The 42,663-nt window shown below is 56.2% G+C and carries 51 protein-coding genes and 1 pseudogene (1 of these 52 only partly in view); 43 read left to right on the top strand and 9 right to left on the bottom strand.

Features of this window, described 5'->3' with window-relative positions; genetic code table 11:
- The 8 genes from AC2FFE_RS12455 to AC2FFE_RS12420 form a co-directional block, all read left to right on the top strand.
- Positions 1-159 (top strand): EF-Tu C-terminal domain-related protein (locus AC2FFE_RS12455; protein WP_496846774.1); only part of this gene is annotated, 159 nt, incomplete at its 5' end.
- A gap of 240 nt (positions 160-399) precedes the next feature.
- Positions 400-2,127 carry an amidohydrolase gene (locus AC2FFE_RS12450; protein ID WP_496820242.1) on the top strand — a complete coding sequence of 576 codons (1,728 nt, stop codon included), beginning with the start codon at positions 400-402 and terminating at the stop codon, positions 2,125-2,127.
- A gap of 176 nt (positions 2,128-2,303) precedes the next feature.
- A complete protein-coding gene (gene rpsJ / locus AC2FFE_RS12445) occupies positions 2,304-2,618 on the top strand; it encodes a 30S ribosomal protein S10 (RefSeq protein WP_008756422.1) in 315 nt (104 codons plus the stop codon).
- 15 nt (positions 2,619-2,633) lie between these two features.
- The gene (gene rplC, locus AC2FFE_RS12440) at positions 2,634-3,359 is read left to right on the top strand and encodes a 50S ribosomal protein L3 (protein WP_496846769.1); all 726 of its coding nucleotides are present in this window, start codon (positions 2,634-2,636) and stop codon (positions 3,357-3,359) included.
- Positions 3,356-3,973: a 50S ribosomal protein L4 gene (gene rplD, locus AC2FFE_RS12435; RefSeq protein WP_008756644.1), complete on the top strand. Its 618-nt coding sequence runs from the start codon at positions 3,356-3,358 to the stop codon at positions 3,971-3,973. Before rplC ends, rplD begins: the two co-directional genes overlap by 4 nt.
- On the top strand, positions 3,970-4,266 hold the full coding sequence (locus AC2FFE_RS12430; RefSeq protein WP_008757532.1) for a 50S ribosomal protein L23: 297 nt from the start codon (positions 3,970-3,972) through the stop codon (positions 4,264-4,266). Before rplD ends, AC2FFE_RS12430 begins: the two co-directional genes overlap by 4 nt.
- A gap of 168 nt (positions 4,267-4,434) precedes the next feature.
- Positions 4,435-5,469: a fatty acid desaturase gene (locus AC2FFE_RS12425; protein WP_496846768.1), complete on the top strand. Its 1,035-nt coding sequence runs from the start codon at positions 4,435-4,437 to the stop codon at positions 5,467-5,469.
- 109 nt (positions 5,470-5,578) lie between these two features.
- Positions 5,579-5,755: a hypothetical protein gene (locus tag AC2FFE_RS12420; RefSeq protein WP_496820244.1), complete on the top strand. Its 177-nt coding sequence runs from the start codon at positions 5,579-5,581 to the stop codon at positions 5,753-5,755.
- Between the two features lie 148 nt (positions 5,756-5,903).
- Here the strand turns inward: AC2FFE_RS12420 and AC2FFE_RS12415 are convergent, their stop codons facing one another.
- Positions 5,904-7,415: a DUF8370 family protein gene (locus AC2FFE_RS12415; protein WP_496846767.1), complete on the bottom strand. Its 1,512-nt coding sequence runs from the start codon at positions 7,413-7,415 to the stop codon at positions 5,904-5,906.
- 266 nt (positions 7,416-7,681) lie between these two features.
- Here AC2FFE_RS12415 and rplB point away from each other — a divergent pair, with 266 nt between their 5' ends.
- From rplB to rpmD, 20 genes are all read left to right on the top strand, one after another.
- The gene (gene rplB / locus AC2FFE_RS12410) at positions 7,682-8,524 is read left to right on the top strand and encodes a 50S ribosomal protein L2 (protein WP_008757664.1); all 843 of its coding nucleotides are present in this window, start codon (positions 7,682-7,684) and stop codon (positions 8,522-8,524) included.
- A gap of 3 nt (positions 8,525-8,527) precedes the next feature.
- Positions 8,528-8,806, top strand: coding sequence for a 30S ribosomal protein S19 (gene rpsS / locus AC2FFE_RS12405; RefSeq protein WP_005980699.1), 279 nt, complete (start codon positions 8,528-8,530; stop codon positions 8,804-8,806).
- Positions 8,807-8,809: 3 nt separating this feature from the next.
- Positions 8,810-9,190, top strand: a complete 381-nt coding sequence (gene rplV / locus AC2FFE_RS12400) for a 50S ribosomal protein L22 (RefSeq protein WP_039538267.1) — start codon at positions 8,810-8,812, stop codon at positions 9,188-9,190.
- Complete coding sequence (gene rpsC / locus AC2FFE_RS12395) at positions 9,190-9,900, top strand: 30S ribosomal protein S3 (protein WP_008758042.1); 711 nt, start codon at positions 9,190-9,192, stop codon at positions 9,898-9,900. The genes rplV and rpsC overlap by 1 nt, the downstream gene beginning before the upstream one ends.
- A 12-nt stretch (positions 9,901-9,912) precedes the next feature.
- Entirely contained in the window at positions 9,913-10,326 is a 414-nt protein-coding gene (gene rplP / locus AC2FFE_RS12390; RefSeq protein ID WP_058283513.1) for a 50S ribosomal protein L16, read from the top strand.
- A gap of 268 nt (positions 10,327-10,594) precedes the next feature.
- Positions 10,595-11,083: a CBS domain-containing protein gene (locus tag AC2FFE_RS12385; RefSeq protein ID WP_496820247.1), complete on the top strand. Its 489-nt coding sequence runs from the start codon at positions 10,595-10,597 to the stop codon at positions 11,081-11,083.
- A gap of 26 nt (positions 11,084-11,109) precedes the next feature.
- Entirely contained in the window at positions 11,110-12,477 is a 1,368-nt protein-coding gene (locus AC2FFE_RS12380; RefSeq protein WP_496820248.1) for an ArsB/NhaD family transporter, read from the top strand.
- Between the two features lie 121 nt (positions 12,478-12,598).
- Positions 12,599-13,219 (top strand): 2OG-Fe(II) oxygenase family protein, encoded by a 621-nt coding sequence (locus tag AC2FFE_RS12375; RefSeq protein ID WP_496820249.1) that lies wholly within the window; start codon positions 12,599-12,601, stop codon positions 13,217-13,219.
- A 205-nt stretch (positions 13,220-13,424) separates the two neighbouring features.
- Positions 13,425-13,631, top strand: coding sequence for a cold-shock protein (locus AC2FFE_RS12370; RefSeq protein WP_480474053.1), 207 nt, complete (start codon positions 13,425-13,427; stop codon positions 13,629-13,631).
- 683 nt (positions 13,632-14,314) lie between these two features.
- Positions 14,315-14,521 (top strand): 50S ribosomal protein L29, encoded by a 207-nt coding sequence (rpmC, locus tag AC2FFE_RS12365; RefSeq protein ID WP_037311745.1) that lies wholly within the window; start codon positions 14,315-14,317, stop codon positions 14,519-14,521.
- A 4-nt stretch (positions 14,522-14,525) separates the two neighbouring features.
- Positions 14,526-14,756 carry a 30S ribosomal protein S17 gene (gene rpsQ, locus AC2FFE_RS12360; protein WP_058272371.1) on the top strand — a complete coding sequence of 77 codons (231 nt, stop codon included), beginning with the start codon at positions 14,526-14,528 and terminating at the stop codon, positions 14,754-14,756.
- A 75-nt stretch (positions 14,757-14,831) separates the two neighbouring features.
- Positions 14,832-15,200 carry a 50S ribosomal protein L14 gene (gene rplN, locus AC2FFE_RS12355; protein ID WP_008757934.1) on the top strand — a complete coding sequence of 123 codons (369 nt, stop codon included), beginning with the start codon at positions 14,832-14,834 and terminating at the stop codon, positions 15,198-15,200.
- Between the two features lie 2 nt (positions 15,201-15,202).
- Positions 15,203-15,514 (top strand): 50S ribosomal protein L24, encoded by a 312-nt coding sequence (gene rplX, locus AC2FFE_RS12350; RefSeq protein WP_496846766.1) that lies wholly within the window; start codon positions 15,203-15,205, stop codon positions 15,512-15,514.
- The gene (rplE, locus tag AC2FFE_RS12345; protein ID WP_480501807.1) at positions 15,507-16,067 is read left to right on the top strand and encodes a 50S ribosomal protein L5; all 561 of its coding nucleotides are present in this window, start codon (positions 15,507-15,509) and stop codon (positions 16,065-16,067) included. Before rplX ends, rplE begins: the two co-directional genes overlap by 8 nt.
- Before the next feature lie 19 nt (positions 16,068-16,086).
- Complete coding sequence (gene rpsN, locus AC2FFE_RS12340; RefSeq protein ID WP_010437098.1) at positions 16,087-16,392, top strand: 30S ribosomal protein S14; 306 nt, start codon at positions 16,087-16,089, stop codon at positions 16,390-16,392.
- 13 nt (positions 16,393-16,405) lie between these two features.
- The gene (gene rpsH / locus AC2FFE_RS12335; RefSeq protein WP_039523381.1) at positions 16,406-16,798 is read left to right on the top strand and encodes a 30S ribosomal protein S8; all 393 of its coding nucleotides are present in this window, start codon (positions 16,406-16,408) and stop codon (positions 16,796-16,798) included.
- A gap of 11 nt (positions 16,799-16,809) precedes the next feature.
- Positions 16,810-17,343, top strand: coding sequence for a 50S ribosomal protein L6 (gene rplF / locus AC2FFE_RS12330; RefSeq protein ID WP_050605833.1), 534 nt, complete (start codon positions 16,810-16,812; stop codon positions 17,341-17,343).
- A gap of 11 nt (positions 17,344-17,354) precedes the next feature.
- The gene (rplR, locus tag AC2FFE_RS12325) at positions 17,355-17,714 is read left to right on the top strand and encodes a 50S ribosomal protein L18 (RefSeq protein WP_039523386.1); all 360 of its coding nucleotides are present in this window, start codon (positions 17,355-17,357) and stop codon (positions 17,712-17,714) included.
- Between the two features lie 113 nt (positions 17,715-17,827).
- Positions 17,828-18,409, top strand: coding sequence for a 30S ribosomal protein S5 (gene rpsE, locus AC2FFE_RS12320; RefSeq protein WP_496820252.1), 582 nt, complete (start codon positions 17,828-17,830; stop codon positions 18,407-18,409).
- 12 nt (positions 18,410-18,421) lie between these two features.
- On the top strand, positions 18,422-18,610 hold the full coding sequence (gene rpmD / locus AC2FFE_RS12315) for a 50S ribosomal protein L30 (protein ID WP_170402795.1): 189 nt from the start codon (positions 18,422-18,424) through the stop codon (positions 18,608-18,610).
- A 300-nt stretch (positions 18,611-18,910) separates the two neighbouring features.
- Here the strand turns inward: rpmD and AC2FFE_RS12310 are convergent, their stop codons facing one another.
- From AC2FFE_RS12310 to pdxR, 3 genes are all read right to left on the bottom strand, one after another.
- Positions 18,911-20,404: an aldehyde dehydrogenase gene (locus AC2FFE_RS12310; protein WP_496820253.1), complete on the bottom strand. Its 1,494-nt coding sequence runs from the start codon at positions 20,402-20,404 to the stop codon at positions 18,911-18,913.
- A 17-nt stretch (positions 20,405-20,421) separates the two neighbouring features.
- Positions 20,422-21,594 (bottom strand): epoxide hydrolase family protein, encoded by a 1,173-nt coding sequence (locus AC2FFE_RS12305; RefSeq protein ID WP_496820255.1) that lies wholly within the window; start codon positions 21,592-21,594, stop codon positions 20,422-20,424.
- A gap of 147 nt (positions 21,595-21,741) precedes the next feature.
- Complete coding sequence (gene pdxR / locus AC2FFE_RS12300; protein ID WP_496820256.1) at positions 21,742-23,205, bottom strand: MocR-like pyridoxine biosynthesis transcription factor PdxR; 1,464 nt, start codon at positions 23,203-23,205, stop codon at positions 21,742-21,744.
- Between the two features lie 169 nt (positions 23,206-23,374).
- Between pdxR and AC2FFE_RS12295 the strand changes: the two genes are divergently transcribed.
- From AC2FFE_RS12295 to AC2FFE_RS12285, 3 genes are all read left to right on the top strand, one after another.
- Positions 23,375-24,415 carry a TRAP transporter substrate-binding protein gene (locus AC2FFE_RS12295; RefSeq protein WP_496820258.1) on the top strand — a complete coding sequence of 347 codons (1,041 nt, stop codon included), beginning with the start codon at positions 23,375-23,377 and terminating at the stop codon, positions 24,413-24,415.
- Positions 24,416-24,503: 88 nt separating this feature from the next.
- The gene (locus AC2FFE_RS12290) at positions 24,504-25,793 is read left to right on the top strand and encodes a TRAP transporter large permease (RefSeq protein WP_496820259.1); all 1,290 of its coding nucleotides are present in this window, start codon (positions 24,504-24,506) and stop codon (positions 25,791-25,793) included.
- A 14-nt stretch (positions 25,794-25,807) separates the two neighbouring features.
- Positions 25,808-26,371, top strand: a complete 564-nt coding sequence (locus AC2FFE_RS12285) for a TRAP transporter small permease (protein ID WP_496820260.1) — start codon at positions 25,808-25,810, stop codon at positions 26,369-26,371.
- A gap of 315 nt (positions 26,372-26,686) precedes the next feature.
- On the opposite strand, the pseudogene AC2FFE_RS12280 reads toward AC2FFE_RS12285, so the two are convergent.
- Positions 26,687-26,923 (bottom strand): annotated as a pseudogene (locus AC2FFE_RS12280) (transposase); the annotation flags it as partial.
- A gap of 72 nt (positions 26,924-26,995) precedes the next feature.
- Here AC2FFE_RS12280 and radC point away from each other — a divergent pair.
- From radC to rpsD, 4 genes are all read left to right on the top strand, one after another.
- A complete protein-coding gene (radC, locus tag AC2FFE_RS12275) occupies positions 26,996-27,934 on the top strand; it encodes a RadC family protein (RefSeq protein ID WP_496846765.1) in 939 nt (312 codons plus the stop codon).
- A gap of 221 nt (positions 27,935-28,155) precedes the next feature.
- Entirely contained in the window at positions 28,156-28,419 is a 264-nt protein-coding gene (locus AC2FFE_RS12270) for a hypothetical protein (RefSeq protein WP_496846775.1), read from the top strand.
- 134 nt (positions 28,420-28,553) lie between these two features.
- Positions 28,554-29,009, top strand: coding sequence for a hypothetical protein (locus AC2FFE_RS12265; protein ID WP_496846764.1), 456 nt, complete (start codon positions 28,554-28,556; stop codon positions 29,007-29,009).
- A gap of 333 nt (positions 29,010-29,342) precedes the next feature.
- Positions 29,343-29,963 carry a 30S ribosomal protein S4 gene (rpsD, locus tag AC2FFE_RS12260; protein ID WP_496820263.1) on the top strand — a complete coding sequence of 207 codons (621 nt, stop codon included), beginning with the start codon at positions 29,343-29,345 and terminating at the stop codon, positions 29,961-29,963.
- 58 nt (positions 29,964-30,021) lie between these two features.
- On the opposite strand, the gene AC2FFE_RS12255 is transcribed toward rpsD, so the two are convergent.
- Entirely contained in the window at positions 30,022-30,303 is a 282-nt protein-coding gene (locus AC2FFE_RS12255) for a DUF1330 domain-containing protein (protein WP_496846763.1), read from the bottom strand.
- 93 nt (positions 30,304-30,396) lie between these two features.
- On the opposite strand from AC2FFE_RS12255, the gene AC2FFE_RS12250 reads away from it, so the two are divergent.
- Positions 30,397-31,269, top strand: a complete 873-nt coding sequence (locus AC2FFE_RS12250) for a LysR family transcriptional regulator (RefSeq protein WP_496846762.1) — start codon at positions 30,397-30,399, stop codon at positions 31,267-31,269.
- On the opposite strand, the gene AC2FFE_RS12245 is transcribed toward AC2FFE_RS12250, so the two are convergent.
- Positions 31,270-31,731: an Lrp/AsnC family transcriptional regulator gene (locus tag AC2FFE_RS12245; RefSeq protein WP_496846761.1), complete on the bottom strand. Its 462-nt coding sequence runs from the start codon at positions 31,729-31,731 to the stop codon at positions 31,270-31,272.
- A 101-nt stretch (positions 31,732-31,832) separates the two neighbouring features.
- Here AC2FFE_RS12245 and AC2FFE_RS12240 point away from each other — a divergent pair, with 101 nt between their 5' ends.
- The 4 genes from AC2FFE_RS12240 to AC2FFE_RS12225 all read left to right on the top strand — a co-directional run bounded on the left by AC2FFE_RS12240 (position 31,833) and on the right by AC2FFE_RS12225 (position 36,157).
- Positions 31,833-33,248 carry an aminotransferase class V-fold PLP-dependent enzyme gene (locus AC2FFE_RS12240; RefSeq protein ID WP_496846760.1) on the top strand — a complete coding sequence of 472 codons (1,416 nt, stop codon included), beginning with the start codon at positions 31,833-31,835 and terminating at the stop codon, positions 33,246-33,248.
- Between the two features lie 64 nt (positions 33,249-33,312).
- Positions 33,313-34,398 carry a histidinol-phosphate transaminase gene (hisC, locus tag AC2FFE_RS12235; RefSeq protein WP_496846759.1) on the top strand — a complete coding sequence of 362 codons (1,086 nt, stop codon included), beginning with the start codon at positions 33,313-33,315 and terminating at the stop codon, positions 34,396-34,398.
- Complete coding sequence (locus tag AC2FFE_RS12230) at positions 34,395-35,315, top strand: prephenate/arogenate dehydrogenase family protein (RefSeq protein ID WP_496846757.1); 921 nt, start codon at positions 34,395-34,397, stop codon at positions 35,313-35,315. Before hisC ends, AC2FFE_RS12230 begins: the two co-directional genes overlap by 4 nt.
- Positions 35,312-36,157 (top strand): extensin-like domain-containing protein, encoded by an 846-nt coding sequence (locus AC2FFE_RS12225; protein ID WP_496820272.1) that lies wholly within the window; start codon positions 35,312-35,314, stop codon positions 36,155-36,157. The genes AC2FFE_RS12230 and AC2FFE_RS12225 overlap by 4 nt, the downstream gene beginning before the upstream one ends.
- Here the strand turns inward: AC2FFE_RS12225 and AC2FFE_RS12220 are convergent.
- Positions 36,154-37,155 carry a DUF2125 domain-containing protein gene (locus AC2FFE_RS12220; protein ID WP_496820273.1) on the bottom strand — a complete coding sequence of 334 codons (1,002 nt, stop codon included), beginning with the start codon at positions 37,153-37,155 and terminating at the stop codon, positions 36,154-36,156. The two genes, AC2FFE_RS12225 and AC2FFE_RS12220, sit on opposite strands and share 4 nt — an antisense overlap.
- A gap of 66 nt (positions 37,156-37,221) precedes the next feature.
- Between AC2FFE_RS12220 and AC2FFE_RS12215 the strand changes: the two genes are divergently transcribed.
- From AC2FFE_RS12215 to AC2FFE_RS12205, 3 genes are all read left to right on the top strand, one after another.
- Positions 37,222-37,752: a gamma-glutamylcyclotransferase gene (locus AC2FFE_RS12215; RefSeq protein ID WP_496820274.1), complete on the top strand. Its 531-nt coding sequence runs from the start codon at positions 37,222-37,224 to the stop codon at positions 37,750-37,752.
- Between the two features lie 68 nt (positions 37,753-37,820).
- Positions 37,821-38,999 (top strand): biopolymer transporter ExbB, encoded by a 1,179-nt coding sequence (locus tag AC2FFE_RS12210; protein WP_496820275.1) that lies wholly within the window; start codon positions 37,821-37,823, stop codon positions 38,997-38,999.
- A gap of 3 nt (positions 39,000-39,002) precedes the next feature.
- Positions 39,003-40,661, top strand: a complete 1,659-nt coding sequence (locus AC2FFE_RS12205) for a peptidoglycan -binding protein (RefSeq protein WP_496820276.1) — start codon at positions 39,003-39,005, stop codon at positions 40,659-40,661.
- A gap of 478 nt (positions 40,662-41,139) precedes the next feature.
- Here AC2FFE_RS12205 and clpA read toward each other — a convergent pair whose 3' ends face one another.
- Positions 41,140-42,663: the 3' portion of an ATP-dependent Clp protease ATP-binding subunit ClpA gene (gene clpA, locus AC2FFE_RS12200; protein ID WP_496846756.1), read on the bottom strand. 801 nt of this gene lie beyond the right edge of the window; only the last 1,524 of its 2,325 coding nucleotides appear in the window; its start codon lies beyond the right edge, outside the window; its stop codon occupies positions 41,140-41,142.

Here is a 42,663-nt window from a genome sequence, read left to right as displayed (position 1 = left end):
ACCCTGGCGGAAGGCACCGAGATGGTCATGCCTGGCGACAACGTGTCGTTCGGCGTTGAGCTGATCGCGCCGATCGCGATGGAGCAGGGCCTGCGCTTCGCCATCCGCGAAGGCGGCCGCACCGTCGGCGCCGGCGTTGTGTCGAAAATCACTGAGTAAGGCGCGTAAGCGAATGATCAGACGGAAAGGGCGTCCCTCGGGACGCCCTTTTTTCGTTTTTGCCTAAGCTGATTGTAATGCTACTTATCTCATATTGAGGCATCACAACTAGAAAGAGGTCACAACATGCACTTATTCGCGCGTTCAGTTGGTCTAGTCGCTGCACTTGTTTTTTTATCCACATCAGCGTCGGCACAGCAGATCGCGGACAGGATTTATCTTGGAGGGCCCGTGTTAACGATGAACGACAAGGCTCCGTCGGCTGAAGCGGTCGCAGTCAAAGACGGACGCGTTCTTGCCGTGGGGTCGTTGTCTGATTTGTCGATGCATCGCGGTGAAAAAACCGAAACGTTTGACCTGGAAGGCCGCGCGATGCTTCCGGGTTTTGTAGATAGCCACGGTCATGTGGTCATGGGGGGGTTGCAGGCATTGTCCGCCAACCTTCTTGCGCCGCCTGATGGGAAAGTCGTTGATATCGCCAGTCTGCAAGCCACGTTGTCTGACTGGGCCGACGAAAATGCGCAAGCCGTTGAACAGGTCAAAATGATCATTGGCTTTGGTTACGACAATGCTCAATTAAAGGAACTGCGCCACCCTACGCGACAAGAACTGGACATTGTGTCTGAGGACTTGCCGGTCATTATCGTTCATCAGTCCGGGCATTTGGGAGTAGCAAACTCGAAAGCTCTGGAGTTAGCAGGCATCACAGCCGCTTCAAAAGCCCCTCCGGGCGGAGTGATTCAACGCGATGACGCCGGTGAGCCAAACGGTGTTCTGGAAGAGTATGCATTCTTTTCGGTCCTTGTGCCCATGTTGGGAAATCTGGGTGAAGAAGGCCTGGCGGCATTTGCCAAAGCTGGAACTGAGCTTTGGGCAATGTTTGGATACACCACCGGACAAGAAGGCCGAACCTCAGGAGAAATTGTTGACGTTCTCAAGAAAGTTGCCGCCGAAGATGGGCTCCCAATTGACGTGGTAGCTTTCCCGGATGTTCTTGAGGCTAGGGAATTTATTGGTGCAAACACCTCCAAGAACTACGACAACCGGGTTCGGGTCGGGGGCTGTAAACTAACGATTGACGGCTCGCCTCAGGGTTTCACGGCTTTGAGGGATCGGCCCTATTATGATCCGGTCGGAAACTACTCTGCCGGTTATGCAGGGTATGCCGCTATTACGATGGAGCAGCTACAGGACGCCGTTAATTGGTGTTACGAAAATGGGTTCCAAATCCTTGTGCATTCTAACGGGGAAGGGGCTTCTGACATGCTGATAGCAGCTCTCGAAGAAGCACAGATGAAGTATGGCGACCCGGGAAATCGTCCGGTTCTGATCCACGGTCAGTTTCTGAGAGAGGATCAGGTTGCGAGTTTTAAACGCCTCGGCGTATTCCCATCGCTATTCCCGATGCACACGTTTTACTGGGGGGATTGGCATCGTGATCACACCGTTGGGCCGGTCAATGCAGACAATATCTCACCCACAGGATGGCTGCACGAGCGGGACATGATGTTTGGTACACACCATGATGCCCCGGTGGCCTTTCCAGATAGCATGCGTGTTCTTGCAGCGACGGTAACTCGACGCACACGCTCTGGAGATATTTTGGGGCCGCATCAGAGGGTCGATGTTATGACTGCCTTGAAAGCCATGACAATTTGGCCCGCTTGGCAGCATTTCGAGGAAGATGAGAAGGGGTCTATTGAGGTTGGCAAAGTGGCGGATTTTGTGATCCTGTCGGACGACCCCACAGCCGTTGACCCAGAAACACTGGCGGAGCTTGAAGTGCTTGTAACCGTGAAAGGCGACGAGATTGTTTATGAAGCCGAAGTGGGTGTCCGAGAGGGCAAATTGGACTACTCGCCGTTCTCAAATGATCCTGTGATTGCCCATCTGTATCTGCATGCGGTTTACCAAGGGATGAAGGTAGAGGACGCATGGCTAACCAATGGCGTGTCTGGTGGCGAATAAAACGGTGTTCTTTGTGGCGTTTACCTCTTGCCAAAATGCTCAGGTCCCTGTAGGTCGCGCGAGTTCTCGACAAGAACATCAAGGCGGGGTGATTCCCGCCTTTTGGGTTCGATGAGGGTTGGCGATGCGCGTCTGTCCTCCTCTCAACCCCAACGCCTGAATAAAAGGCTGTTAATATGCAAAGCCAAAACATCCGTATTCGGCTGAAGGCATTTGACTATCGCGTTCTGGATGCCAGCACGCAAGAGATCGTCAACACTGCCAAGCGGACCGGCGCGAACGTGCGCGGCCCGATCCCGCTGCCGAACAAGATCGAGAAGTTCACGGTTCTCCGTGGCCCTCACGTTGACAAGAAATCCCGCGACCAGTTCGAGATCCGCACGCACAAGCGCCTTCTCGACATCGTTGATCCGACCCCCCAGACCGTTGACGCGCTGATGAAGCTCGACCTCGCTGCTGGTGTGGACGTCGAGATCAAGTTGCAGTCGTAATCGGAGGGTATGAGAATGCGCTCTGGTATTATCGCAAAAAAAGTTGGCATGACCCGCCTGTTCATGGAAGACGGCAAGCAGATCCCTGTGACCGTTCTTCACCTGGACAACCTGCAGGTCGTTGCACAGCGCACCGCTGAAAAAGACGGCTACACCGCCGTTCAGCTGGGCGCCGGTGCCGCCAAGGCGAAACGCACCTCGAAAGCCATGCGCGGTCACTATGCCGCTGCAAAGGTTGAGCCCAAGCGTAAGCTGGCCGAGTTCCGCGTCTCCGAAGATGGCCTGATTGATGTGGGCGCCGAGATTTCGGCAGAACACTTCCTGGAAGGTCAGAAAGTTGACGTTTCGGGCACATCGATCGGTAAAGGCTTTGCCGGTGCGATGAAGCGCTGGAACTTCGGTGGTCTGCGCGCCTCGCACGGTGTTTCGATCAGCCACCGTTCGCACGGTTCGACCGGTCAGTGTCAGGACCCGGGCAAGGTGTTCAAAGGCAAGAAGATGGCCGGTCACATGGGTGCTGCCCGTGTTACCACCCAGAACCTGGAAGTCGTCAAAACCGACGCCGACCGGAACCTGGTCTTCATCAAAGGCGCCGTACCCGGACCGAAATCGGGCTGGGTCACCGTCAAGGACGCCGTGAAGAAGAAAGCACCGGAAGGCCTGCCTTTCCCGGCTGCTGTGAAATCGGCTGCAACCGAAGCACCTGCGGAAGAAGCTCCCGCGGAAGGTGGTGAAGCATGAAACTTGATGTAATCAAACTGGACGGCGGCAAAGCCGGCGACATCGAGCTGAACGCCGATCTGTTCGGTCTCGAGCCGCGCGCGGACATCCTGCACCGTGTGGTCCGTTGGCAGCGCAACAACGCGCAGGCCGGCACCCACAAGGTCAAGACCCGCTCGGAAACCAGCTACTCGACCAAGAAGATCTATCGCCAGAAGGGCACCGGTGGCGCACGCCATGGTGACCGTAACGCGCCGATCTTCCGTGGTGGTGGTATCTACAAAGGCCCCGTCGTGCGTTCGCACGGCCACGACCTGCCCAAGAAGTTCCGCAAGCTTGGCCTGCGCCACGCTCTGTCGGCAAAAGCCAAGGCAGGTGAACTGGTTGTGATCGAGAACGCCGAAGCCGAAGGCAAGACCGCCGCTCTGGCCAAACAGGTTGCAAACCTGGGCTGGAAACGCGCTCTGGTCATCGACGGCGCGACCGTGAACGAAGGGTTCCTGAAAGCGTCCAAAAACATCGAAGGTCTGGATATCCTGCCGTCGATGGGCGCAAACGTCTATGACATCCTCAAGCGTGACACCCTGGTGCTCACCAAAGCGGCTGTCGAAGCACTGGAGGCTCGTCTGAAATGAGCGCGAAGGCAGAACACTACGACGTGATCCGCAAGCCGATCATCACTGAAAAGTCGACCATGGCCTCTGAGAACGGCGCGGTTGTCTTTGAAGTGGCGATCGACAGCAACAAGCCGCAGATCAAAGAGGCCGTTGAGGCACTGTTTGGTGTGAAGGTCAAAGCGGTGAACACCACCGTGACCAAAGGCAAGGTCAAGCGCTTCCGCGGCCAACTGGGCCGTCGGAAAGACGTCAAAAAAGCATATGTGACCCTGGAAGAGGGCAACACCATCGACGTGTCCACCGGTCTCTGATCGGACCCGTTTTTGGGTAAACCGTTAAGACCCCCGCGAAAGCGGGGGTTTTTCTATGGCAGCGACACAGAAAATTGAGCGTAAAACAATCGTGTTTTGCACAAATCGCTTGCTATGTGGGGTCGGTAGTCTATCCGGTTCCCAACAGACATGAGACTTGGCAGGCACATGACACACCCCTCTCACTCGACCCGGAAAAACCCGGATGTGACCGCGGCGCGAGATTGGGTGTCTACACTTGCCAAGTATCGCGAACCCAATCAGTGGCGCAGTTCCTTTGAGCTGGGCGTCAGCATAATTCCGTTCTTTGCGCTTTGGGCGCTGTCCTGGATGGCGCTTTCGGTCAGCTATGGGTTGGCATTTGTGATTGCCGTACTCAACGCCGCCTTCCTGCTGCGCTTGTTTGCCATTCAGCATGATTGCGGGCATGGCGCGTTTTTCAGGAACCGGCTGGTCAGTGACTGGGTCGGGCGGGTGATCGGTGTGCTTACACTGACGCCTTATGATGTCTGGCGCCGATCACATTCCATCCATCACAACAGTTCGGGCAATCTGGACAAACGCGGCATGGGCGATGTTCATACTTTGACCGTGGCCGAGTATCAGTCGAAAACACCCCTGAACCGGTTCTGGTATCGTGTTTATCGCCACCCCATCACCCTGTTCGTCCTTGGCCCCGGCTATCTGTTTCTGTTCCAGAACCGTCTTCCGCTTGGCCTGACGGGCAGTTTCACATTCTGGGTCAGCGCGATGGGCACGAATGTGGCCATTCTGGCCGCCCTGTTGACGGTGTATTACTTTGGCGGTCTGATGCCGGTTCTGCTGATCTTTCTGCCCTCGACCCTGATCGCGGCAACGGCCGGAGTATGGTTGTTCTACATACAGCATCAGTTCGAGGATACGCATTGGGACACCGATGAGGACTGGCAACTGCACGAAGCCGCCCTGCATGGTAGTTCGCACTATGTCATGCCGTCCGTGTTGCAGTGGTTCAGCGCCAATATCGGCATCCATCACGTGCATCACCTCTACAGCCGTATTCCTTTCTATCGCCTGACCGAAGTGCTGCGCGATCATGAGGAGCTGGCCAACAGCAACCAGATGACCATCCGCGAGAGCCTGGCAAACGCGCGCCTGCATCTGTGGGATGAGAAAAGCCGTCGTCTTCTGTCCTTCGCCGAGGCCCGTGCGCTCTATGGCTAAGAGGGTCGGCCAGAGGCTTTGAACACCAGCAGGAAGGTTTCCGAATGCATCACACTTGTCTACGTCGCAGCCGTTGCCCCGAGCACGTGATGCGGATAGGGTCGCATCCATGAAACATGTCCCCAAAGAAACGACAGATGAGGCGCTTATTCAGGAGTTCCTGGATAAAGGCGGCAAAATCAGCGTCGGCAAGACCAAACCTGCGCCCGCAGAGCTGGGTCTGAGCAAGAATGTCTGGAACGCCAAGCTGACAAAGGAAGAGAAGGCCGCGCGCGACAAGAAGTGATCGTGCGAGGCCCGTTGGGCAGGCGGAAAGACGTCCAAAAGCATAGGTGACCCTGGAAGAGAGGTACGCCATTGGCGTTTCTACCGGTCTCTGATCGGACGCTTTTAGAGAGAGAAAGGCCCCCGCGAAAGCAGGGGTTTTCATTCTGTTATGAGATCAACGCTCGGAAATTTCGATGCAGAATGTCGCTTAGCTTATGCTGTTCCAATTTGGACTTCGCTTCTAACAGTTCTTTGAAATCATCATCTGTCAGAACGAGGATGTACGCCAACCCGCCCTTGGCAAGATCACGTTGTCGTTCGAGTAAACGGCCTCTATCTTCAACATCGCGACAAGCAATAATGCCGAAACGGCCTCTGTTGTTGTCAAAGCGGCCTAATAGCTGGTCTATTTCCGGATTTGCGATGTCCTTCGAATAGTTCTTGCATTCAACGATAACCATCGTCGCGGCTGTGTTGTTCGCATCCCTGCGTTGAGCAAAAAACCCATGGTTCGCAGCGTTCGTAAAGACTATGTCGATGCGCTTTCGGCCTTGGTTAATTTCCCACTCTTTGTGCGGCTGAATGAGGTCTGGGTAGAAACAAACGGTCAAAGCATGCATAGCCCAAATATGATAGGCATCCGCATCTTTTGCACCCGCAGGTAATCTCTCAAGTTCCGAGATTAAGTCTAAGCAGGATTGCGATACAGATTGATCATCTTCGCTTGTGTTTACCAGTATTCGATCTTCGCTGCTTGCTAGTCGCTTATAGAGTTCCAATAAATCGGGATTTTCAGCCACAATATCAGTAATTAGTTTTTTGGATTTCCGGTGTTTTTCCCGCACATCCTTTTTGTATACCTTTGGCTTGCCTTTAAGTAGCGTTACTAGGCTACTGTTGGCTTGGATATGCTCAGCTACTAAGAAATCCGTAATCTGTTTATTGTAAAATTCTTGGCTGTCTAACGACAGCCGCCTTCTAACTATGTACTTTGGTATGAGAAGCACTGGCTCTTCGTCGATGAAGGGAAGGTCGACAAAGTCACTTCTCCAGTTTCGTAAATTGGCGTCCCAAAGCGGCGGGCCGTTGTACTGCGACGTTGATATGCCATACAAAGAACACTGCTCCTGTGTGTATTGCACCAAGCGCTCTCTGATGACATTGGTGGTCAAATCCGAAATTTTGTCGCGATCTACATTTTCTACAAACAATGCCATTTCGGAAAGATCGGACAACAAGCCTGATTGAAAAGCTGCGCTGTTTTTGATCGCCGCGATGAGTTGGCGGGATTGCTTGTGCCCGACTCCTTTGCCTTTCGGCTTGTCTGATGAAACACCAAGATAGGTTTCATCAGGTTCATTTAGATGAGACATTAAGTTTTGCGCTCTGAGTTCGTCGCCAGTGCGCAACGCGTCCAAGACTTCTAGAAAAAACACTCTAATGAGGTTCGATGCTTCTGCGGACCAAGCGTCGTTTCGAATTTCTATTGCGTAAGGGTCTACGTATACAGGGGTGTCGAAATCAGTGTTTATGTCGACGAAGTCCAGTTGCGACTGCGGTGCATTGAGTTTGAAATACTTGGAGAATTTTGGCACAAAAGTTCCTTTCAAATGATTGAAATGAACGCTACATCTTCGTGCTTTGATTGCAATGTGTATTTTAACTACATATTCAGTCAACTAACGAGCACCGCTGATAAGCCTAGGGTACAGTTTGCGGCAGGCGTCTGTTAAGCATTGCTTCAGGCTTTGCCGAAATGCGCACTTCCCCTATAGACACCCACCCCCAACACTGCTAAACGCACCCAATCTTGCGGCCTCGGATTCGTTCCGGGGCCTCTGATATTTGTAACCGGGGACCTTCGGGGCCCTATACCCTTGGCACCTACGGGGGCCTATCACATAGCGGGGAAATCCCCGCACTTGCTAAACGGAAGACAGAAAGCATGGCACTCAAGTCGTACAAGCCGACGACGCCGGGCCAGCGCGGGCTGGTGCTGATCGACCGTTCGGAGCTTTGGAAAGGACGTCCGGTCAAGTCTCTCACAGAGGGTTTGACCAAATCGGGCGGCCGGAACAACACCGGACGGATCACTTCACGCCGCCGCGGCGGTGGCGCAAAGCGTCTCTACCGGATCGTTGACTTCAAACGGAATAAATTTGATGTCGCGGCAACCGTCGAACGGATCGAATATGACCCGAACCGGACCGCATTCATCGCACTGGTAAAATACGAAGACGGCGAGCAGGCATATATCCTGGCTCCGCAGCGTCTGGCTGTTGGTGACAAAGTCGTGGCATCCGCCAAGGCTGACATCAAGCCGGGCAACGCAATGCCGTTCTCGGGCATGCCCATTGGTACCATCGTCCACAACATCGAGATGAAGCCTGGCAAAGGCGGTCAGATCGCACGTGCGGCCGGTACCTACGCTCAGTTCGTTGGTCGCGATGGCGGCTACGCACAGATCCGTCTGAGCTCGGGCGAGCTTCGCATGGTCCGTCAGGAATGCATGGCCACCGTTGGTGCCGTGTCCAACCCCGACAACAGCAACCAGAACCTCGGTAAAGCCGGTCGTATGCGCCACAAGGGCGTTCGTCCGTCGGTTCGTGGTGTTGCAATGAACCCGATCGATCACCCGCACGGTGGTGGTGAAGGTCGTACCTCGGGTGGCCGTACACCGGTTACACCGTGGGGTAAGGACACCAAGGGTAAGCGTACCCGCAACAAGAACAAAGCGTCCCAGAAGCTGATCATCCGCTCGCGGCACGCCAAGAAGAAGGGACGTTAATCCATGTCTCGCTCTGTTTGGAAGGGTCCTTTCGTCGATGCTTACGTGCTGAAAAAAGCCGAAGCAGCGCGCGAGTCGGGCCGCAACGAAGTCATCAAAATCTGGTCGCGTCGTTCCACCATTCTGCCCCAGTTCGTGGGTCTGACCTTTGGTGTGTACAACGGCCAGAAGCATATCCCCGTCAACGTCTCGGAAGACATGATTGGTCAGAAGTTCGGTGAATACTCGCCAACTCGAACCTATTACGGTCACGCCGCTGACAAAAAAGCGAAGCGGAAGTAAGTCATGGGCAAGGAAAAGAACCCCCGCCGCGTGGCTGAAAACGAAGCAATGGCGAAAACGCGCATGCTTCGCACCAGCCCGCAGAAACTGAACCTGGTTGCGCAAATGATCCGCGGCAAGAAAGTTGAGAAGGCTCTGACCGATCTGACTTTCTCGAACAAGCGTGTTGCGCAGGACGTCAAGAAGTGCCTGCAATCCGCAATCGCGAATGCCGAGAACAACCACAATCTGGATGTTGACGAGCTGATCGTCGCCGAAGCATGGGTTGGCAAAAACCTGGTCATGAAGCGTGGTCGCCCGCGTGCCCGTGGCCGTTTCGGCAAGATCATGAAGCCGTTCTCGGAGATCACCATCAAGGTGCGTCAAGTTGAGGAGCAAGCCTAATGGGTCATAAAGTAAATCCGATCGGCATGCGCCTGCAGGTCAACCGCACCTGGGACAGCCGCTGGTACGCCGACACCAAGGACTACGGTGATCTTCTGCTGGAAGACCTCAAGATCCGTGAATTCATCAACAAAGAGTGCAAGCAGGCCGGTGTTGCCCGTGTGATCATCGAACGTCCGCACAAGAAGTGCCGCGTTACGATCCACACTGCACGTCCCGGTGTCATCATCGGCAAGAAAGGTGCAGACATCGAAGTTCTGCGCAAAAAGCTTGCTCGTATGACCGACAGCGAACTGCACCTGAACATCGTCGAAGTGCGCAAGCCCGAGCTTGACGCGCAGCTGGTTGCCGAGTCCATCGCTCAGCAGCTGGAACGTCGTGTTTCGTTCCGTCGCGCAATGAAGCGCTCGGTTCAGAACGCCATGCGCATGGGCGCCCTGGGTATCCGGGTGAACGTCGCTGGTCGTCTGGGCGGCGCTGAAATCGCACGGACCGAGTGGTACCGCGAAGGCCGCGTGCCTCTGCACACCCTGCGTGCCGACATCGATTACGCACATGCCGAAGCGATGACTCCTTACGGGATCATCGGGATCAAGGTCTGGATCTTCAAAGGTGAGATCATGGAACACGATCCGCAGGCACGTGACCGTAAAGCACAGGAACTCCAGGACGGCCCTGCACCTCGTGGTGCTGGTGGCGGTCGTCGCTAAGGAGGGAAAGATATGCTTCAACCAAAGCGTACTAAATTCCGCAAGATGCACAAAGGCCGGATCAAAGGTCTCGCCAAAGGCGGCTCTGATCTGAACTTTGGCACCTACGGCCTGAAAGCTCTTGAGCCTGAGCGTGTAACTGCACGCCAGATCGAAGCTGCACGTCGTGCCATGACGCGTCACATGAAGCGTCAGGGTCGTGTCTGGATCCGCATCTTCCCCGACACTCCGGTTACGGCCAAGCCGATCGAAGTTCGTATGGGTAAAGGTAAAGGTTCGGTCGACCGCTGGGCCTGCAAAGTCAAGCCTGGCCGCGTGATGTTCGAGATCGACGGCGTCAATGACGACATCGCCCGCGAGGCCCTGCGCCTGGCTGCGATGAAGCTGCCGATCAAGACTCGCGTCGTGGTTCGCGAAGACTGGTAAACAGTCCGGGGAAACCCGAACAACATTGCCCCCGTCGAGAAATCGGCGGGGGCTTTTTTTGATCTGTACTTCGCCATTAGGGCCCTAATTCCAAAATTCAATAGCGGCATTGCAAAAAACACGTGACTCAGGGGTGGCATATTTTCTCATCTGGTGAAAAGAAGCGCTGGAAAACGCCAATCCAAACATGGGTTGGTCATTCTCCGATACGTCTTGTGCACGCAATGTGCCTTGGCTTCGAAATTGCGCTGAAAGACCGAGGACAGGTATGGGCCTTACTTGCCGGGACGTGATGGTCCCCCCCGAAGACCAGCAAACAATTCTTCCAGAAGATACCGTAGCCAAAGCGTTCGAGATCATTCGCGACAGCCGCGCCCGGTTTTTGCCGGTGGTGGATGGTGAAGGTAGTTTCAAAGGCGTTTTCACCGCGCCTACATTGATCAAAATGATCCTGCCTCAGGCCGCGCGTATCGGCGTAAGCGATGAGACGTCGCGCGTGCCGATTGGTCACCTCAGCTTCATGAGCCTGACGAAGGAAGATTTTAGCGAGCAGATCAAACGACTGCACGAGGAGCGGGTTGTCGATCATACATCCAATCCGGCCAATATCCCCGTTCTCGCCCCCGATACGCCGGTGATGGAAGGCGTCTTCCTGATCCACAAATTCAAGCGCCACGTCTTCCTTGTCGAGCCTGAGACCAACCGATTTATTGGTACCGTCAGCCCGAACTCGCTGATTGACTACGCGCTGAGCTAACCTCCCCCAAAAACCGGATCAGAACCTTGACCGATCATTCCGTTTCGCATGGAGAACACGCGTTCTCTGTTCCTCAACTGTTGGGGATCGATCCCCTTTGGGTCGCTACCGGCATCCTGATTGCAGTATATGCTGTCCTGATCACCGAAAAAGTGAACCGCGCGATCCTTGCCATGTTGGGTGCGTCCCTGATGGTGTTGTTTGGTGTTCTAAATCAGGCACAGGCCGTGGCGGGTGTGGATGCCAATACGCTGGCACTGCTTATCGGCATGATGGTGATTGTCGGGATCACCAGCAAATGCGGGCTGTTCCAATACGTTGCGATCAAAGCGGCGAAAGTGGTCAAGGCCAAACCGATGGGCATCCTGATCATGCTAACGCTGATTACAGCTGTGTTTTCGGCCCTTTTGGACAATGTGACCACCGTGTTGTTGATCGCTCCGATTACCTTGCTGATCACCGACGCGCTGGATACGCCGGTGTTTCCCTTTTTCTTTGCTGAAATTCTGGCCTCGAATGTCGGGGGAACCGCGACCCTGATCGGGGACCCGCCCAACATTATCATTGGCTCTGCGGCAAACCTCAGCTTCAACGAGTTCGTGGTCAATCTGGCACCGATTTCGGCGATCTGTCTGGTGGTGCTGACCGGCATAATCTATCTTATGAACCGTCGCACGCTTGCACGCATTCCACAGTCGGCCAGCGAAAAGATCATGCGCTTCAATGAAGATGAGGCGATCACCGATATCCGTCTCATGATCAAATCCCTGTCGGTTCTGGCGCTGGTTCTGATGGGGTTCACGCTGGGTCATGGATACGGGATTCAGCCGGGCACCTCGGCTTTGGCGGGTGCCGCGCTTCTGATGCTGTTGGCTTACGGACATCAGAGCGGTGAAGAACAGTCTGAATCCGTTCATCACATTTTTGGTGAAGTTGAATGGGTCACCATCTTCTTCTTCGGTGGGCTATTCGTGATCGTTGCTGGTGTCGAACATGTCGGTCTGCTCGACTTCTTCGGCCAGAAAGTTCTGGAACTGACCGAAGGGGATATGATGTGGACCGCGTTCTTCATTTTCTGGGCCTCGGGCATCCTGTCTGCCATTCTGGACAACATTCCCTTTGTTGCGACGATGATCCCGTTGATCGAATCCACAGCGGATACGTTCGGCGGCCCTGATGCGATTGAGCCACTTTGGTGGTCGCTGGCATTGGGCGCCTGTCTGGGCGGCAACGGAACCCTGCTTGGGGCCAGCGCCAACCTGACCGTGGCAGCCTTTGCCGAAAAGGCTAAGCAACCCATCGGCTTCGTCAAGTTCGCGATCCTGGCCTTCCCGATCATGATCCTGACCCTCATGATCGCCAACGTATATATCTGGCTGCGCTACTTCTATTAAAGCGTTGTGCGTTTCGGCCGATTGCGTGCATCGACCGTTAAACGATTAGTCGCACCCGGCCAGCCGCTTTTCTAAGGCGGCTGGTCTCGCGCTTACGTCCCGGCTGGGCTATAGCCGGGACATGGCACAGATTGAATCACTCTTTGTTACCCGCCTCTATCGCGCCGCTTTGTCCGAGTTCGATCCCAAGATCGACGCGGGTGAGTTGGAAAGCTCTTGCATTGTCATCGCCGAGGATGACGAGGCCGGGCAGGAGTGGTGTGAGGAAAACGGCTATCCCGGCTACACCAGCTATGCCTCGCTGACCGATCTGCCGTGGCGGTTCCCGATCTTTGCTGATCTGGTAAAGGCGCTGGATCAGCACGTGGCGGCCTTTGCCAAGGATCTGGAGTTTGATCTGGGCGACGGCGAGCTGAAGCTGGAGGACCTGTGGATCAATATCCTGCCCGAAGGCGGCATGCATTCCAGCCACATCCACCCGCATAGCGTAATCTCTGGTACGACCTATGTGGCGATGCCGGAAGGAGCCAGCGCGTTGAAGCTGGAAGACCCTCGCTCGGGTCGCATGATGGCGGCGCCGACGCGGCTGAAGGGCGGGCGGCGCGATTTGCAGCCCTTCATCTACATGAAGCCGCAGGTGGGCGATGTCCTGTTGTGGGAAAGCTGGTTGCGCCACGAGGTGCCGATGAACATGGCCGAGGATGAACGGATCAGTGTGAGCTTTAACTATAAGTGGGACTAGCGCGGCCGCCTGTCACGATCACGTTTCAAGACTAAATGCGAATAGTTCTTGCAATGTGCCGCCATATCAACGATGTGATGCACGCTTTCGTTTTTCTATTTCGACCACTGTCTCCCGATTATTCGGCGTTCAGTCTCTCGATCCAGACCGACAACGCCGCGCTGTCGCAATCCCGCGGACAGCAGTTTACTAGGAGACTACGGATATGGCCAATGGCACCGTAAAATGGTTCAACACAACTAAAGGTTTTGGCTTCATCGCACCGGAGACCGGTGGCAAAGACGTGTTTGTACACATCTCTGCTGTCGAGCGCTCGGGTCTGACCGGCTTGGCCGACAACCAGAAAGTAACATTCGACATCGAGCCCGGCCGTGACGGTCGCGAGTCGGCTGTGAACATCGCTCTGGCGTAAGTCCCCCGGACTTTGACAATTGAAGACGCGGTCCTGTGCGAACGGGGCCGCGTTTTTGCGTTGTGGCGCAAGGCGGGTGAGCTATCGAAATACCGCGGGATGGTTTTGCACCTTACACTATTGCGATTGCACTTCGTTGTCTTGCGTAACCGAGCTTCGACGTTTCTCATCTTGCCAATCTTCGTAATAGTCCGCTCCTACGCCAACTACATGGAGAAAAGCCATTGCGGCGATCGTAAGCCCCAAAGCGCCGAGATCACCTTTATTCGAAATGAACAAATGCCAAAAGTACCAGATCAAGTACACGATACTGACCAGATTTATGGCCACAAGGATCTCGAGTGTTGTTGGGAGTCCCAAAACCTCAAGTATCGACGACAAACTCATAATAATAACCTTCAAGCTGGAATCTACTGCAAGCGGTTGTGCCATTGACAGAATAAGGTCTACAAGTATCAACCCATAGTCGAAGACCTGATTTTCACTCGGCGGAAGGCATGCCTAAAATATATGCTGAGTGGTGCGTTAAACTTCCTCTTGCCACCCACCCCCTAACCCCCTATAGAGCGGCATCTTGCGATCACCCGGCGTAGTCGGGCGATTCGTATGTCTATCATTCATCCACCAGGTCAAAGGTGACCCTGTAAGGGGCCTTCTGGTGTTTTGAGCAAAGGAAAAAGGCGATGAACGCCCAAGAACTGCGTGACAAGACCCCGGACCAGCTCCGCGAGGAACTGGCCAACCTGAAGAAAGAAAGCTTTAACCTGCGCTTTCAACAGGCAACCGGTCAGCTGGAAAGCACCGCTGGCATCAAAGCGGCCCGCCGCAACGCTGCCCGCGTCAAAACCATTCTGAACGAAAAGGCCGCTGCTGCGGCATCGGAGGAGTAATCCTATGCCCAAGCGTATCCTGTCCGGCACCGTAACCAGCGATGCCAATGCACAAACCGTAACCGTGTCCGTCGAGCGTCGCTTTACGCATCCGGTACTGAAGAAAACCATCCGTAAGTCCAAGAAATACCGGGCTCACGATGAAAAGAACGCCTTCAAGGTCGGTGACTCTGTTCGCATCATCGAATGCGCGCCGAAATCGAAGACGAAACGTTGGGAAGTTCTGGAAGCGTAAGCTTTCAGGATTTTTCATTTGTCGAAACCCTGGGGGATCTAACCAGACCAGCCCCCACAGGTCGGGAGAAACCACATGATCCAGATGCAGACCAATCTGGATGTCGCTGACAACTCCGGCGCACGCCGAGTTCAGTGCATCAAGGTCCTGGGTGGTTCCAAGCGTAAATACGCCTCCGTCGGCGACATCATTGTCGTCTCGGTGAAGGAAGCCATCCCGCGCGGCCGCGTAAAGAAAGGTGACGTCCGTAAGGCCGTCGTCGTACGCACCGCCAAGGAAGTCCGTCGCGAAGACGGCACCGCGATCCGTTTTGATCGCAACGCCGCTGTCATCCTGAACAACAACAACGAGCCCGTTGGTACCCGTATCTTTGGCCCCGTTGTTCGCGAACTGCGCGGCAAGAACTTCATGAAAATCATCTCGCTGGCTCCGGAGGTGCTGTAATCATGGCTGCTAAACTCCGCAAAGGCGACAAGGTCGTCGTGCTGGCCGGCAAGGACAAGGGCAAAGAGGGAACCATTTCCTCGGTTGACCCGAAAGCCGGCAAAGCTGTTGTCGACGGCATCAACATTGCCATCCGCCACACCCGTCAGTCGCAAGCGTCGCAAGGTGGTCGCCTGCCTCAGGCAAACCCGATCGAGCTGTCGAACCTGGCACTGCTGGACAAAAACGGCAAAGCAACTCGTGTTGGCTTCCGCATGGAAGGCGACAAGAAGGTCCGCTTCGCCAAGACCACAGGGGACGTGATCGATGCTTGATAACGCAACCTACACCCCGCGTCTGAAGGCTCAGTACGCCGAAACCATCCGTGCCGCTCTGAAAGAAGAGTTCGGCTACAAGAACGACATGCAGCTGCCCAAGCTGGAAAAAATCGTTCTGAACATCGGTTGTGGTGCTGAGGCGGTCAAAGACTCGAAGAAAGCGAAAGCTGCCGTCGAGGATCTGACTGCGATTGCTGGCCAGCAGGCCGTTGCAACCAAGGCGAAGAAGTCGATCGCGGGTTTCCGCGTCCGTGAAGACATGCCGCTGGGTGCGAAAGTAACCCTGCGCGGTGACCGGATGTACGAATTCCTGGATCGTCTGATCACCATCGCGATGCCGCGTATTCGTGACTTCCGCGGTGTGAAACCGTCTTTCGATGGTCAGGGCAACTTTGCCATGGGTATGAAAGAGCACATCGTGTTCCCGGAAATCGACTTCGACAAGGTCGACGAGGTCTGGGGCCTGGATATCGTAATTGCCACCACAGCGAAAACCGACGCTGAAGCTAAGGCATTGTTGAAAGCGTTCAACATGCCGTTCAACGCATAAGCGCCGGGAGGATTGAGACATGGCTAAAAAAGCAATGATCGAACGCGAGAAAAAGCGCGAACGCCTGGTGGCCAAATATGCCGCAAAGCGTGCCGAGCTGAAAGAAATCGCGAATGACGAGAGCAAGCCAATGGAAGAGCGTTTCAAAGCGCGTCTGAAACTGGCGAAACTGCCGCGCAATAGCTCGGCTACCCGTCTTCATAACCGCTGTCAGCTGACCGGTCGTCCTCACGCTTACTACCGTAAGCTGAAGGTCAGCCGTATCGCGCTGCGCGAGCTGGGTTCTGCTGGTCAGATCCCCGGCATGGTGAAATCGAGCTGGTAAGGGAGACATAGATATGAATGATCCTATCGGCGATATGCTCACCCGTATCCGCAACGCGCAAATGCGCGGTAAGTCCACCGTTTCCACCCCGGCTTCCAAGCTGCGCGGTTGGGTTCTGGACGTACTGGCGGACGAAGGCTACATCCGTGGCTATGAAAAGACGACCGGTGAAAACGGTCATCCGGCCATCGAAATCAGCCTGAAATACTACGAAGGCACCCCTGTTATTCGCGAGTTGAAGCGGGTCTCGAAACCCGGTCGTCGCGTATACATGGGTGTCAATGACATCCCGCAGGTCCGTCAGGGTCTGGGTGTGTCGATTGTCAGCACTCCGAAAGGTGTGATGTCGGACCAGAACGCACGCTCCAACAATGTTGGCGGCGAAGTGCTCTGCACCGTCTTCTAAGGAGGTCTGCAATGTCTCGTATTGGTAAAAAACCGGTCGAGCTGCCCAGCGGCGTTACCGCCTCTGTGTCGGGTCAGACCATCGAAGTCAAAGGTCCGAAAGGCACCCGCAGCTTCACCGCAACCGATGACGTCACACTGTCGGTCGAAGACAACGTCGTTCAAATCAACCCCCGTGGCATGTCCAAGCGTGCCCGCCAGCAGTGGGGCATGAGCCGCACCATGGTTGCCAACCTAGTAACCGGTGTGACCCAAGGCTTCAAAAAAGAGCTGGAGATCCAGGGTGTTGGTTACCGGGCTCAGATGCAGGGCAACACTCTGAAGCTGAACCTGGGCTACAGCCACGATGTTGATTTCACTGCTCCGGAAGGTGTCACCATCACCGCGCCGAAGCAGACCGAGATCGTTGTGGAAGGTATCGACCAGCAGCAGGTGGGCGAAACCGCGGCCAAAATCCGCGAATGGCGCCGTCCCGAGCCGTACAAAGGCAAGGGCATCCGCTATAAGGGCGAGTTCATCTTCCGCAAGGAAGGCAAGAAGAAGTAAGGACGCAAACAATGGCAAACAGCAAAAGAACCCTGTTTCTGAAGCGCCGCCTGCGCGTTCGGAACAAACTTCGCAAAGTCAACGCCGGCCGTGTACGCCTGTCGGTTCACCGTTCGAACAAGAACATCAGCGTTCAGTTGATCGACGACGTTCGTGGCGTGACCCTGGCATCGGCCTCGACCCTGGAAAAAGATCTGGGTGTTGTTGGCAAGAACAACGTCGAAGCGGCCACCAAAGTGGGCGCGGCCATCGCCGAGCGTGCCAAGAAGGCAGGCGTCGAAGAGGCCTATTTCGATCGTGGTGGCTTCTTGTTCCACGGCAAGGTGAAGGCAGTCGCCGACGCCGCGCGTGAAGGTGGCCTGAAGATCTAAGACTTGCGGGCGGGTTTCGATCTGCCCCGATGATCCGGGGGCCTCGGCAACAGTCGGGGCTCACTTGGATTGAACAAACGGCGCCATGCGCCACATGAGAAAAGGGATGCCAAATGGCAGAACGTGAAAACCGTCGGGGCCGTGGCCGCGACCGTGACGAAGCACCGGAGTTTGCAGATCGCCTGGTCGCAATCAACCGCGTGTCGAAAACCGTAAAAGGTGGTAAGCGCTTTGGCTTCGCCGCTCTGGTGGTTGTCGGCGATCAGAAAGGCCGTGTCGGCTTTGGCAAAGGTAAAGCGAAAGAAGTACCTGAAGCCATCCGTAAAGCGACTGAGCAAGCCAAGCGTCAGATGATCCGCGTGCAACTGCGCGAAGGTCGGACCCTGCACCACGACATCGAGGGCCGTCACGGCGCCGGTAAAGTGGTTATGCGCACCGCACCTGAAGGTACTGGTATCATCGCCGGTGGTCCGATGCGTGCTGTGTTCGAAATGCTGGGCGTCAAGGACGTTGTGTCCAAGTCGCTGGGCTCGCAGAACCCGTACAACATGATCCGCGCCACCATCAACGGCCTGACCAAAGAGCAGAGCCCGCGTTCGGTTGCCGCACGTCGTGGTAAAAAGGTTGCCGACATCCTGCCCAAGCGGGACGAAGCCCCCGTTGCTGAAGCGCCTGCTGCTGAAGCAGAAGCATAAGGAGAGCGACCCATGGCAAAAACCATCGTCGTCAAGCAGATCGGCTCCCCGATCCGCCGCCCCGCCGAACAGCGCGCAACCCTGATCGGTCTGGGCCTGAACAAGATGAACAAGACCCGTGAGCTGGAGGATACTCCCTCGGTCCGCGGCATGGTCAACAAGATCCCGCATCTGGTTGAGATCATCGAAGAACGCGGCTAAGCGCAGCATCTTTGAAAAGTTTAAGGCCCCCGTGTTTTCGGGGGTCTTTTTTTGTGCTTGCGATCAGGTTCGTCGGCTGTGAGTCCATACTTACATGCTGACCTTGCGCGGCGCTGAAGAACAGCTCGCCTTCGAATACCGTTTCGTCGCTTACGGTCGCGGCAATTGGCTGGAGATTATGGTAGGATGAAAGGCTGCAGTGGGCAGGTGACAACACAAATCTGTCAACAATGAACCTGCTGACAACCGGTTGCGTAAGCAAGATCGGGGTTTACGGGTAAAGCTCTGCACATGGCTTGCTTAACCGACTTTCGATTGAATCCAGATCGTCTTGGTTTGCAGGTACTGTTCCAAGGCTTCAGTACCGTTATCTCGCGCCAGCGATCCAGACTGCTTATAGCCGCCAAACGGAGTCTTGATGTCGCCCTCAGAATAGCCGTTGACAGAGACTGTACCACACGGCAGCGACCGAGCCATGTGAATGGCTTGGTCAATATCCTGCGTGAATACGGTGGCGTGCAGGCCATAGTCGGTGTCACATGCGATGGCGAGCGCCTCTTCGGCAGAGTTCACCGACATTATGCCGAGAACCGGCCCGAAAATTTCTTCGCGCGCGATTTTCATCTCTGGTGTTACGTTCTGGAACACGGTGGGTTCAATGAAATGCCCTGGCAAGTCACTGTTGCCACCCAGTATCTTAGTTGCGCCATCATCGAGACCGCTTTGGATATAGCGCATGACCATTTCCTTGTGGTCGCTCGTGATCATCGAGCCGATATCGGTGGCAGGATCCAGCGGATCGCCCAGTTTGAACGCCCTAACACGGTCAATAATGCGCGATGAGAACTCCTCGACCAACGGCGCAGCGATCAATTGACGCATGTTGGCCGAACAATTCTGCCCGCCATTCCAGAAGGCCGCCATTGCGGCATGGTCAATCAGATCGTCATCCATGACGGCGTCACCGAGCACGATGAATGGGCTTTTGCCACCCAGTTCCAGGCCGACAACCTTGAGGTTGCTGTCTCCGGAATAGCGCATGAACATCCGGCCCACTTCGGTCGAGCCGGTGAAGGACACAGTGTCTATATCGCTGTGCAGACCGACGGCTTTTCCGGCGGTCTCACCGTAGCCCGGAATGACGTTGATGACGCCTGCTGGCACTCCGGCTTCATGCATCAGCTCGGCAAGGCGGAGAGTTGACAGTGGTGTCTGTTCGGCGGGTTTAATCACGGCGGAGCACCCCGTGGCGAGAGCCGGAGCGATCTTGAAAGCGGCCATCAGCAGCGGAAAGTTCCATGGTAAAATCGCCCCGGCCACGCCGATAGGTTCCTGCACCACCAGCCCCAAGGCCCCTGGACCCGTGTTGGCAACCTTGCCAAAGGTCTTGTCGGCCAATTCGGCGTACCACTGGAAGAATTTCGGGACCTCGACGCCGATCTCCTCCATGCAGTCATTGATTGTTTTACCGGCATCAATGCTTTCAAGAACTGCTAGTTCATGGGCGTGCTCGCGTACCAGTTTGGCGACTTTCAGAAGGACCTCTTTGCGCTCTTCCGGCTCCGCTCGCGACCAGGTGCCTTCATTGAACACACGCCGTGCCGCGGCAACCGCACGGTCCACATCCGCTGCCTTGCAGTGTGCAACCTCAGCCAGGACGTCTCCCGTTGCTGGGTTGGTTGTCTCGAATTTCTCGCCATCCGCAGCATCACAGAAAGCGCCGTCGATGAATGCCCGACCATTGAGATTCAGTTTAGAGGCAATAGCCTGATAGTCGGTGTGGGAAAGCGTCATGCCTAGTCTCCGTTGGATCAGCCGCGCAACGTGCGCGCAAATTTGCGAATGTCATTCAAGAGCATCTGCGGCTCTTCCATCGCCGCGAAATGACCGCCCTGCGGCATCTCGGTCCAGTGCTGAATGTTGTAGATGCGCTCCGCGTAGCTGCGCGGTGGCCAACGCAGCATTTCGGCGGGAAAAACGGCGCAGCCAGTTGGCACTTCGACGCGCTTGCCTTCAGGCGACAAGATGCGCCCGCCTTCCTCGCGCCGTCCGTAGTAAATCCATGACGCCGTATTGAAGCAGCGCGTGGTGATGTAGATCATGATGTTGGTCAGAAGCTCGTCTTTTGAATGGGCGTTTTCGATGCCACCCACCGGCACATCTGACCAATCATGGAACTTCTCGATCAACCATGCGGCTATGCCCACGGGGCTGTCCATCATCGCGTAACTTAGCGTCTGTGGTCGCGTCGCCTGTTGCGTACGATATCCATTTTGCATGATCTGTTCATGGTCAAATTGCGCTTCCCATGCTCTTTCTTCAGCAGTCTGAGGTCCGTCCGGGTGCCGCATGGTCAGAACGTTGACATGGATCGCAGAACAGGCGGGGGCATGGTCGTAGCCCAGCCATGAACAAACCGCGCCCCCCCAGTCGCCGCCCTGCGCGAGATAGCCGCTAAAACCCAACGTGTCTGTCATCAGGGAGTTGATGACATGTGCCATCTTGCGCGGCCCGTAGGGGCGGGGCGGGCGACTTGAAAACGCGAATCCCGGCAGTGACGGGGCGATAACGGTGAAGGCATCAGCGGCATCGCCGCCAAAGCGTTCGGGATGGGCCAACGGCTCGATGATTTCGAAGAATTCGGCCACGGAACCCGGCCAGCCGTGACTGATCATCAGCGGCATCGGGTTTTTGCCGCTTCCGGGTTCATAGATGAAATGCATGTCGATCCCGTCGACCGAAGTGCGGAAGTTGGAAAACGCGTTGATGCGCGCCTCTTGAGCACGCCAGTCAAACTCATTTACCCAATAGGCACAGAGCTCTTTCAGGTAGTCCATGTTGGTGCCGTAGTCCCAACCGCCGTCATCGGGCATCTCGTGCCAAGGGTAGTTGGCGACACGGTACAAGATGTCATTTAGTTCCGCGTCTGGCACCTGAAAGTGGAATGGCGCCACATTCGGGTTGGAGGTAACTTGGTCTTTCAAAAGGCGGGTCCCCGGATCTCACAGACATCATCGCGCACCCCTCGCAAAGGGGGCGTGAAATTCAGATAACTAGAGAACTCGGCGGATCGCGAGGGACAGAACGCGCATTTCACAGTGACAGATCGCGACTTGCGCCCCGAAGAGGCCTCACCACCCTTGGCGAATCTCGTCGGCGATAAGCTTCACGCCGGACTGAAACTTGGATACCGGCACATATGCGAAGCCAAGACGGAAGCTTCTGCTGTCGCTGTTGCCGATGTAGTAGCGCTGCCCCTTGTCGATCAGAACACCATTTTCGCGCAGCCGTTCCGCCAACGCACTGGAATCAAACCCCTCGGGCCCGGTCAGCCAGAAGGATGTACTGCCTTCCGTCCTGGATCGCTGCATCATGCCAAGATGAGTGTCGATGGCGTTATTCATCGCATGCCAGCGCTCGCTGAACCGATCGCCGATCCGCTGCACATGCGCGTCGTAGTGACCAAGCCGAAGAAATAGCGCCAGGATTTCCTGAACGATTGTCGGTGGATGGCGCATCATCACGCCGCGGGCGATACGTGCCTGACGAATGATATCGCGATGGGCCACGACAAAGCCCATGCGAAGCCCTTTTGAGACGATTTTTGACAAGCTGCCCACATATATCACCCGACCTGTCGTATCCAGTGACCGTAATGAAAGCGGGGGCTGTGTGATAGAGTTCATGGCGACGTCATAGTCGTCTTCGACAATGATAAGGTCTTTTTCCACGGCCGTTTTGATCAGTTCCTCACGGCGGGTTTGGCTCATTGTGACCATCGTCGGGAACTGGTGGCTGGGAGTTGTAAAGACAAGCTGGCAACCCTCTGGTATCGCCGATGGGATCAGGCCTTCCTGATCTATCGGAACCCCCATGAGTGTGTTGCCGGACTGCACAAAGGCATTTCGTGCGCCGAAGTAGCCAGGGTTTTCCATCGCAACCGGGTTTCCCTGAGGCGCGAAGATCGACCCCAGAATGAACAAGGCATTTTGCGCACCGAGCGTGATCAGGATTTCGTCGTCTTCGGCATAGATACCGCGTGTGGACAGAAGACGCTGGCGCAGTTGTTGCAACAGTTGCGGGCTGTCGCTTTCGACGGCATCGCTGGCCCATGCCGGCATGCGCGCGCGTCCCAGCACCTGTCTGGAGCATTCCCGCCAACCGTCAACGGGAAACAGATCCGGATCAGTTTGATTGTAGATGAACGGATAGGGATACCTCCGATAGTCCACAGGCATGATGATCGGTTCAAGATTGTTTGGCTTGAAATTGACCGGGCACTCTTGGATCTCGCGCTCGGCCGCCTTGGCCTTGCCGCGCGCGGTTTGCAGTGCTGCCATCTTCGGGTGAATGAAGTAGCCTGATCGATCACGCGAGACCAAGAACTCAAGATCCACCAGACGGTTATAGGCGGCGAAGATCGTGTTTCTGGATACTCCAAGCTGGTCCGCCAGCTGTCGGCAGGACGGCAGCGGACGGTCGTAGGCCAGCGCATCCGACGTTATTGCCGTACTGACAATTTCGCAGACTTGGTCGCGCAAACTGAGGCGTGAGTATTCGGGAAGCTTTATAAATCGCAGTGCGGTCGAGCTCAAGCCTGCCACCTTATCCTGTGCTTTTGCCATTTGTTGTAACGTTTCGTAAAGTAGCCTGTCAGTCTCCTGGCAATCTGTCACCTGCTTTTAATCAATCTGTCACTTTCACCGGCTCGGGGGCAGGCCGATGATGTGAGCAAGAGAAAAAGCTCAACGGGAGAATGATCTAATGACTATGTCGTCTATACTGAAGGCAGTCTGTTTTGCGTCGGCGACCGCATTGTTCGCGCAATCCGCGGCTGCCGAGAAAGTGCTAAAACTGGGAACGGTCGGGTTTATTGGCATGCCGATTGGTGATGCCATCGATCAGGCTTTGATCCCAACGCTGAACGAAGTGTCGGGCGGTCAGTTGACGATCGAGCCGCATTACCGCAAGTCGCTTTGCAGCGAGCAGACATGTGGCGAACAAGCGAACCAGGGACTTCTGGCGCTTTGGACAAGCTCCACGGCGAACTTCGGCAACTTCGGAACGGCGCTTGCTATTTTTGATTTGCCCTACATCTTCAAAAGCATTGAGGATGCTGACCGGATTTCGTCGGAGTGGTTGGCGGAGAAACAGTGTCAGGTCGCTGCCGAGGAAGCGGGTCATGTTTGTCTGACCGTTTACTCCTCGGGTGGTTTCCGGCAGCTGGGTAATGCGAATGGACCGGTGCGGGTGCCAGCGGACATGGAAGGGCTTAAGTGGCGCGTTACCAAGAGCCCAATTGAATACACGCTGGTCAAGAATTGGGGGGCTGTCCCCGTGCCGTATGACTGGGCGCAGCTCTATCAGGGGTTACAGACCGGCGTTGTGTCTGGCCAGTATGTCGCTACTCCCTGGCAGCACGTGGCCAAGCTACATGAGGTTGCTCCATATTTCACCGAGATCGGTGGCTCTTGGTCTGGCAATCAGCTTTCCATCGACAAGCGCCAGTACGATGCGCTGACCGATCAGGAAAGGGAATGGCTGCACACAGCAGCGAAAGCGTTTGGTCAAAGAGTGCAGGAACTGGACCGCGAATGGGTCGAGGCGGGTGAGATTTCCATCAAGGAAACCGCAAAGGACTGGTATGTTCCGACCGAAGAAGAGCTGACACTCTGGCGTGCCGGGGCCATCGATGCCTGGCTGAATGCCAAGGGCACCTACGACCCGGTAACCGCGCGCCGCGTTCTAGAAGAACAGGGCATGAGCAATTTCATTGCTCAATTGGAAGCAGCGGGCGCGCTCTAAATCGAGCGGACCACGATTGAGATTGGCAAGGGCGCGGGATCGGGTTCCGCGCCCTTACATAACAACAAACTGCAGCGAGGCAGATTGAATGGAAAGCGTCGCACTTCTGACTATCCTGGTCGTGATGATCATGCTGGGCGCGCCTGTTGGCTTCGTGATGATCCTGATCCCGGTGGTCTATATCCTGATCACTGACGCTGCTCCGATGATCCTGATCCCCAGCCAGATGTTTCAGGCGATCGACTCGGTGCCGCTGACGGCCATTCCTTTCTTCATGCTGACCGGCGAGCTTATGACTTCGGCCACGATCACCGATCGTCTGGTGGATTTGAGCCAGCGGATCATCGGGCGGATGCGCGGCAGCATGGCGCAAGCCAATGTGCTGGTTTCCATGTTCTTTGCGGGAATGAACGGCTCGGTCGTGGCCGACACGGCGACGGTTGGGTCGCTCCTGGTGCCGGGTATGAAAAAGGCGGGATACCCGCCGGAATTCGCCGCAGCCATCACCGCAGTCAGTTCCACAATTGGCGGAATCATCCCTCCGTCCATCATGATGATCGTGTTAGCGAACGCTGGCGGCATCTCTGTCGGCGCATTGTTCGCAGGCGGGATCATACCGGGCCTGATGATTGGCGGGCTTCTGATGATAATCAACTATGTCATCGCGCGTCAGAAAAATTTCGAGCGCAGTGAGGAGCCCTTCAGTCTCAAAGGCATCGCCATTTCCGGGTACAAGTCGTCCTTTGCACTTCTGATCCCGGTGGTTCTGGTCGGCTCTGTCGTTTTCGGCATCGCCGGCGTGGTGGAGGCAGGTGCGTTGACAGCGACAATCGCACTGTTCGTGGGTCTGTTTATCTACCGCACCATCACTTGGACCAATTGTAAGAGTGCATTCGTGCGGGCCTTTCGCAACTCCGCGATGGTCTTCATCATTATCGCGGCGTCTGGCCCGTTCAGTTGGCTTCTGACCTCGCTGGGTGCGATCAGCCAGCTTGAACAATGGTTGCTAAGCTACACCTACAACCCGCTGGTTTTCGCACTGGTTCTGGTCCTGTTTATCTGTCTTCTGGGCATGGTGATGGACTCGGCGGCCAACATTATCGTGGCAGGCCCGGTCCTGGTGGACGTGATGGTCAAGGCGGGCTACCCGGACGTGCAGGCGGCATTGGTAGTCGTGGTGGGATTCCTGATCGGGTCGGTCACGCCGCCCGTAGGTGTTGCCTTCTTTACTGCGGGCGCCATCGCCGAAGTGCGGCTTGAGAAAGTCGCCCTCGCCATGCTTCCCTACCTGGTAGCGCTTTTCGTGTTGCTTTTCGTGCTGATCGTCGTTCCGGACATTACTATGTATCTTCCACGCGCTCTCGGCTTCGCGAGTTGAGAAAGGAGCTTCCGATGATTGCCGCCGTAAAGTTCATCGACAATGCCGTCAAGAAGACGCTGACCGCCTTTTGCGCGGTGCTGCTTCTGGCGATGGTGGCCTTCACGGTCTACTCGGTCGTGATGCGTTATGTCTTCAAGGACCCGCCGATCTGGGGTGATCTTCTGACAGTGCTAAGCAACATCTGGCTGGTCTTCTTCGCACTCGCCCTCACTGTTCGGGATAAAGACCATATCGCGCTTGACCTGATCTACAACTGGCTTCCACGAAAGGCGGCGTTCTTTATCCAACAGTTCTGGACTGCCGTGATTTTCTGCCTGGGCATCGTGATGATCGTCTGGGGTATCGAGGCGGTGCAGACCATGGGCGGCAAATACTGGGAGATGTGGTATTTCACCTGGGAGGACGGCGGTATCGTTTTCAAGCCAAACTACATGCCCAAGAAATTCGCCATCGCGATTGTGCCCATTTCGGGTTTTCTCGTCTGCGTTGCCGCCGTTGCTTCTGTAATCGAGGACAGCTTGCGTCTGAAGGCCGGCACATATCGTCAATCTGGTGATCTAGATGCCTTCGAATAATGTCCAATCCCGGTGGAGAACTGCAGTCTCAATGATAGGTGTCAGGAAACGTGTTCCCGAAAATGTCGCTCTTGTTTTTGCGCTCGCAGCGAGTTTTGGGCTGCGACCGTAGCATTCAAAAGGCAGGGTCAGCGGCAGCACTGGGCCGAACCAAGAGTTTAATATCTCTGCTAGAATGCCCTTGAAATGTATGTATAAAACCTGCGTTGACCGTGATGATTTGGAGAAGTTTCTTGGTCGACCTTCATAATCCACGATCAGCTTTTCGCCCCGCCACGCACTTGGCGCATCTGCCGGATCAATGTCCGATGGCTCCCAATCTTCTTTTGGCGTCGAATTCTGTTTGCTCGCATCTGCCTCAATCAGACTGGCATCAACCGCCATGCACTGGCCGCTGATGAGACCCTCCTTAATGCAGCGTGCCACGGTCGTCTCGAACAGATGACGCGGCAGTTCATTCTCGCGGAAACGCCGGTGCCGTTTCTTCGAGAACGTCGAGTGATCCGGGATATGCGCTGTCTGCTGCGCACGAGTATCGTCACACTGCCAACGATTCCGCTTCGATTTACCAGTTGTTAACCAGCTTTGCGCATGGTCGCAGAAAAAGGGTAACGCAGTGCGTCGATGAAAAGAAAGATCGTCAATCAACTCAAGGAGTTCATCGCTACGGACAAGACAAGGTTCGGTAAGCTGGTTACGTATGATGAGCAGGCAGGCTTTTCGGAAGAGGCGGCACAGGGGCTTAGGGATCTGGACGCTCGCACGCCTCCACCCGATGCTATGATTGAAACAGCGTTTTCTCCGTCTTATGTGCACCGTGATCGGTTGTCGCCCGGCAACGCAGCCGGCGGCGGCCTGATCGTGGGTGATGATGGCGCAAAACGCCCGCATTATTGGGGGCACCGGAAACGCCTCAGGGACCGGTTCCTTAAGGGTGGCCATGAGCCAATGCCGGAATATGAGTTGCTGGAACTGTTGCTGTTCAACGCAATTCCGAAGATTGATGTAAAACCTCTGGCCAAACGCTTATTGGCGGAATTTGGCGATTTGAATGGGGTCGTCGCGGCGTCGCAGCACCGAATTCTTCAGGTCGAGGGGGCAGATGACTGGGTGTACTACCATCTTCGGGTGATCGAAGCCTTCGGTCACCGCATGGCGCAGGCGCAGGTCATGAAGCGCGATGTGGTATCTTCTTGGGATGCGCTGGTGACCTATTGTCGGACGGCCATGGCGCACCGGGAGGTCGAACAATTCCGTGTTCTGTATCTGGACCGTAAGAACATACTGATTTCGGATGAGGAGCAGGCAAAAGGCACGGTTGACCATGTGCCGGTCTACCCGCGGGAGATCGTCAAGCGAGCTTTGGAGCTCAACGCAAGTTCGCTTATCCTTGTTCACAATCACCCATCCGGCGATCCTACACCAAGCCGATCGGATATCGAGATGACCGATCGTGTGCTAGACGCGTGCGATACGCTTGGTATGCTCGTCCATGACCATGTTATCATTGGCAAAAAAGAAGAATACTCGTTCAGTGCAAACGGCTTGCTACAAAGACATTAGCAAAGAGCTTTGTCAGGTGATGTTTGATTTATTGAAGCGATCCGGGATGAGGTTGTGCGCAGAATGAACCATGCTTTTGCGAGGTTATACGCGGGCGAAGCGATTATCGTTTTGTCGTCTTCGAAAGAGATCCTGCGTGCTGCGACCAAACCCGACCCTAACGCAGTTTGCGTGACAGTCCACATTTCAGCAAGTCTTACAGAACGAGCACCCTACTTCGGGTGAGCGGCGTTTTTATCACATTCAATGGGTTCCGCGCCATCAACAACCTTTCCTTCCGGATCGGTGAGGCAGAGTGGCGTGCTGTCATTGGTCCAATCCGGTATCTCAGAACCACGAACGTAATGGCAATTGTTTTGGTTGAGCAATGTTTCGACTTTGCCTCTGACCTTGTCGACAAACTGGTCGTGTTGCGGCGTGGAGAAGTCATGGTCAAAGGTGCAAGGGAAGAGCTGACACGTGATCTGGCCCAGGCAGACAGTTAAAGCTTAGTTGATCGGATTTGAATCCCTTCTGCAACAATCTTTGTTATGTTTGAATTTGGTCTCTTTTTTGCCGGAATTCGGATTGATAAAGAGCCACTGTTAGTAAGTGTGTGTTTCGGGATGAGTTCGGGCAGATGAAATCAGAACATAGAGGTTGTATAGCGATATCATGGGCGCAGACCGAGCTTGATGAGCTTGAAGCGGCGCCTTTGGAATCTTTGATGGTTGGAGCGGCCTGGTCCTGGCGTGGGCAATCCATGGTTTTGGCCACAAGCTTAGAGCAAAGCATCGAACGCGTTGGTGCGATGGGTGCGGCCTCGTCTTCTGTAGCAGATCGATTCGCTGTTATCCGGGAAATCACGGGCGATACCTGCGCCTCAGTCGTTCTGTCCAACGGGGCGCAGCAGTTCTGCGCTGATCTGGTGATGCAGGAGGGTGACGTTAACCCTACATTTGTATTTGAAAACGGCTGCCCCGCGCGGGACCAGTTGTTTTGGATCAGCGAAGTATCGCACTATGTCACGCCTGCTTCGGCGCGCGTTACACCGGATGCGAACGTCGTAAGCTTTCCTCACCCAGGTTTTTCCTGAACTCTTCTTCCTTCGATACCTGCATGGGTTTGGACGTGTTTGGTCTGATTGATCCATGATGTGCGTATGCCTTGTGGGTTCGAAGCATTTACTCCCGAATTCGCATGTTGACTCTGATCTCTTTGCAGATATAAGCGCGGCTTCATTGGTGTTGGTGGCCCCCGCAAGGGGATGCCTGTCATGGGGGAAACCTCAAGAGGACAACGCCCTTCATTGTTGCGGTGCGGCCGAAACTATCTCGCATCGGGTTGAGCGGAAACGCTATTGCAGCCCGAAAAGTGGGAACCGGTTTTTCGGATCAAGCTGCAATGCCACTAAAGAAGGAGATCAGCCGTGACAAAACGCACGTCTGCCAAGTACAAAATCGACCGCCGGATGGGCGAAAACATCTGGGGTCGTCCGAAATCCCCGATCAACCGTCGTGAATATGGCCCCGGCCAGCACGGTCAGCGCCGCAAGGGTAAACTGTCGGACTTCGGTCTGCAGCTGCGCGCCAAGCAGAAGCTGAAAGGCTACTACGGCGACCTGACCGAGAAGCAGTTCCGCCGCATCTACGCAGAAGCTGAGCGTGTCAAGGGCGATACCGGTGAAAACCTGATTGGCCTGCTGGAGCGCCGTCTGGACGCTGTTGTTTACCGCGCCAAGTTCGTGCCGACCGTGTTTGCCGCGCGTCAGTTCGTGAACCATGGCCACGTCAAAGTGAACGGTAAGCGGGTAAACATCCCGTCCTACCGCGTCAAAGAAGGCGACGTGATCGAAGTGCGTGACAAGTCCAAGCAACTGGCCATTGTTCTGGAAGCCGCTGCACTGGCCGAGCGTGATGTGCCTGATTACATCGACGCCGATCACTCGAAGATGACCGCGACTTTTGTGCGCGCACCAGGTCTGGGCGATGTGCCTTACCCGGTGATGATGGAACCGAACCTGGTCGTCGAATTCTACGCGAAGAACTGATCTTCGCATTTCGATGTGAAATACAGAGCCGCACCTTCGAGTGCGGCTCTTTTCAGTTTCAGGCCAAGAGAACGATATCCGAGGCACCTGCGCTACGACGCAAGTCGTGGACATTCTTCAGCTCTGGGTCGTTGATCCATCCGAGCGCTGCCTCCCGGTTGGGAAACGAAAGCAGGGCAGCAACGTCGGGCAGATCCGGCGTGCCGTCCAAAGCAGTTGTTTCTGCTGTGGCGTGTTCTACCTTGCCGCCGTGGCGTGCGAGTGCAGGCCCGGCCTGCTCGCGATAAGAGGTGAGTGCGTCGGGGTTCTTTACGGTTAGTTTTGCGTACGCATAGATCATGGCTTTGCTCCTTGATGTGTGCACAAAAGCTAAGGTCTGACCCATTCTGCGAAAACGCGTGCTTTTGCACTATCAGTATGCAAACTTGCATGCATGGACGTTCATTGGGATGATTACCGTGCCATACTTGCCGTCGTAAGACGGCGAACCCTATCCGCTGCGGCAGAAGAACTGGGTGTCAACTACACGACTGTTGCACGCCGTATCGCCCGCGCTGAAGCGGCGACAGGGGATGTGCTCTTTGAACGATTGGCGGACGGGTACCGGCCGACAGAGGCGGGGCATTTGGTGGCGCTGCACGCTGCCCGGATGGAAAGCGCGGAGCATGCGATGCTGCGTGGTTTGTCGGGTCGAGATGTCCGGCTGGAAGGGCAACTGACCTTAACTGCACCGCAATTGCTGGTTGCCCATGTACTGGCCCCGGCGCTGGGCGAGTTTGCCCTTAAACACCCTTCAGTGACGCTGCAGGTGCGCGCGGCAAACGAGATCTTGGATCTCAACCGGCGCGAAGCCGATATCGCGATCCGGATCAGTCGCGATCCCGGAGATACCTTGAAAGGGTTGCGTCTGACACAACAGCATAGCGCATGTTTCGCCACTGCTGACTGGGCGGCGCGAATGCTGCAGGACCCGGAAGCACCTGTGGATTGGTTGCTTTATGAAAAGCAAACAAGCCTACCCGATGGCGTCGGCCGAACCTATCCAAACTCGCGCATACACATGCGCTTTGACGATATGGTCGCGATGGCTGGTGCGGCGCAATCAGGTCTCGGAGTTGTTCGTATGCCGCTGTTTCTGGGTCGCTCTCTTGAGGGCCTGGTGCAAGTTCCGATCCTTTTGCCGCAACCCTACGCGGACATCTGGATCGTGGCGCATCCGGATGTTTGGCCCTCAGCAAAACTGGAAGCATTCCGAAAGATCACCGTACCCTTTTTCAGGCAAAAACGCCCTCTGTTTACAGCGTGATCAAATCGGCAGGGGGCGTCCCTCGGCGATGGCTTCCATAGCGAAGTAAGATGTGACGCTGTCCAGTTCGACCTTTTCGATCAAGCGTTGATAGACCTTGTCGTAGGACGCCATATCCTGCGTGACGACTTTGAGCTGGTAGTCATAATCCCCGCCGATACGGTGAAAATCCACCACTTCGTGGATCGTCAATACGTGACGCCGGAAGGCCTGTAACCAGTCGGCCGAGTGGTGACGTGTGCGGAGCATGACGAAAACCACAAGCGTCAGGCCCAGTTTCTCGCGTGCGATACGCGCAGTTGAACCGATCAGCACCCCGTTTTCATTCAGGGCCTTCAGTCGTCGCCAGCAGGCATTCTGAGACAGGCCGACGCGGTCCGCCAGCTCACGCTGAGACAGTGTGGCGTCTTTTTGTAGTTCTTTGAGAATGCGTGTGTCTATTTGATCTAAATTTAAGGACATAACTAATCATATGACACAAATAGAAAGAAATCTACGCAAAATTAGAGAGGGTTTTTCCAATTCTGATCAATCATCTTGGTGGCATAGTAAGGAGCGATGCCATGACCCTGTCCAGATTTCGTGCGGAACTCAGTTCCACCACTCAAAATTCCAATCTGCGCGACGGATTGATCGGAGAGAACGTTCAGATCCCCGGTTTGAATGGGGATGTCCCGCTTGTATATGCGGACTATGTAGCTTCAGGTCGCGCGTTGCAGCAGGTCGAAGACTATGTGGCCCACCATGTTCTGCCGTTCTATGCCAATAGCCACACCGAGGCCTCGTATTGCGGATCGTATATGACCGGTCTGCGCCGCGAAGCACGCGCCGAAATTGCCCGCATCGTGGGTGCTGCCGAGAAAGACGCTGTGATCTTCACCGGGTCGGGCGCAACTGCAGGGTTGAACCGTCTGGTCAATTTGCTGGGCGTAGAGGACGCAGCGCAGCCGGTTGTTTTGATTGGCCCTTATGAGCATCATTCGAACATTCTGCCATGGCGGGAAAGCAAGGCACGCGTCATTGAAATTTCCGAAGCCGATGGGGGTGGCGTTGATCTGGAGGCGTTGGAAGAGGCGCTGTTGGCGCATGCAGATGCTGATCTGGTGATCGGGTCTTTTTCTGCGGCTTCGAATGTCACGGGCATCATCACCGACCCGGACCCGGTTACGCGGATTCTCAAGGCGCATGGCGCGCTGGCCGTTTGGGATTATGCCGGGGGTGGGCCATACCTGCCGATGGATATGGGCCCAGAGGATGCGCGCAAGGATGCGATCGTGGTTTCTCCGCATAAGTTTCCCGGTGGGCCGGGGGCATCCGGTGTCTTGATCGTGAACGAGCCGGCGGTGCAACGGCGCTGCCCAAGTTGGCCAGGCGGGGGAACCGTCAGTTTCGTGTCGCCCTGGCGTCATGACTACAGTGACGATCTGTCGACACGGGAAGAGGCCGGAACGCCCAATGTGATCGGCGACATCCGTGCGGCGCTGGCCTTTATCGTCAAGGATGTTGTTGGCACTGATGAGATCGCCCGGCGCGAAGTGCAGTTCAATCAGATGGCGCTGGACGGTTGGAAAGACAATCCCAATCTGACCTTGCTGGGGGTCGAAGCCGCGCATCGGCTGCCGATCTTCTCGTTCCTGATCCGGGACAACTCTGGCCAGCCGGTGCACCAACAGCTGTTCACCCGGATGCTGAGCGATGTCTATGGCATTCAGGCGCGCGGCGGTTGCGCCTGTGCGGGCCCCTATGCGCATCGTTTGCTGGGGATCGAACGCGCCGCGTCGGACGAGCTGCATGCAGCGCTCTCTGCTGGGGAAGAGATGAAGAAGCCAGGTTGGGTGCGTTTGAACTTCTCATACCTCATGAGCGAAGAGACGGTTCAGTTCATCATAGACAGCGTCAATGACCTGTCCCACCGGACCGAGGAGTTTACGCCCTACTACAACGCCGACCCGGTGACGGCGCGCTTCAAGGCTGCATAGGGGAATTGCCGCTTTTCTCAATCTCTTGAGACGGGTATGAGAGGCCCATTGAACGGAGCCTCTCATGACCAAGATCACCCCACAACCCGGCATTATGGATATCGCGCTCTATCAGGGCGGGCAGTCGCATGTGGCCGGAGTGGAGCATGTGATCAAGCTGAGTTCGAACGAAAACCCGTTTGGGCCAAGCCCCAGGGCAATCGAGGCGGTGCGTGACAGCGCGGCTACTCTGCATCGCTATCCCAGTACCGATCACGCCAGCCTGCGTGCGGCTATCGGCGCGCGGCACGGGTTGGATCCGGCGCGGATTGTCTGCGGTGTCGGCAGTGATGAGGTGCTGCAATTCATCGCGCAGGCCTATGCAGGGCCGGGGGATGAAGTGATCTATACCGAGCACGGATTCTCAATGTACCCGATCATCGCGCGCATGGCCGGGGCGACACCCGTTATGGTGGCCGAGCGGGACCGCAAGGTGGATGTGGATGCCATTCTGTCTGCCGTGACCGGGCAAACACGGATCGTATTTGTCACAAACCCTGGCAATCCAACCTCGACCATGATCTCGGATGACGAACTGGAGCATCTGGCGCAGGGTCTGCCCGGCACTTGCCTGTTGGTTCTGGATGGGGCCTATGCCGAGTTTGTGGACGGGTTTGATGGCGGAGCCTCATTGGTCGACGCCTATGAGAATGTGATCATGACCCGGACCTTTTCGAAAGTGTACGGTCTGGGCGGTATGAGGGTTGGTTGGGGCTATGCGCATCAGGCCATTGTCGATGTGCTGAACCGGGTCCGACAGCCCTTCAACCTGTCGTTGACCGCTCTGGCCGCGGCGGAGGCTGCAGTGAACGACTTGGAATTCCTGTCCTTCTGTCAGGCAGAAAACGCGCGGTGGCGTGTGTGGTTGAGTGAGGAGCTTGCCAAAATCGGTGTGCCCTCGGACCAATCCTGCACCAATTTCATCCTGGCGCGCTTTGCCGACAGGTTCGAAGCCGAAGCCTGTGACGACTATCTGAAAACGCAGGGTTTGATTGTGCGACGGGTTGCAGGCTACAACCTGCCAAACGCTTTGCGGATCACCGTGGGTGATGAGCAAGGCTGTCGTCGCGTTGTTGCTGCGATCACTGCATTCAAAGAGGGCGCCGCATGAGCCAGATTTATGACCGCGTTGCGCTGATCGGGCTGGGCCTGATCGCCTCGTCCATGTTCTGGGCCATCAAACGCGCCGGTCTGGCCGGAGAGGTCACTGGCTATGCGCGGTCCGAGGCGACCCGTGAGACGGCCCGCAAGATCGGCCTATGCGACCGTGTTTGTGACACAGTGCGCCAGGCCGTGGAAGGGGCCGATCTGGTGGTACTCTGTGTCCCGGTCGGTGCGATGGGAGCGGTGGCCGAGGAGATTGCGCCTGTTTTGAAGGCCGGTGCAACGGTCTCGGATGTTGGGTCGGTTAAACGTCACGTCATCCGAAGCGTCCAACCGCATATTCCCGAAGGTGTGCATTTCATCCCGGCGCACCCGTTGGCAGGGACTGAGCATTCCGGGCCCGAGTCCGGCTTTGCCGAGCTGTTCGACAATCGCTGGTGTCTGCTGGTTCCTGTTGAAGGCACTGATCCGGGTGCGATTTCCCGCTTGCGCGGGTTATGGGAGGGTATGGGTTCGAATGTCGATGAAATGGATGCGGATCACCATGATCTGGTTCTGGCTGTCACCTCGCATGCGCCGCACCTGATCGCTTACACAATGGTCGGGGTTGCGGATGATCTGCGTCGGGTGACGGATACCGAGGTCATCAAATACTCGGCTGCCGGCTTCCGTGACTTTACGCGTATCGCGGCCTCGGACCCGACGATGTGGCGGGATGTGTTCCTGTCCAACAAGGACGCGACATTGGAAATTCTGGGGCGGTTCACTGAGGAACTTTTTGCCTTGCAACGCGCCATTCGCACCGGGGATGGAGAGCACCTGTTTGACTATTTCACCCGCACGCGGGCGATCCGGCGGGGTATTATCGATGCGGGCCAGGATACGGATGCGCCGGATTTTGGCCGGGGGAAGATCGGATCATGAGGCCGATTGCTGGGCGCGTTCTGATCGTGATAGCCGCACTCTGGTGTGGCACCAGCCACGCGTCAGCACCCGAGCAATCGTTGGTCCCCATCGCGCGCCCGTCAGAAACTGTCGCTCTGGCGGCTATTACCAGTCGGACGGCAGCACCGATAAGTATCCCAAACATGCGGCCCGTCCCGCGACCTGTGTCGCCTCAGATCGCCGCTGTTGCTGCACGACCGTCTGATCTGCCGCTGTTAAGCCCGGATACCTCTTTGATGCCGTATGCGCGCCCAGAGGCTTTGGAACAGCAGATTTTGTTCAAGAAACGTAAGCTGCGCAAAGGCTCGGTCTGTGGGGATATTGCGATACAGGGCAAGCCTGTGGGTCGTGTGACCAGCAAGACCAAGGCTTGCGGGGTTAAAGATGCTGTACAGATCACCTCGGTCTCGGGCGTCACGCTCAGCCGGGCGTCTACGATGGATTGCGGTACGGCGATCGCACTGAATAAATGGGTCGATAAAACCGTCAAACCGACATTCAAGCGACGCGGGCCGGTGGTGCAGTTGCAGGTGGCGGCCCACTACGCCTGTCGGACCCGCAACAATCGCAAAGGCGCGCGGATATCTGAGCATGGTAAGGGCCGTGCCATTGATATCTCGGGCTTTGTCATGGCGGACGGAGAGGTTGTGACTGTCTTGAACGGATGGCGCAAGAACCCGTCGCAAAAGCAGCTCAAAAAGATCTGGCGTGGGGCTTGCGGGCCGTTTGGCACGGTTCTGGGCCCTAACTCAGATCGGTATCACCGGGACCATTTCCATCTGGATACGGCCCGCTATCGCAGCGGTTCCTACTGCCGCTAACGCAGGATCAGGCGCGGTGCTGGCCCCAAGGGTAGGGGGCCCAATGCCACGAACCCGTCGCGGAAATTCAATTGCAGATCCAGCGCATTTGGATTGCCACCCAGCCCCGCCAGAAAGTTCAGCGCCCGAGTAACCGGATCAACAGCTTGATCGGGCAGAGCCCCCGCTGCATTGGCCATTGCGATCATATCGCGCCAGTTCTCGGCCTTGACCGCGATTTCACCGGTCGGGATGCCCTGAGCATCCACATCCAGTTCACCCGCGGCAAACAAACGAAGCTCACCCCATTTTATTTCGGCCAGTTTCAACGTGATTTCGACAGGTTGAGGGCGGTTCTGTTCAATGGCGGTTCGATCCCACGGTTTGTCAAAAACGGTCACCATATCCAGTTCCAGCGTCTCAAATCGTTGAGGTAGCGAAGTGGCCGAATGCATGAGCGCCCGCAGGTCGTTCCCCGGCGCAAAGCCATCGATCTGCGCGGTGATCGCATAGGCTTCGGACGCATCTGTCTGTTCCATAATCAGGCTTAGCGTATTGCCACCTGCCAGCGCATCGGCGTCATCAGTGATTTGCCAGGGTCCTGCTGTCAGCGCCATCTTCTCCAGCACCAGTGCCACACCGGGTTGCAGCTGCAGTTCAGCTTGCAGATCATCAGCAGCGATGGTGGCCGTTTGATCAAAATAGGACAAGCGCTGAGGTGTTTCGGCAAACCGCAGGATCTGGCGTCCAGGCCAGATGGCGGGGCTTTTGAATTCGATCCAGTCCGCGCTCCACGCGGTTCCGGTGGCGGGATCGGCCAGTGCGGGGCTGTTCAGGCGGGTAACGTGATGTCCGGGAAAGCCCGAGGTTTCAACGTCGGCGAATTCTGATTGCCATCCGCGCGCCTGCTGCGCATCAAACCAGTTGGTGATCGCATTGCGCAGCCCATAACCCGCAACGAACCAATACAGGCTCCATAGGGTGATGATGAAAAAGAGAACTCGTATCAGTCGGCGCATCCGCTTTGGCCTTTTTCCTGCCTCGGATTTGATGTTTATAGGCCCAAACGGGCAAGGACCAGTGCAATGACGATGTGGGTATTCGGGTATGGGTCGCTGTTGTGGAATCCGGGGTTTCCGGTGGCCCGCAGCGAGCTTGCAACACTGCACGGTTACGCGCGGTCCTTCTGCATGAGCTCGATCCATCATCGCGGCACCGAAGAACATCCGGGCCTTGTTCTGGCACTGGATGAACAGGCTCAGGCCCATTGCAAAGGGTTGGCTCTGGCCGTTGAGGCTGGCCATGAAGACCGCACGCTGCACGAATTGCGAGAACGCGAGCTGATCTCATCTGCCTATGTGGAACGGATGCTGGATGTGCATCTGGACAACGGGGATGTCGTCAATGCCGTCACCTACGTGATCGACGCACATCATGTGCAGTATTGCGGGGGAATGCCGCTGGAAGAGCAGGCCCAGATCATTGCCCATGCGATTGGCGGGCGAGGGCCAAACACCGAATATTTGTATAACACAACGGAACATCTGGCCGAGATCGGGCTGCATGACCCTGATCTTGAGTGGTTGTCGCAACGGGTGCGAAGCATCACCGCATAAATCCTTGGCGTCACCGGCGCAATTTCGCTAGTTTCGCAGCAGAGCAGGCAAAATCAGGAACCACGCGCATGGCGCAGGCACATCAGGGCGCGAGACCCCATTTCTCGCATCCCATTCGTCAGATCGTGATGATGCTGATGGCAATCGGTCTGGCCGCGCTGGGTGTGTTTCTGGCACTGCCCTATGTGCTACCGGTCTTCTTCGCCAACCCATATCTGAATGGCTTCATTCTGATGGTTTTTGTCATCGGTGTGTTTGCCTGTTTCTATCAGGTCACTCAGCTGATCGGGTCGGTCCGCTGGATTGAGGCGTTTGTTGGCGGTGTCGTGCGCGAAGATGCGCGCACGCCGCAACTGTTGGCGCCTTTGGCCTCACTGCTGCGCGAACGCGGCGCCCGGTCCCAGATCAGTTCGACCTCTACCCGGTCCATTCTGGATTCGGTCGCGGAACGGGTGGAAGAAGAACGCGAAATCACGCGTTACATCACCAATGTCCTGATCTACCTGGGCCTATTGGGAACCTTTTTTGGCCTTGCCACGACAGTCCCCGCGATCGTGGACACGATCCGCAGCCTGAACCCGCAAGAGGGTGAGGAAGGTCTGGCGGTGTTCAACCGACTGATGACGGGGCTTGAAGCGCAGTTGCAAGGCATGGGCGTTGCGTTTGGCTCCTCGCTGCTGGGCCTTGCCGGGTCGCTGATCGTGGGCCTGCTTGAGGTGTTCGCGGGCCACGGGCAGAACCGGTTCTATCGCGAGCTTGAAGAATGGCTGTCATCAATCACCCGTGTTGGGTTTGCCTCGGGCGAAGAAGGTGGTGCGGAAATCGCCGTACTGGCCCCGGTTCTGGATGCGATGTCCGAGCAGATGGATGCGTTGCAGGACCTGTTTTCAGCACAGGAACAAGACCGAGCCGATGTGTCGGGCAAGCTGGGGCAGCTGGTGAGTGCCATCGGTGAGATGAACCAGCGCCAGGCAGACAATGAGGGGATCACCGCTGCGTTGGAACGCGTGGCGCTTGGACAGGATGCGCTGCTGGATCACATGCGCGAACATGGTGCAGGTGAAGGCATTGATGCCGAAAGCCGGATGCGGTTGCGTTCCATGGATGTGCAATTGCTGCGCATTCTCGAAGAGATTTCGGCAGGTCGTCAGGAAAGCATGAATGAATTCCGCAAGGATATCGAATTGCTGGTTAAGGCGCTGACTCTCCCACGTGGTGCGGTGCGCAGCACGCACGAAGGAGAATAACACATGGCCCTGTCCCGGCGCACTGGTCAACGGTTCCAGGGCTCAGTCTGGCCCGGTTTCGTGGACGCGATGACGGGCCTGTTGATGGTGCTGACCTTTGTGCTGACCATTTTCATGGTTGTGCAGTTCGTGTTGCGTGAAACAATCTCTGGCCAAGAAGATGAGCTAACCGCGCTGGCGGATGAAGTGGCTGCTCTGGCGGGTGCTTTGGGTTTGGAAGAACGCGAAAACAGCCGATTGCAGGCCCGGTTGGGGGCTTTGAACGCAACCCTGACACAGGCCGAAGACGATCTGGCCCAAGCGCAGGGTCGGATCACCGATTTTGAAGCTCAGGTCGCGGCGCTGTTGGCCGATCAGGCCCAGGCGCAAGAAGATATCGCTGCATTGGAAGATCAGCGCGCATCTTTGAACCAGGCCCTGGCGCAAAGTCGCGCGGAAATTGACGCGCAGGCTGAGGCGGCGCGCCTTGCCGCTGCCCGCCGTGAAGCGCTGGAAGCTCTGGTTGCCGATCTGGAACAAACCGGAGCGGAGCGGGCTGCGCAGATTGCAGAACTGGAACAACAGCTGACCGAGGAAGAGGCCGCGCGCCTCGCTGAAGCCGCAGCAGCCGAGAACCTGCGCAATCGGTTGCAGGATGCCGATGCCGAATTGACGGCCATGACCCTTGCGCTGGAAGCGCAGCGCAAAGAGGCCGAGGAAACCCTGACATTGCTGGCCGCAGCGCGTGCCGCACGCGCGGAGCTGGAACGTCAGTTCGGTGATCTGGACACTGAAGAGCTTAGGGCGCAGCTAGAAGCCGCTTTGGAGGCCCAGACCGAAGCGCAGGCAGACGCCGCTGAACAGAGATCGCTGGTTGAACAACAAGCCGCGCTTCTTGATGTCGCGCGCGAGACGCTGTCGGCAGAGCAAGCGATTTCCGCCAAGGCACAGCGCGAGGCAGCATTGCTGAACCAGCAAATCGCAGCGCTGCGTGGTCAGTTGGGATCATTGCAGGCACTGTTGGATGATTACGAAGAACGCAACACCGCTGCAGAGATTCAGATCCAGACCCTGGGTCAGGATCTTAACGCCGCATTGGCACGCGCCGCCTCAGAGGAGCGCCGCCGCCGATTGCTGGAAGAGGCAGAGCGGATACGGCTTGAGGCCGAGGCCGAGGAACTGACGGATCAGAACCAGGAGCTGACGGCGCAGGCTGAAGACTTGCAACGCTATCGGTCTGAATTCTTTGGCCGGCTACGCGATGTTCTGGGCAATCAGGAAGGCGTGCGGATCGAAGGCGACCGGTTCGTGTTCTCGTCCGAAGTATTGTTCGACACAGGTTCGGCCGTGTTGTCGCCAGAAGGTAGACAAGAAGTGGCGAAGGTTGCTGCGATCCTGCGCACTGTGGCCGCAGAAATCCCTGAGAGTTTGAATTGGGTCATTCGGGTGGACGGGCACACCGACAATGTCCCGTTTGCCGGGTCGGGCCGGTATCGGGACAATTGGGAGTTAAGTCAGGGCCGCGCTCTGTCGGTGGTGCGTTATATGGTTGACGCTTTGGGTATCCCGCCGAACCGCCTTGCGGCCAACGGGTTTGGAGAGTTCCAGCCGGTAAACCAAGACAATACGCCACAAGCCCGCGCACAGAACCGTCGTATCGAGCTGAAGCTGACCGAAAGGTAGAGTTGTGGGCGCTGGATCACAAAATCGGGTCGCGCGCTATCTGATCCACCCCGAAGTTCTGATCGATCCTGAAATCAGTGTCCCAAACTGGTCACTGAGTGCGAGGGGACGTTTTGTCTGTTGGACACGGGGTGTCGGTATTTTGCTGTTTTGTGGGCTGTCTGGCGTGGCCATTGATCGGGCTTACGATCAACGCGCAGGCGGAGGGGGAATTGGTTTCAATTCGATCTGAATCAGATGATACCGCAGACGAGCTGGCGCCCGATGGAGGAGCTTTGGCAAAATACCTAAAGCGTTTCGGGCTTTGTCAGACTTATATGTGGCCAACTGTCCCGAAACTGCTAACGGCGTGGCAGGGCATTCGTGTCTCAAATGAAAGCCGAAACGCAGTAGGATCGACGTGTCGAGTGAAATTGTCCTAACGTGAAAAAGCCCGCTGTTTCGTCAGCGGGCTTTTTCGTTCAATTCTTCAGCTTATCTAGTCAGCTGTCAGCAAAGGAGGCTTGTCCCCTGGAATTCGCGGCTGATTAGGGCCCAGTATCTCAAGGTTCAGGTCACCTTTCTTGACTGAGACGCGCACCACACCGCCCTTGGCCAATTTGCCGAACAGCAGTTCTTCGGCCAGAGGCTTCTTAATGTGCTCCTGGATTACGCGGCCAAGCGGGCGGGCGCCCATCTTGTCGTCATATCCTTTGTCAGCCAGCCACTCAGCAGCCTTTGGAGTCAGGTCGATGGTCACGCCACGATCCAGCAATTGAGCTTCAAGCTGCAGCACGAATTTCTCGACCACTTGCAAGATGACCTCTTTCGGCAGCGGCGCGAAGGAGATCACAGCATCCAGACGGTTGCGGAATTCTGGCGTGAACATACGCTCGATCGCGGCGGTGTCTTCGCCTTCGCGCCGGTCACGTCCAAAGCCGATGGCGGCCTTGGCCTGTTCCTGCGCGCCTGCGTTCGAGGTCATGATCAGCACAACGTTGCGGAAATTCACCGTCCGGCCGTTATGGTCGGTCAGCTCACCGTGATCCATAACCTGCAGCAGGATGTTGAACACATCCGGATGCGCCTTTTCGATCTCGTCCAGCAGCAACACGCAATGCGGGTGCTGGTCGACGCCATCAGTCAACAGACCACCCTGATCGAACCCGACATAGCCCGGAGGTGCACCAATCAGGCGGCTGACGGCGTGTTTTTCCATGTATTCCGACATGTCAAACCGCAGAAGCTCTACACCCAGCGTATCGGCCAGCTGTTTTGCCACTTCGGTTTTACCCACACCGGTCGGACCAGCAAACAGGTAGTTGCCTATGGGCTTTTCGGGCTCACGCAGACCGGCGCGGGCCAGTTTGATGGCGCTGGACAGCGCTTCGATTGCCAGATCCTGCCCAAACACGACGCGTTTCAGCGAGGCTTCGAGATCTTTCAGAACCGCCGCATCGTCCTTGGTGACATTCTTTGGCGGGATGCGCGCAATCTTGGCCACCACAGCCTCAATCTCTTTGACGCCAATGGTCTTGCGACGCTTGCTTTCAGCAACGAGATGCTGTGCAGCACCTGCTTCGTCAATCACGTCGATGGCCTTGTCCGGCAGTTTCCGGTCGTTGATATAGCGCGCTGCCAATTCAACTGCAGTCTTGATTGCATCTGCGGTATATTTGATGTCGTGATGCTCTTCGAAATACGGTTTCAGACCCCGCAAAATCTTGACGCTGTCCTCAACCGACGGTTCGTTCACGTCGATCTTCTGGAACCGGCGGCTCAGCGCGCGATCTTTTTCAAAATGCTGACGGAACTCCTTGTAAGTGGTCGAGCCCATGGTGCGCAGCTTGCCGCCCTGTAGCGCAGGCTTCAGAAGATTGGACGCATCCATTGCGCCGCCCGAGGTCGCCCCGGCCCCAATGACAGTGTGAATCTCGTCGATAAACAGGACCGCGTCGGGGTGATCTTCCAACTCGGTTACAACCGCTTTCAGGCGTTCCTCGAAATCGCCGCGATAGCGCGT

The sequence above is a fragment of the Ruegeria sp. YTSA168 genome (assembly GCF_059610045.1).
The sequence above is the reverse complement of the archived record's forward strand: the minus strand, read 5'-3'. Positions and strand labels throughout refer to the sequence as shown.

Bases quoted from the DNA above. Each gene is read 5' to 3' on its own strand.
- AC2FFE_RS12450 (WP_496820242.1), top strand. From the start codon at position 400: ATGAACGACAAGGCTCCGTCGGCTGAAGCGGTCGCAGTCAAAGACGGA.
- rpsJ (WP_008756422.1), top strand. From the start codon at position 2,304: ATGCAAAGCCAAAACATCCGTATTCGGCTGAAGGCATTTGACTATCGC.
- rplC (WP_496846769.1), top strand. From the start codon at position 2,634: ATGCGCTCTGGTATTATCGCAAAAAAAGTTGGCATGACCCGCCTGTTC.
- rplD (WP_008756644.1), top strand. From the start codon at position 3,356: ATGAAACTTGATGTAATCAAACTGGACGGCGGCAAAGCCGGCGACATC.
- AC2FFE_RS12430 (WP_008757532.1), top strand. From the start codon at position 3,970: ATGAGCGCGAAGGCAGAACACTACGACGTGATCCGCAAGCCGATCATC.
- AC2FFE_RS12425 (WP_496846768.1), top strand. From the start codon at position 4,435: ATGACACACCCCTCTCACTCGACCCGGAAAAACCCGGATGTGACCGCG.
- AC2FFE_RS12420 (WP_496820244.1), top strand. From the start codon at position 5,579: ATGAAACATGTCCCCAAAGAAACGACAGATGAGGCGCTTATTCAGGAG.
- rplB (WP_008757664.1), top strand. From the start codon at position 7,682: ATGGCACTCAAGTCGTACAAGCCGACGACGCCGGGCCAGCGCGGGCTG.
- rpsS (WP_005980699.1), top strand. From the start codon at position 8,528: ATGTCTCGCTCTGTTTGGAAGGGTCCTTTCGTCGATGCTTACGTGCTG.
- rplV (WP_039538267.1), top strand. From the start codon at position 8,810: ATGGGCAAGGAAAAGAACCCCCGCCGCGTGGCTGAAAACGAAGCAATG.
- rpsC (WP_008758042.1), top strand. From the start codon at position 9,190: ATGGGTCATAAAGTAAATCCGATCGGCATGCGCCTGCAGGTCAACCGC.
- rplP (WP_058283513.1), top strand. From the start codon at position 9,913: ATGCTTCAACCAAAGCGTACTAAATTCCGCAAGATGCACAAAGGCCGG.
- AC2FFE_RS12385 (WP_496820247.1), top strand. From the start codon at position 10,595: ATGGGCCTTACTTGCCGGGACGTGATGGTCCCCCCCGAAGACCAGCAA.
- AC2FFE_RS12375 (WP_496820249.1), top strand. From the start codon at position 12,599: ATGGCACAGATTGAATCACTCTTTGTTACCCGCCTCTATCGCGCCGCT.
- AC2FFE_RS12370 (WP_480474053.1), top strand. From the start codon at position 13,425: ATGGCCAATGGCACCGTAAAATGGTTCAACACAACTAAAGGTTTTGGC.
- rpmC (WP_037311745.1), top strand. From the start codon at position 14,315: ATGAACGCCCAAGAACTGCGTGACAAGACCCCGGACCAGCTCCGCGAG.
- rpsQ (WP_058272371.1), top strand. From the start codon at position 14,526: ATGCCCAAGCGTATCCTGTCCGGCACCGTAACCAGCGATGCCAATGCA.
- rplN (WP_008757934.1), top strand. From the start codon at position 14,832: ATGATCCAGATGCAGACCAATCTGGATGTCGCTGACAACTCCGGCGCA.
- rplX (WP_496846766.1), top strand. From the start codon at position 15,203: ATGGCTGCTAAACTCCGCAAAGGCGACAAGGTCGTCGTGCTGGCCGGC.
- rplE (WP_480501807.1), top strand. From the start codon at position 15,507: ATGCTTGATAACGCAACCTACACCCCGCGTCTGAAGGCTCAGTACGCC.
- rpsN (WP_010437098.1), top strand. From the start codon at position 16,087: ATGGCTAAAAAAGCAATGATCGAACGCGAGAAAAAGCGCGAACGCCTG.
- rpsH (WP_039523381.1), top strand. From the start codon at position 16,406: ATGAATGATCCTATCGGCGATATGCTCACCCGTATCCGCAACGCGCAA.
- rplF (WP_050605833.1), top strand. From the start codon at position 16,810: ATGTCTCGTATTGGTAAAAAACCGGTCGAGCTGCCCAGCGGCGTTACC.
- rplR (WP_039523386.1), top strand. From the start codon at position 17,355: ATGGCAAACAGCAAAAGAACCCTGTTTCTGAAGCGCCGCCTGCGCGTT.
- rpsE (WP_496820252.1), top strand. From the start codon at position 17,828: ATGGCAGAACGTGAAAACCGTCGGGGCCGTGGCCGCGACCGTGACGAA.
- rpmD (WP_170402795.1), top strand. From the start codon at position 18,422: ATGGCAAAAACCATCGTCGTCAAGCAGATCGGCTCCCCGATCCGCCGC.
- AC2FFE_RS12310 (WP_496820253.1), bottom strand. From the start codon at position 20,404: ATGACGCTTTCCCACACCGACTATCAGGCTATTGCCTCTAAACTGAAT.
- AC2FFE_RS12295 (WP_496820258.1), top strand. From the start codon at position 23,375: ATGACTATGTCGTCTATACTGAAGGCAGTCTGTTTTGCGTCGGCGACC.
- AC2FFE_RS12290 (WP_496820259.1), top strand. From the start codon at position 24,504: ATGGAAAGCGTCGCACTTCTGACTATCCTGGTCGTGATGATCATGCTG.
- AC2FFE_RS12285 (WP_496820260.1), top strand. From the start codon at position 25,808: ATGATTGCCGCCGTAAAGTTCATCGACAATGCCGTCAAGAAGACGCTG.
- radC (WP_496846765.1), top strand. From the start codon at position 26,996: ATGAAAAGAAAGATCGTCAATCAACTCAAGGAGTTCATCGCTACGGAC.
- AC2FFE_RS12265 (WP_496846764.1), top strand. From the start codon at position 28,554: ATGAAATCAGAACATAGAGGTTGTATAGCGATATCATGGGCGCAGACC.
- AC2FFE_RS12255 (WP_496846763.1), bottom strand. From the start codon at position 30,303: ATGATCTATGCGTACGCAAAACTAACCGTAAAGAACCCCGACGCACTC.
- AC2FFE_RS12250 (WP_496846762.1), top strand. From the start codon at position 30,397: ATGGACGTTCATTGGGATGATTACCGTGCCATACTTGCCGTCGTAAGA.
- AC2FFE_RS12245 (WP_496846761.1), bottom strand. From the start codon at position 31,731: ATGTCCTTAAATTTAGATCAAATAGACACACGCATTCTCAAAGAACTA.
- AC2FFE_RS12240 (WP_496846760.1), top strand. From the start codon at position 31,833: ATGACCCTGTCCAGATTTCGTGCGGAACTCAGTTCCACCACTCAAAAT.
- hisC (WP_496846759.1), top strand. From the start codon at position 33,313: ATGACCAAGATCACCCCACAACCCGGCATTATGGATATCGCGCTCTAT.
- AC2FFE_RS12230 (WP_496846757.1), top strand. From the start codon at position 34,395: ATGAGCCAGATTTATGACCGCGTTGCGCTGATCGGGCTGGGCCTGATC.
- AC2FFE_RS12225 (WP_496820272.1), top strand. From the start codon at position 35,312: ATGAGGCCGATTGCTGGGCGCGTTCTGATCGTGATAGCCGCACTCTGG.
- AC2FFE_RS12220 (WP_496820273.1), bottom strand. From the start codon at position 37,155: ATGCGCCGACTGATACGAGTTCTCTTTTTCATCATCACCCTATGGAGC.
- AC2FFE_RS12215 (WP_496820274.1), top strand. From the start codon at position 37,222: ATGACGATGTGGGTATTCGGGTATGGGTCGCTGTTGTGGAATCCGGGG.
- AC2FFE_RS12210 (WP_496820275.1), top strand. From the start codon at position 37,821: ATGGCGCAGGCACATCAGGGCGCGAGACCCCATTTCTCGCATCCCATT.
- AC2FFE_RS12205 (WP_496820276.1), top strand. From the start codon at position 39,003: ATGGCCCTGTCCCGGCGCACTGGTCAACGGTTCCAGGGCTCAGTCTGG.